53 protein-coding genes and 1 tRNA gene (2 of these 54 only partly in view) are annotated in these 57,375 nt (G+C 55.9%); 29 read left to right on the top strand and 25 right to left on the bottom strand.

All coding sequences use genetic code 11. The annotated features are described in order from the left end of the window. A protein-coding gene (locus KOSB73_RS04240; protein WP_001324664.1) for a site-specific integrase crosses the window boundary here: on the bottom strand, positions 1–149 show its 5' end (the start). 454 nt of this gene lie to the left of the window's left edge; 149 of the gene's 603 nt are visible here — the first part of the coding sequence; its start codon is at positions 147–149; the stop codon falls past the left edge of the window. Between the two features lie 91 nt (positions 150–240). Further along, positions 241–423, bottom strand: coding sequence for a hypothetical protein (locus tag KOSB73_RS04235; RefSeq protein WP_000878752.1), 183 nt, complete (start codon positions 421–423; stop codon positions 241–243). Positions 424–641: 218 nt separating this feature from the next. Here KOSB73_RS04235 and KOSB73_RS04230 point away from each other — a divergent pair, with 218 nt between their 5' ends. The 4 genes from KOSB73_RS04230 to KOSB73_RS04210 all read left to right on the top strand — a co-directional run bounded on the left by KOSB73_RS04230 (position 642) and on the right by KOSB73_RS04210 (position 5,609). Continuing rightward, positions 642–1,727, top strand: coding sequence for a DUF4297 domain-containing protein (locus tag KOSB73_RS04230; protein ID WP_000521770.1), 1,086 nt, complete (start codon positions 642–644; stop codon positions 1,725–1,727). Beyond that, a complete protein-coding gene (locus KOSB73_RS04225; protein ID WP_098140258.1) occupies positions 1,727–3,379 on the top strand; it encodes a coiled-coil domain-containing protein in 1,653 nt (550 codons plus the stop codon). The genes KOSB73_RS04230 and KOSB73_RS04225 overlap by 1 nt, the downstream gene beginning before the upstream one ends. Positions 3,380–4,161: 782 nt before the next feature. After that, on the top strand, positions 4,162–4,908 hold the full coding sequence (locus KOSB73_RS04215) for an SDR family NAD(P)-dependent oxidoreductase (RefSeq protein WP_004958655.1): 747 nt from the start codon (positions 4,162–4,164) through the stop codon (positions 4,906–4,908). 209 nt (positions 4,909–5,117) lie between these two features. Beyond that, positions 5,118–5,609: a nuclear transport factor 2 family protein gene (locus KOSB73_RS04210; RefSeq protein WP_004958653.1), complete on the top strand. Its 492-nt coding sequence runs from the start codon at positions 5,118–5,120 to the stop codon at positions 5,607–5,609. Between the two features lie 98 nt (positions 5,610–5,707). Here the strand turns inward: KOSB73_RS04210 and KOSB73_RS04205 are convergent, their stop codons facing one another. Genes KOSB73_RS04205 through KOSB73_RS04195 form a run of 3 tightly spaced genes read right to left on the bottom strand, consistent with a single transcriptional unit; the run spans position 5,708 to position 7,853 of the window. Further along, the gene (locus KOSB73_RS04205) at positions 5,708–6,691 is read right to left on the bottom strand and encodes a saccharopine dehydrogenase family protein (RefSeq protein WP_004958650.1); all 984 of its coding nucleotides are present in this window, start codon (positions 6,689–6,691) and stop codon (positions 5,708–5,710) included. Next, the gene (locus tag KOSB73_RS04200) at positions 6,688–7,092 is read right to left on the bottom strand and encodes a VOC family protein (protein WP_004958648.1); all 405 of its coding nucleotides are present in this window, start codon (positions 7,090–7,092) and stop codon (positions 6,688–6,690) included. The genes KOSB73_RS04205 and KOSB73_RS04200 overlap by 4 nt, the downstream gene beginning before the upstream one ends. A gap of 17 nt (positions 7,093–7,109) precedes the next feature. Continuing rightward, positions 7,110–7,853 carry an SDR family NAD(P)-dependent oxidoreductase gene (locus KOSB73_RS04195; protein WP_004958644.1) on the bottom strand — a complete coding sequence of 248 codons (744 nt, stop codon included), beginning with the start codon at positions 7,851–7,853 and terminating at the stop codon, positions 7,110–7,112. 95 nt (positions 7,854–7,948) lie between these two features. Here KOSB73_RS04195 and KOSB73_RS04190 point away from each other — a divergent pair, with 95 nt between their 5' ends. Next, complete coding sequence (locus tag KOSB73_RS04190; protein WP_004958642.1) at positions 7,949–8,899, top strand: AraC family transcriptional regulator; 951 nt, start codon at positions 7,949–7,951, stop codon at positions 8,897–8,899. Positions 8,900–9,039: 140 nt separating this feature from the next. Here KOSB73_RS04190 and KOSB73_RS04185 read toward each other — a convergent pair whose 3' ends face one another. Then, positions 9,040–9,432 (bottom strand): VOC family protein, encoded by a 393-nt coding sequence (locus KOSB73_RS04185; RefSeq protein ID WP_004958640.1) that lies wholly within the window; start codon positions 9,430–9,432, stop codon positions 9,040–9,042. A gap of 16 nt (positions 9,433–9,448) precedes the next feature. Next, complete coding sequence (locus KOSB73_RS04180; protein WP_102991033.1) at positions 9,449–10,048, bottom strand: TetR/AcrR family transcriptional regulator; 600 nt, start codon at positions 10,046–10,048, stop codon at positions 9,449–9,451. A 136-nt stretch (positions 10,049–10,184) separates the two neighbouring features. Between KOSB73_RS04180 and KOSB73_RS04175 the strand changes: the two genes are divergently transcribed. Next, the gene (locus tag KOSB73_RS04175; RefSeq protein WP_004958633.1) at positions 10,185–10,931 is read left to right on the top strand and encodes an SDR family NAD(P)-dependent oxidoreductase; all 747 of its coding nucleotides are present in this window, start codon (positions 10,185–10,187) and stop codon (positions 10,929–10,931) included. A 431-nt stretch (positions 10,932–11,362) separates the two neighbouring features. On the opposite strand, the gene KOSB73_RS04170 is transcribed toward KOSB73_RS04175, so the two are convergent. Next, a tRNA-Leu gene (locus tag KOSB73_RS04170) sits at positions 11,363–11,447 on the bottom strand. A gap of 233 nt (positions 11,448–11,680) precedes the next feature. On the opposite strand from KOSB73_RS04170, the gene ahr reads away from it, so the two are divergent. From ahr to KOSB73_RS04135, 6 genes are all read left to right on the top strand, one after another. After that, entirely contained in the window at positions 11,681–12,700 is a 1,020-nt protein-coding gene (gene ahr / locus KOSB73_RS04165; RefSeq protein ID WP_004128305.1) for an NADPH-dependent aldehyde reductase Ahr, read from the top strand. Positions 12,701–12,890: 190 nt separating this feature from the next. Beyond that, positions 12,891–13,763, top strand: a complete 873-nt coding sequence (locus KOSB73_RS04160) for a carbohydrate ABC transporter permease (protein ID WP_004128303.1) — start codon at positions 12,891–12,893, stop codon at positions 13,761–13,763. Further along, positions 13,753–14,640, top strand: a complete 888-nt coding sequence (locus tag KOSB73_RS04155) for a carbohydrate ABC transporter permease (RefSeq protein ID WP_004136134.1) — start codon at positions 13,753–13,755, stop codon at positions 14,638–14,640. The genes KOSB73_RS04160 and KOSB73_RS04155 overlap by 11 nt, the downstream gene beginning before the upstream one ends. Before the next feature lie 10 nt (positions 14,641–14,650). Next, a complete protein-coding gene (locus KOSB73_RS04150) occupies positions 14,651–15,475 on the top strand; it encodes a phosphodiesterase (protein WP_004136135.1) in 825 nt (274 codons plus the stop codon). Positions 15,476–15,480: 5 nt separating this feature from the next. After that, positions 15,481–16,551, top strand: coding sequence for an ABC transporter ATP-binding protein (locus KOSB73_RS04145; RefSeq protein ID WP_004136137.1), 1,071 nt, complete (start codon positions 15,481–15,483; stop codon positions 16,549–16,551). A gap of 139 nt (positions 16,552–16,690) precedes the next feature. Further along, positions 16,691–18,001, top strand: a complete 1,311-nt coding sequence (locus tag KOSB73_RS04135; RefSeq protein WP_004108836.1) for an ABC transporter substrate-binding protein — start codon at positions 16,691–16,693, stop codon at positions 17,999–18,001. A gap of 172 nt (positions 18,002–18,173) precedes the next feature. Here the strand turns inward: KOSB73_RS04135 and KOSB73_RS04130 are convergent, their stop codons facing one another. The 5 genes from KOSB73_RS04130 to iolD all read right to left on the bottom strand — a co-directional run bounded on the left by KOSB73_RS04130 (position 18,174) and on the right by iolD (position 24,694). Next, complete coding sequence (locus KOSB73_RS04130; protein ID WP_004136138.1) at positions 18,174–19,673, bottom strand: sugar porter family MFS transporter; 1,500 nt, start codon at positions 19,671–19,673, stop codon at positions 18,174–18,176. Positions 19,674–19,841: 168 nt separating this feature from the next. Further along, on the bottom strand, positions 19,842–20,741 hold the full coding sequence (gene iolE, locus KOSB73_RS04125; protein ID WP_004098147.1) for a myo-inosose-2 dehydratase: 900 nt from the start codon (positions 20,739–20,741) through the stop codon (positions 19,842–19,844). 24 nt (positions 20,742–20,765) lie between these two features. Then, positions 20,766–21,650 carry a sugar phosphate isomerase/epimerase family protein gene (locus KOSB73_RS04120; protein WP_004098146.1) on the bottom strand — a complete coding sequence of 295 codons (885 nt, stop codon included), beginning with the start codon at positions 21,648–21,650 and terminating at the stop codon, positions 20,766–20,768. A gap of 41 nt (positions 21,651–21,691) precedes the next feature. Continuing rightward, positions 21,692–22,705, bottom strand: a complete 1,014-nt coding sequence (iolG, locus tag KOSB73_RS04115) for a bifunctional inositol 2-dehydrogenase/D-chiro-inositol 1-dehydrogenase (protein WP_004136140.1) — start codon at positions 22,703–22,705, stop codon at positions 21,692–21,694. A gap of 48 nt (positions 22,706–22,753) precedes the next feature. Continuing rightward, the gene (gene iolD / locus KOSB73_RS04110) at positions 22,754–24,694 is read right to left on the bottom strand and encodes a 3D-(3,5/4)-trihydroxycyclohexane-1,2-dione acylhydrolase (decyclizing) (protein WP_098140257.1); all 1,941 of its coding nucleotides are present in this window, start codon (positions 24,692–24,694) and stop codon (positions 22,754–22,756) included. Between the two features lie 526 nt (positions 24,695–25,220). On the opposite strand from iolD, the gene KOSB73_RS04105 reads away from it, so the two are divergent. Continuing rightward, positions 25,221–27,134, top strand: a complete 1,914-nt coding sequence (locus KOSB73_RS04105; protein WP_014227681.1) for a bifunctional 5-dehydro-2-deoxygluconokinase/5-dehydro-2-deoxyphosphogluconate aldolase — start codon at positions 25,221–25,223, stop codon at positions 27,132–27,134. Between the two features lie 151 nt (positions 27,135–27,285). Then, positions 27,286–28,143, top strand: a complete 858-nt coding sequence (locus KOSB73_RS04100) for a MurR/RpiR family transcriptional regulator (protein WP_004098142.1) — start codon at positions 27,286–27,288, stop codon at positions 28,141–28,143. Positions 28,144–28,339: 196 nt separating this feature from the next. Here the strand turns inward: KOSB73_RS04100 and iolB are convergent, their stop codons facing one another. Next, positions 28,340–29,149, bottom strand: a complete 810-nt coding sequence (gene iolB, locus KOSB73_RS04095; protein WP_098140256.1) for a 5-deoxy-glucuronate isomerase — start codon at positions 29,147–29,149, stop codon at positions 28,340–28,342. 18 nt (positions 29,150–29,167) lie between these two features. Then, positions 29,168–30,673, bottom strand: coding sequence for a CoA-acylating methylmalonate-semialdehyde dehydrogenase (locus tag KOSB73_RS04090; RefSeq protein WP_004136147.1), 1,506 nt, complete (start codon positions 30,671–30,673; stop codon positions 29,168–29,170). A gap of 361 nt (positions 30,674–31,034) precedes the next feature. On the opposite strand from KOSB73_RS04090, the gene KOSB73_RS04085 reads away from it, so the two are divergent. Both KOSB73_RS04085 and KOSB73_RS04080 read left to right on the top strand, forming a co-directional pair. Further along, positions 31,035–31,856: a TIM barrel protein gene (locus tag KOSB73_RS04085; RefSeq protein ID WP_024360503.1), complete on the top strand. Its 822-nt coding sequence runs from the start codon at positions 31,035–31,037 to the stop codon at positions 31,854–31,856. A gap of 86 nt (positions 31,857–31,942) precedes the next feature. Beyond that, complete coding sequence (locus tag KOSB73_RS04080) at positions 31,943–33,445, top strand: helicase HerA-like C-terminal domain-containing protein (protein WP_049087209.1); 1,503 nt, start codon at positions 31,943–31,945, stop codon at positions 33,443–33,445. Between the two features lie 42 nt (positions 33,446–33,487). Here the strand turns inward: KOSB73_RS04080 and lptG are convergent, their stop codons facing one another. Then, positions 33,488–34,570, bottom strand: a complete 1,083-nt coding sequence (lptG, locus tag KOSB73_RS04075; RefSeq protein WP_004136150.1) for an LPS export ABC transporter permease LptG — start codon at positions 34,568–34,570, stop codon at positions 33,488–33,490. After that, positions 34,570–35,667, bottom strand: a complete 1,098-nt coding sequence (lptF, locus tag KOSB73_RS04070; protein WP_004128284.1) for an LPS export ABC transporter permease LptF — start codon at positions 35,665–35,667, stop codon at positions 34,570–34,572. Before lptF ends, lptG begins: the two co-directional genes overlap by 1 nt. 267 nt (positions 35,668–35,934) lie before the next feature. Between lptF and pepA the strand changes: the two genes are divergently transcribed. From pepA to KOSB73_RS04045, 4 genes are all read left to right on the top strand, one after another. Continuing rightward, positions 35,935–37,446 carry a leucyl aminopeptidase gene (gene pepA, locus KOSB73_RS04060; RefSeq protein ID WP_004136151.1) on the top strand — a complete coding sequence of 504 codons (1,512 nt, stop codon included), beginning with the start codon at positions 35,935–35,937 and terminating at the stop codon, positions 37,444–37,446. Between the two features lie 98 nt (positions 37,447–37,544). Next, complete coding sequence (gene holC, locus KOSB73_RS04055) at positions 37,545–37,988, top strand: DNA polymerase III subunit chi (RefSeq protein WP_004098129.1); 444 nt, start codon at positions 37,545–37,547, stop codon at positions 37,986–37,988. Next, entirely contained in the window at positions 37,988–40,843 is a 2,856-nt protein-coding gene (locus KOSB73_RS04050; RefSeq protein ID WP_098140255.1) for a valine--tRNA ligase, read from the top strand. The genes holC and KOSB73_RS04050 overlap by 1 nt, the downstream gene beginning before the upstream one ends. 123 nt (positions 40,844–40,966) lie before the next feature. After that, complete coding sequence (locus KOSB73_RS04045) at positions 40,967–41,470, top strand: GNAT family N-acetyltransferase (RefSeq protein ID WP_024360506.1); 504 nt, start codon at positions 40,967–40,969, stop codon at positions 41,468–41,470. A 99-nt stretch (positions 41,471–41,569) separates the two neighbouring features. Here the strand turns inward: KOSB73_RS04045 and miaE are convergent, their stop codons facing one another. Together miaE and rraB are read right to left on the bottom strand one after the other, a co-directional pair. Then, the gene (gene miaE / locus KOSB73_RS04040; RefSeq protein ID WP_098140254.1) at positions 41,570–42,328 is read right to left on the bottom strand and encodes a tRNA isopentenyl-2-thiomethyl-A-37 hydroxylase MiaE; all 759 of its coding nucleotides are present in this window, start codon (positions 42,326–42,328) and stop codon (positions 41,570–41,572) included. Between the two features lie 52 nt (positions 42,329–42,380). Beyond that, on the bottom strand, positions 42,381–42,806 hold the full coding sequence (gene rraB, locus KOSB73_RS04035) for a ribonuclease E inhibitor RraB (protein WP_004098122.1): 426 nt from the start codon (positions 42,804–42,806) through the stop codon (positions 42,381–42,383). 99 nt (positions 42,807–42,905) lie between these two features. Between rraB and argL the strand changes: the two genes are divergently transcribed. Together argL and argF are read left to right on the top strand one after the other, a co-directional pair. Continuing rightward, positions 42,906–43,001 carry a putative translational regulatory protein ArgL gene (gene argL, locus KOSB73_RS31460; RefSeq protein ID WP_370798676.1) on the top strand — a complete coding sequence of 32 codons (96 nt, stop codon included), beginning with the start codon at positions 42,906–42,908 and terminating at the stop codon, positions 42,999–43,001. After that, entirely contained in the window at positions 42,971–43,975 is a 1,005-nt protein-coding gene (gene argF / locus KOSB73_RS04030) for an ornithine carbamoyltransferase (protein WP_064411411.1), read from the top strand. The genes argL and argF overlap by 31 nt, the downstream gene beginning before the upstream one ends. A 191-nt stretch (positions 43,976–44,166) precedes the next feature. Here argF and KOSB73_RS04025 read toward each other — a convergent pair whose 3' ends face one another. Next, complete coding sequence (locus KOSB73_RS04025; protein ID WP_004137188.1) at positions 44,167–44,619, bottom strand: YhcH/YjgK/YiaL family protein; 453 nt, start codon at positions 44,617–44,619, stop codon at positions 44,167–44,169. A gap of 192 nt (positions 44,620–44,811) precedes the next feature. Between KOSB73_RS04025 and KOSB73_RS04020 the strand changes: the two genes are divergently transcribed. From KOSB73_RS04020 to ridA, 4 genes are all read left to right on the top strand, one after another. Then, complete coding sequence (locus KOSB73_RS04020) at positions 44,812–44,916, top strand: pyrBI operon leader peptide (RefSeq protein ID WP_009652331.1); 105 nt, start codon at positions 44,812–44,814, stop codon at positions 44,914–44,916. Between the two features lie 36 nt (positions 44,917–44,952). Continuing rightward, on the top strand, positions 44,953–45,888 hold the full coding sequence (pyrB, locus tag KOSB73_RS04015; RefSeq protein WP_049087203.1) for an aspartate carbamoyltransferase: 936 nt from the start codon (positions 44,953–44,955) through the stop codon (positions 45,886–45,888). Between the two features lie 12 nt (positions 45,889–45,900). Then, entirely contained in the window at positions 45,901–46,362 is a 462-nt protein-coding gene (gene pyrI / locus KOSB73_RS04010) for an aspartate carbamoyltransferase regulatory subunit (RefSeq protein ID WP_004137189.1), read from the top strand. Positions 46,363–46,474: 112 nt separating this feature from the next. Beyond that, positions 46,475–46,861 carry a 2-iminobutanoate/2-iminopropanoate deaminase gene (gene ridA, locus KOSB73_RS04005; protein ID WP_004137191.1) on the top strand — a complete coding sequence of 129 codons (387 nt, stop codon included), beginning with the start codon at positions 46,475–46,477 and terminating at the stop codon, positions 46,859–46,861. Positions 46,862–46,928: 67 nt separating this feature from the next. Here the strand turns inward: ridA and mgtA are convergent, their stop codons facing one another. Beyond that, positions 46,929–49,637 carry a magnesium-translocating P-type ATPase gene (gene mgtA, locus KOSB73_RS04000; protein ID WP_024360509.1) on the bottom strand — a complete coding sequence of 903 codons (2,709 nt, stop codon included), beginning with the start codon at positions 49,635–49,637 and terminating at the stop codon, positions 46,929–46,931. A 145-nt stretch (positions 49,638–49,782) separates the two neighbouring features. Next, positions 49,783–49,836 carry a mgtA regulatory leader peptide MgtL gene (mgtL, locus tag KOSB73_RS31455; protein ID WP_219192905.1) on the bottom strand — a complete coding sequence of 18 codons (54 nt, stop codon included), beginning with the start codon at positions 49,834–49,836 and terminating at the stop codon, positions 49,783–49,785. Positions 49,837–50,016: 180 nt separating this feature from the next. On the opposite strand from mgtL, the gene treR reads away from it, so the two are divergent. From treR to treC, 3 genes are all read left to right on the top strand, one after another. Then, positions 50,017–50,964 (top strand): trehalose operon repressor TreR, encoded by a 948-nt coding sequence (treR, locus tag KOSB73_RS03990; protein ID WP_024360510.1) that lies wholly within the window; start codon positions 50,017–50,019, stop codon positions 50,962–50,964. Between the two features lie 131 nt (positions 50,965–51,095). After that, a complete protein-coding gene (gene treB, locus KOSB73_RS03985) occupies positions 51,096–52,514 on the top strand; it encodes a PTS trehalose transporter subunit IIBC (RefSeq protein ID WP_004128239.1) in 1,419 nt (472 codons plus the stop codon). Between the two features lie 52 nt (positions 52,515–52,566). Then, a complete protein-coding gene (gene treC, locus KOSB73_RS03980) occupies positions 52,567–54,222 on the top strand; it encodes an alpha,alpha-phosphotrehalase (RefSeq protein WP_049131479.1) in 1,656 nt (551 codons plus the stop codon). A gap of 105 nt (positions 54,223–54,327) precedes the next feature. Here the strand turns inward: treC and celB are convergent, their stop codons facing one another. From celB to KOSB73_RS03965, 3 genes are all read right to left on the bottom strand, one after another. Then, entirely contained in the window at positions 54,328–55,683 is a 1,356-nt protein-coding gene (gene celB, locus KOSB73_RS03975; RefSeq protein WP_004137207.1) for a PTS cellobiose transporter subunit IIC, read from the bottom strand. A 26-nt stretch (positions 55,684–55,709) separates the two neighbouring features. Further along, positions 55,710–57,017, bottom strand: coding sequence for a 6-phospho-beta-glucosidase (locus tag KOSB73_RS03970; protein WP_024360513.1), 1,308 nt, complete (start codon positions 57,015–57,017; stop codon positions 55,710–55,712). A 79-nt stretch (positions 57,018–57,096) separates the two neighbouring features. Next, a protein-coding gene (locus tag KOSB73_RS03965; protein ID WP_004137208.1) for a PTS sugar transporter subunit IIB crosses the window boundary here: on the bottom strand, positions 57,097–57,375 show its 3' portion. 30 nt of this gene lie beyond the right edge of the window; 279 of the gene's 309 nt are visible here — the last part of the coding sequence; its start codon lies beyond the right edge, outside the window; it ends in the stop codon at positions 57,097–57,099.

Below are 57,375 nucleotides of genomic sequence, written 5' to 3'. Positions count from 1 at the left end.
AGCTTACTGTCCAGTGCCATATTGAACAGAGCTAAATCGCGCGTTTTACCTTCCAGTTCAAGTCGGATTCGGATACCCCAGATATGAGATATCTGAAGTGGCCTTTTTTGGCCTATGATACGGTCTTTGTTCCACGGTGACGTGTTCATACTCAAATCTCCTGCAATGTGGGAGATTTGAGTATGGTTGTCCCTTATGAGCGATCTGCTGACATTACCAGCATAGTGGCGTATTAATCATCTAGGAGCAGGTCACAATCTCAGCCATCAAGCTCTGGACTAACCCAACTGCGAAACGCTGCAGACTAACAAGACCATCTTCGTCGTCCTCGCCGTAGAAACGTGTGAAGGCAACCGATCGCACCTTCTCATAGTCTTCACCATGTTCATCGCCTCCAAAACGCTTGGCGAGCGCCGCCAGCACGTACTTCAAAGACTCTTGGTCCTCCTCTGAACGAATAGAGCTATGACTTCGCTAGAGACAAAGTCGCTTACTTAGCTTCCCTGTTTCGATGTTGCAACTCACATATTTTTAACTTTCAGAATGTGTTACCCAATAGTTCGTGCTAATGCTACTATTTGTATTCAATCGGATTAATGATGTTGTTACGCGAGTCCATTGAACTAAACATAAGGGAGTATATGGGGTTAGCTGAAACATTAGTTAGTATTCCGCAGTCTGAAAGAGGCGGTGAGATTGCTCAACGTGGGTTTGACTATCAAACTTGCTGGGCTTTATCTCAAATGCTGGAATATGAACTAGATGAAAAGAACTATGTGTTTATCTTCGAATATCATGATGATGTTCTTATTCTTGATGACGAAGTTTCTCCAACACAACTCACATTTGCTCAAGTAAAAACAAGAGAGAAACACTGGACTGCATCCACTCTTAGTAATAGCACCAAGAAGAACCCCATATCTATCATCGGTAAGTTATTTATTCATCAAAAGAATTTCGCCGAATATTCACCCAAGCTCCTTTTTGTTACTAATGCTTCTTTCAATCTATGTGAGGAAAACGGTGGTAAGTCTTGTTTTGGTGCAAATGAAGTCAAAGTGGAGTATCAGACGAGCTTTAAGAAAGCAATCAAAGATCAAGTAAAGCTTGATGACTCCAGTATCGATCTTTCTGTTATGCGTTTCGTTCAATCCTCATTAAGCCTAGATGACCACATTACACATCTAAAAGGTAAACTATGCGATTTCCTTAGCAAGAAGTTTGGCGATAGCATTAGCCTGAGTGTTAATGCATTAGCTTCTTTGCTTGAACAGGCGTGTCGAGAAAAATCCAAGGTAAAATCCGCAGATATTATTAATTTTCCTGAACTTATCTCACGAAAGGGTTTCTCATCAGAAGCATTGAATGGTGTGCTTGATTCCTTGAATGCAAGTAATAGTTTAAAGCCTGATTGGGACAAAGCTAGTCCCCTATTCAATGATCTTGGCAAAACATCGCTTCAGCTCATTATCCTGCAAGCCATGTTCTCACAAGTTTGCATCGACCTTAACCAAAACAAAAAAAATCCTTCGACTGTATATCTAGAATATGCAATTAGCCTTTACGATGAGGCGAGTGCTCACTCGGATTTGAAATTATATCTAACTGAAACCATGTACAAAATTGATGCACTTTGTCCAGATTATGCATTGACTTTAAAGTCAGGGAAGAAAGAATGCATAGTTATTTACTCAATAATCCAGAAGCTCTTAGAGGGAGGTGAATAATGAAAAGCATATACTTTAAAAGTGCTCATATATTATCCCTTCGCGATAAGAAAGGATTCTCCTTCAAGTTCTCACCTGATATTAATATCATTACAGGTGAGAACGACACAGGTAAGTCTAGCTTTATTAAGAGCTTATATCATACATTAGGTGCTGATGTTCGACTGGATAAAAAGTGGAAAGAAGATAACTTTGTTTCAAAAGTTGTTATTTGTGTTAATAATCGTGACTATGCGTTTCTTCGCCACGAAAAACGTATTTCCATTTTCGATATAACAGCAGGACAAGAGCATCACTTAGTGACCTCTAGCTCTCGTGCAGAGATTGCATTAGCTGTGCGTGATGTCTTTGATTTCAATTTGGAGCTTGTGACTAAAACTAATTTGGTTCAGGGACAAGCACAACCAGCAAGTCTTTATCTCCCTTACTATATTGATCAAGATAACGGTTGGGGGAAGGTTTTAGATTCATTTAGCAGTTTGGCTATGTATGAGGACTGGCAAAAAAATATCTTGAATTTTCATACTGGTGTAAAACCAAAGGAGTACTATACTTTACAAGGAAAGATTAATTTAATTGATATCGATCTTGTTGAAATCCGAACGACGTTAAAAGCTCTAAAGAGAGCTAAAAAGCGATTCGAAGAGTCATTTGGAAGAGTACTTTTCGATGTGGATGTAAAATATTATGAAGAGCTGCTGGAACGTTTCCTTCGTAAGTGCCAAGACTTACATCAAGAAGAAACAGAATACAGAATTAAGCTCATAAAAATATTATCTCTACGAGATGAATTAGTAACAGAAATAGAGGAATCAAAAAGACAGCTCGATGAAAATGATATAGATTCTTTGCTACCATCGGCAGGCTTAGAAGCGAGATATGTAGTACTTGAGAATAAAGAAAAGCTATTGCAAATCATACCAAAGTTGTATGAGGAAAAATCTGTATATGATGATCAACTCTCTAAAATTAAAGAAGATTTGAAACAGGCTATAAGCTTAAGCTCAGAACTCAAAAACATGCTTCTGGAAGTCAAAGAGCAACTGACTCTTCAAGACGTTATTAAGTCTCAAGCAAGTAAGCAGGTTGAGGTAACTTTCGATGAGCAAATTAACGAATTACTGCTAAAAATAGACGAATTGGATGTTGCTAGAACTCAGCTTTCAAAAGAAATAGCAAAGTTCGAAGATAAAAAGCGAGCAAAAGAAATCAATGATAAGTTTAAAGAGTCACTGAAGTTTGCGCAAACTGAGTTAGGTATCAAAGATCCTAAAGTTGGAACTATTCTTCAATATGGTCCGATTTCTAAGAGCGAAACAGGCAGCCGTGCTCCAAGGTCAATATTGGCTTATCACTATGCTCTTCTAAAAACAATAGAAGATAAATCGACAAGTCCTATGCTTCCAGTAGTAATTGACTCGCCTAAACAACAAGATCCAGATCCGCGCACAACAAAAAAGTTATTCGATTTATGTATTAATGGTTTATCAACTAATAGCCAGCTAATTATCGGCTCAGTTTCATTTGAAAGAGAAACGAATCAGTTTAAAACACTTATTATGACTGAAAAATACAGTCTGCTAAAATCAGAGCTTTACAATCAGGTTTATCAAGAGATTATGCCTCTTTATGAACGAGCTGCGTTATCATAATCTGATCATTTATATGGGAACACGCTCATCACTATGAGTGTGTCTCCTCATAGTTACGCTAGCTATCAATTAAATTAGCCTATTCAATTGACCAGCTCTTCATTGATCAACAATAAGTGCTATTAGCTACTTCAGCTTTCGGCACAGAGAGGACGAGATGGCTGGTTTGAAGGTCCGCTGTGAGCGAGAAGCGGACGTCAAAATCATGGCGATAGGGTAGTTATGCCACATTAGACATAAAATTCCTTGGGCGGCCCCCTGCAGAGCGCCTTAGCGTCATTTTGAGGCGAGATAGCCGTTTCTGCTACCTTTACTCCGGCAAGAATCCTGAAAAAAGCTCCTGATGATTTCGGCACGTCTGAATGGTTTTACCGGATTTGGACTGTTTTACGTCACGTTTGACCGTTGTCTTGTATGGACCCTCATGATTATCGATGAATAGTCAGGTGTGTACCTTGATATCCGTCGGCTTGATATTCAGCGCCCGCTTCAGGTCAGCAATTCTGACAGCGTCATAGCCATGTTCATGAAAGTGTGCCTGTGCAATTGCGACTAATGCTTCGCGATCAAATGCAGTTCATCGCAACCTGTTTTCTTATTTCAATTTGCTTCCTGAATCCATTTTTGTAGTAATCACTAAAATTATCAGCATAAAGTTATATATCCATATTGTTGATATAAAAGATTTTTTTAATTTATGTTAATTTTTTAACTTGCAGTGTTTTACTTTTACGTGTAGTGATCACTATACACCTAACTCACGGCAATGAGGAGAATACACAGTGACTCACTCTTTTCAGAACAAAATCGCGGTTGTGACCGGCGCATCATCTGGCATTGGGCTTGGGATCGCACAGGAATTAGCAGCACTCGGTGCAACTGTGATCATTACCGGGCGGGACAAGAATAAACTTGAATCTGCACTCAGTACTCTTGGACCGGATGCGAGTCAGTTTCAGGTGAATGTATCCAGCCTCTCCGAACTGGATAATTTTTATAAGCAAATATTGTCCCGGTTTGGTCGCATTGACATTCTGATAGCAAATGCCGGCATGGGCGAATTTGAACCCCTCGGGCAGATTACCCCGGAGAAGTTCGATCGTCAGTTCACAACGAACGTAAGGGGTGTCACGTTTACCGTTCAGAAAGCATTACCACTTATGAAACCAGGAAGCAGCATTATTATCACGGGCTCAACGGCATCCATTAATCCCGGTCAGGGCCTCAGTGTTTATGGAGGCACCAAGGCTGCTTTACGTGCAATGGTACGCAGCTGGATTGTGGACATAAAAGGTGCTGGCGTTCGCATTAATATCCTCAGCCCCGGACCGGTGGATACTCAATCCTTACACGATTTCCTTCCTGATCCCGTTGACGCCATCCTGCAGTCTTTGCGTGACCGCAGCCCGATTGGCCGCATCGGCCAGACAGAAGAAATAGCAAAAGCTGTTATCTTCCTCGCCAGTGATGATGCCAGTTATATCAACGGCGCGGAAATTTTTGCCGATGGCGGCGCATCTCAGATCTGACTGTTGTTACTGGAGAAGGAATATTTTTGGGCAACATAGCAGTCCTCCCTTCTGCGGGAACCGGCCCTGCTGCCACGATTTGGTCCGGCACAGATGCTTCCTGTCGGCAGTGGACCTGTTGCGCTGATTTTCAACGGCAATATTTAATGTGGTTCGCCTAGTTGGTGCGTGGCGGATCCATTTCAACCCTGACCTTAGGAGTTCAAATTATGATTAATTCCGTTCGTGCAGAAAATGAACAGCATTATTTCGATGAGTTAGAAATTCAGCGGTTACTCGCTACCTATGCCCACAACCTGGATGACGGGAAATTTGCTGAGAATGCCGAATTGTTTAAACATGCTGAATTTATTGTTCTTAGTGATATGGCTCATGGTAGTGAAGAGGTTGAGCAGTTTCTTAACCGTGGCGTTCAGCGTCATAAGGACGGAACTCCCCGGACGTGGCATAACGTTTCTAATGTGCTGATAGATGTTTCACCTTCCGGTAATTCAGCTACCTGCGTCAGCTATTTCACCGTGCATCAGGAACTGGAGGGGTTTCCTTTGCAGCCCGTATGCACAGGACGGTATTACGACAGTTTTGAAAAACACGACGGCCAGTGGCGGTTTACATCGCGCAACGTGGTTCCCCGTTTGATGGGTGCACTTCAGTTTCATGTGGGCACGCCTATCGACAGTTCGCAGACTGAGAGAGCGTAGTAGACTTCACTTTTTTATACCCGTCAGCCATCAGTGCCAGAACGGCAATGCGGGGCACCGGCCAGCTCAATGCTGACCGGTGCAGCTTATTAATAAAGTCAGGACAGTTGGAGCCACGTACCCGGAATACTCAGCGCAAACTCACTACCAAAAACGATCGCCGGTGTCTGAAAACCGGGAAAACTGTCACCGTTCAGGACACGCCTCGCAGCCTCTGTGGCCGCAAGCGGCGTATAGGAATATCCGTTAACCGTCCCGATCACAGCCCGGTGGACCCTCCCGTCAGCCCCGGTGACCTCAGCAACAGCGCGTGCGCGATTTGCATCGCGTTCATCCTGCCCGGGTCCTTCAGGAAGCAGGGACAAATCACCCTGCGGAAAGGCATCCCCTGTTACATGCACAAACATCTCAATATTCGGAATACCGGTTGAATGCCATGCCGTCACCAGATCGCCAAAGGAAAGCGGCGCACAGGCCACAGGGCCTTCACCAAAATCAAACCAGCCGGGCTGCGCATCCTCTTTCGTCATCAGAATACCGTTAACACGTTCCAGCAGGCCGGCTGCGATTATTTCGCCTGCGCTGACGGCAGACCCCCGGGACATCGTTCCGGCCACCTGTAATGCTATACGCAACCGTCGTGGTTCCGGTACATGTCGTGCAAGGCGAACGGCCAGGCAGTCGGTAGGTACCACGTCCCAGCCCACGCCCGGCAGTAGCATACTCCCGGCCCGCGCCGCTCTTTCTCCCAGTGACTCAGCCAGCCTGTAAATGTTAATTTCCGCTGTGATATCAAGGTAATGAATACTCTGGTCTATACAGGCTTTCATCAGCGGTTCTGCCGTAGCAGTAAACGGCCCGGCGCAGTTCAGCACAATGTCGACGCCTGCCAGCTGCAGCGCGGTTTCAGCAGCGTCCTCCAGGCCGAATACCCGCATACTGACGTCAAGTTCACCGGCAAGTGCGGCCAGTCGCTGCCTGTTTCTGCCGGCAATAATAATATTCAGGCCGGCACTTTTAGCCTGCGCGGCGGTCATGCGTCCCGTGTAACCGGTGGCGCCATAAATCAGTAATGTTTTCATGGTTGAGGGTGCTGCCATTCTTTATAAACAAATTCCAGGCTGTAGCCATCGGGGTCGAAAACGCCGGCGGCGTAGTAGCGGGGATCGTAGTGAAGCCGGGCACCGGGTGCGCCATTGTCAGACGCGCCGGCACGCATGGCTGAAGCATAGGCTTCATTCACCATTGTCTGATTTCGCGCGACAAACCCGACATGTACAGCAGCTGGCGCAACAGTTCCTTCGCGTAGCCAGAAAAAGATCCGGCCCTGAGCACCGAACCCTTTCAAATCCGGGTGGCCGGGCGGCCCCTCTTTTCCGTCATAATCATGACGAACCGTGATGCCGAGAGGGGCAAGCACTTCCGTATAGAAACGGACAGAACGGTCTGTATCGCTGACCGTTAAAAACAGATGATCGAGCATAAAACCTCCGGAAGGATTCAGATTTGGTAGCCGCCGGCAACCTCGATGGATTGTGCGTTAATCCAGACGCTGTCATCAGAGACCAGGCCTGCGATAACCCGGCCGACATCATCCGGCTCTCCCACGCGTTCCAGCGCGGTCTGTGAGGCGAGCAGAGTCTCAAATTCATCATTCAGTCCTCCGCCAAGCGGCGTACGGATTGCACCCGGAGAGACTGCGTTTGCCCGGATGCGCCGCGGCCCGAACTCTTTGGCCATATAGCGGGTCAGTACTTCAAGGCCGCCTTTAAAGGCAGCGTAGGGCGCAACACCTGCCGTAGCCACGCGCGTGGTGGCGCTGGTAACGTTGATGATGTGCCCTCCATCGCAAATCAGAGGCAGCAGCTTTTGGGTCAGGAAAAAAGGGCCCTTCAGGTGTACGGCAAAAAGACTGTCGAACTCACTCTCCGTCACCGTTTCAATCGGGTTGAAGAGCCCAAACCCGGCGTTGTTGGCCAGCACGTCAATATGCTCACGTTCCCAGGTGACACTCACTATGTCCAGTAAGGCGTCGCGGAAAGTGCCGAAAGTTTCGGTGCGAGCCACATCCAGATGCAGCGCAACGGCACGGCCGCCTGAAGCCTCAATCTCCTTCACAACCCTCAGGGCAGATTCAGGATGGCTGTTATAAGTCACAATCACCCCCATCCCTTTAGCCGCGCACTGTTGCGCCACGCTGGCGCCGATCCCGCCACTGCCGCCGGTAACCAGTACAATTTTCATGATTTCATCCTTTCTGTCTGCGATAGAAAAAGGATAAAACTTCCCGGACAGGTCAACCTCTGCGTTCCTGCTCGATTCTTGCCTTTTTCTGCTTTATGCTCGCTTTAATCATCATACTGAGGAGGCTGACTTTGATACTGGAACCCCTGCTTGACGAGCTGCGTCTTCTGGCCGCTCATGCCCGAAACTGGCGAACCGAAACCGGTATCCCCCGTGTGGCCATGGTGCAGGGTAACGTTCCCGCACATGCACTGGCTGCGGTCTATGAGCCGATGGTTAATCTCATATTGCGAGGCAGTAAATCCATGACGGTGGGAGACCGGGTATTCAACTACAATCCTGCTTCTTACTTTGTTATGTCAGTAGATTTGCCAGCCGTAGGCGAAGTCCATCCCGAGGCAACCGGTGAGCCGTATCTCGCGGTCAGCCTGACCCTGACGCCGGAACGGATTGCGACACTGCTGGCTGATTTACCTCCCGTGAAGGCTGATTCACAGTCGGGTGCTTTTTCCGTTGCTGCCGTCACGCCCGAACTGCTGGATGCCTGGGTAAGAATGCTTCGCCTGATGAAAAGTCCTGAAGATATCCCTGCTCTCGCACCGGTGTATGAACGTGAAATCCTTTATCATGTTCTGAAAGGCCCACATGGCTGGATGCTGAGGGATATTGCTTCACCGGGAACCATGCTGGCGCGGATAGGTAATGCGATTCGCTGGATAAGACATAATTTTGCTGATGAATTTGTGGTTGAATCACTGGCCGGGCAGGAGGCCATGAGCGTATCGGCCTTTCATCGTCATTTTAAGTCTGTGACAAACATGAGTCCGGTCCAGTATCAGAAGCGCGTCCGTCTTCTTCATGCCAGAACCAAATTACTGGCGCGTCAGCAGAGCGTCACGTCTGTTGCCATGGAGGTGGGTTATCGCAGCGTGCCCCAGTTTAATCGTGAGTACGCCCGTTTCTTTGGCCGCTCTCCTTTAAAAGACGCTGCAAGTCTCCGGAACGACGCTGATGATGCAGAAAGCTCTCTGAATCACCACGTTTAATGCGACAGTGAATTTTGCTGTCGCAACGAGGCAATAACTCACCTCAAGATATTTCACTCCGTGGGTAGCAGCCAGGAAAACCCAACACGCAGTAACTCAGACGTAGTTCAATTTCGCAAAGTGATGGCCGGCACTCTTACTCATCCTTCCTGACAGACGACTTCGATGTTATTACCGTCAGGATCAAGGATGAAAGCCGCATAATAGTGTGAATGATAATGATCGCGAATTCCCGGCGCGCCATTGTCTATACCGCCTGCCTGTAGAGCGGCACGCCAGAATTCGTCGACTATGTCCCGCTCACTGGCAGCAAAAGCCAGATGTGTTGAAGCGCCAGTTATGTCTTTATCATGAAGCCAGAGCCTCGGATATCCCTCCGGGCCCAGCCCGTACCGGGCACCTCCCGATAAAGTACGCTCCGGAGGCACAGAAATAATCAGGCTGAACCCCAGCGGAGCGAGAGCTGCTTCAAAGAATTTGAGCGATACCTGAGCATTTTTTACAGCAATTTCAACATGGTCGATAACAGACATAACTTTTATTTCCTAGTTAAACATTTTTTGGCTCCAGGAGAGCGCTGAATGCCTGACCGGCCAGCTGAGCCACGGCAGTTAACCTGGCTTTTGACAGTCCCGTTACTGCGGCTGCAGAAAAGCCCCGCAGCGTTGTCACGACATAATCAGAAAGCTCGCGGGCCCGTGCAGGTTCATACTGCCGGATATAATTTCTGATAAACTGAATTCCTGCCTCACCATAGCGACTTGCCAGCTCCCGGGCCTGCGGATCGTCGGCACGCATACCTTCAGCCACAAGACAGCCTCGCTGGACCGGGGATCGGGCGTATAAACGTGCAGCAGTCATAAAAAGATCTGCAACCGCCTCATCCAGCGGCCTGCCCGGAGTCAGAATTTTGTCAGCCGGCAGGTTTCCTTCTGCAACATAGAGATCCAGGCAGCGTTCAAACAGCCCTGCTTTACTACCGTAAGCGGCGTAAAGGCTGGGAGGATTTATGTTCAGCGTCTTTGTCAGTTCCGTGATACCTACAGCATCATAACCATGCTGATGAAACAGCGCTTTAGCCGTCTGCACGCCAGACTCTCTGTCAAATATCCGCCTGGGTGCTTTTATTGTTTTTTCGGTATCGCTCATAGGTTTTTTCCCTTGCATCAGAAGTATTTCTGAATGCCATCTTAAAACTTTTTTGTAGTGAACGCTACAATCAGTTAGTGACAGCTTGTTCAAGGTTGAATATAGTGACCACTACAATAAGCCACAAGGTGCAATTATGAATCAGACATTTAAGGGAAAGTTCGCCGTTATCACTGGTGGCGGAAGCGGTATTGGTCTGGCTATAGCGAAAGATCTGAGCGACGAAGGCGCAGATGTCATTATCACTGGCCGGAATGCACAAACCCTTCAGGAGGCGGTAAAGGCGCTGGGGAAAAATGTAAAAGGTATTGTGGCTGACGTCAGCAGCAAGGTTAGTATTGATGCGCTTTATGAACAGGTTAAAACGGAATTCGGCCACATTGATATTCTTGTCGCTAATGCCGGCGGTGGGGTCCATGCTCCGCTTGGTGAAATCACTGAAAAACAGATCCACGATCAGTTTGCCACAAATGTTAAAGGTGTTGTGTTGACTGTTCAGCAGGCTATGCCCCTGCTTGGAAAGGGTTCGAGCGTGATTATCATTGGTTCGACGGCGTCAGCAGACCCGGGACCCACCATGAGTATTTATGGTGCGACCAAAGCCGCAGTCAGAAACATGGTGAGAAGCTGGATTACAGAGCTGCACGGGACGGGTATACGCATAAACATTGTCAGCCCGGGTCCTGTGAATACAGCGTCTCTCAGAGCCGCATTTGGCGATAATGCCGAAGAGGGGATCGCCTTCCTCACCGCTAAAAGTCCGTTGGGACGTATCGGAGAGCCGGAAGAAATAGCCTCTGTAGTTTCATTCCTGGCCAGTGATGCCTCAAGTTATGTGAATGGTATAGAGCTGTTCGCAGACGGGGGTGCCTCTCAGACCTGACAGATGACAGGTACGTTCATTTAATACAAAATTACTCTCGCTCTCCCGTTTGTGTTGGCCCAGAACGCAGATGTCCGCTTATGGCACTCAGCGGACATATGGGCTTAGCTTTCACAACTGTGTGACTGGAAGGCGGCTTGGACTGACATTCTCCCTTCTAATGAATACAGTGCGGACTTAACAGCGCCCCTCTTGGCACATCCCTGACGTCCCCACCTTCCAGGCTTTTACCTCTTTCAACCGCTCACATTGCTCAAAACCGTATACCACTTAAAATCGAACTTCCGATATACGGATCGGTATCCTGTATCATGCGATATGCCAACAGATACCATCAGATATTATGAGAACAAGAAACGAACAGAATTTAGAGTATCTAGCTGATTTCAGAAATAAAAAAAGCCGCCCTTAGGCGACTTAATTGCATCGTATGGTGCCGAAGGCCGGACTCGAACCGGCACGTATTTCTACGGTTGATTTTGAATCAACTGCGTCTACCGATTTCGCCACTCCGGCACGGAAAGGATACGGAAAACGTTCTGGATTATACCTGTCGCACGCTGCCATGCAAGCAACGTTGCATTCACCTGCCACCAAGTGATGAATTTTTCATCGGCTCAGTGTGTTAGCCTCTTCAGGGTACATTTTGCCCTCCTCTATAACCCCCATCCCCCCTCCTTCTGCCAAGCGTCCCCTCGCCCCATGCTCTACACTTCCTTCTTAACTACGCCAAACCCAAGGAAACTGTCATGAGCACTATTAAAAGTTACGCCGCCAAAGAAGCGGGCGCCGATCTGTCGCTGTGGGAGTACGATGCCGGCGACCTTAAGCCGGAAGATGTCGAAGTGCAGGTGGAGTACTGCGGGATCTGCCACTCCGACCTGTCGATGATCGACAACGAATGGGGCATGTCGAGCTATCCGCTGGTGGCCGGTCACGAGGTGATAGGCCGGGTGGCGGCGCTGGGCAGCGCGGCGCAGGATAAAGGGCTGAAGGTTGGCCAGAAGGTCGGTATTGGCTGGACGGCGCGCAGCTGCGGCCACTGCGACGCCTGTATCAGCGGCAACCACGTGAACTGTCTGGAAGGCTCGGTGCCCACCATCATCAACCGCGGCGGCTTCGCCGATAAGCTGCGCGCCGACTGGCAATGGGTGATCCCGCTGCCGGAAAACGTCGATCTTGAATCCGCCGGGCCGATGCTCTGCGGCGGCATTACCGTCTTCAAGCCGCTGCTGATGCATCACGTCACGGCGAACAGCCGCGTCGGCGTCATCGGCATTGGCGGCCTCGGCCATATCGCCATCAAGCTGCTGCACGCGATGGGCGCGGAAGTCACCGCCTTCAGCTCCAATCCGGCGAAAGAGCAGGAAGTGCTGGCAATGGGCGCCGATCGCGTAGTGAACAGCCGCGATCCCGAAGCCTTAAAGGCGCTGGCCGGCCAGTTCGACCTGATTATCAACACCGTCGCCGTCGACCTCGACTGGCAGCCGTACTTTGAAGCGCTGGCGTACGGCGGCAACTTCCACACCGTCGGCGCGGTAATGAAGCCGTTCCCGGTCCCCGCGTTTACCCTGATTGGCGGCGACCGCAGCATCTCCGGTTCGGCCACCGGCAACCCGGCCGAGCTGCGCAAGCTGATGAAATTTGCCGGACGCAGCAAAGTCGCGCCGACCACCGAGCTGTTCCCGATGTCGCAGATCAACGAGGCGCTGAAGCACGTTCGCGAGGGCAAGGCCCGCTACCGCGTGGTGCTGAAAGCCGACTTCTGATCGTTCCTCATCATGCTTCAGGCCGCAGCCGCGCGGCCTGAACGCCACTGGCCGGGATGATGCCGGGCGGCCCGTCTGCCCGGCGCTTGTTTCCCTGGTCATTAAACCGTCATCTCCCCGCCATACGTTTGCAGTCAATCCTTCTCACAATCCGGGCTTCTACAAACGCCTGAACGAGACGTCCGCCACCATGAGAAAAACCTGGCTCCCCTGGCTGATACTGTCGCCTTCCCTGCTGTTTTTATTACTGTTTACCTGGTTTCCCCTCGGGCGATCGGTTTATGACAGCCTGTTCGATACCCGCATGGTCAGCGACGGCGGCCAGTATGTCGGGCTGGAGAACTTCAGTCGTCTGTTCGCCGACAGCGTCTTCTGGCAGTCGCTGGTGAATAACCTGCTTTATATCCTGCTGACGGTGGTACCGGGCGTGACCCTCGCCCTGCTGCTGGCGGTCGCCCTGACCGAGAATCACCGCGTCAACCGCTGGCTGCGCACCGCCTTCTTCTTCCCGATGATTATCCCGATGGTCAGCGCCGCCGCGCTGTGGCTGTTTATCTTTATGCCCGGCCTTGGCCTGCTCGACCACTATCTGGCGAAGCTGTTTGGCCCGATGAACAACAACTGGCTGGGGCGCAGCAATAGCGCGCTGCTGGCGCTGGCGCTGATTGGCGTGTGGAAGTTCGCCGGTTACTACATGCTGTTTTTCCTCGCCGGGTTGCAAAGCATTCCGGCCTCCACGCGCGAAGCGGCGATAATGGAAGGCGCCACCCGCACGCAGGTGTTCTTTAAGGTGACGCTGCCGCTGCTGCGCCCGACCCTGAGCTTCGTCATAACCACGGCGCTGATCTACTCCATCACCCAGATCGACCACGTGGCGGTGATGACCCGCGGCGGGCCGGATAACGCCACGACCGTGCTGCTCTACTACATCCAGAACCTCGCCTGGGACACCCATGATTTAGGTAAAGCTTCCGCCGCCACCTTCCTGACGCTGGCCGGGCTGTTTGCCTTCTCGCTGATTAACCTCAAACTGCTGGAGAAAGGAGCGCACTATGAGCGCTGAAATCTCGCCGCTGGCGCTGCGATCGCACAGCGCATCGCGCCCGCTCTGGCTGCGCCTGCGCCGCTCGCAGCCCTTTACGCTCACGGTATTAATGTGCTGCCTGGCGCTGCTGTGGATGAGCCCGTTTTTATGGATGCTGGCAACCTCGTTTAGCGCCACGACCTTCGGCGAGGATATGGCCTCGCTGCTGCCCCGTATGCCGCTGACGCTGGATAACTTCCGCGATGCCTGGGACAGCGCCGACTGGCTGAGCCTCTACGCCAACACCCTTATCTTCACCTTCGGCACCTTCTTCGCGCAGCTGTTGACCATCACCACCGCCGGCTACGTCTTCGCCTGCCACGAGTTCCGCGGCAAGAAGACGCTGTTCCTGATGTTCCTCGTCCAGCTGATGATCATGCCGGTGGTGATGATGGTGCCGAACATGTTGACCCTGAAAACCTTCGGCCTGCTCAACACCCTCACTGGGGTAATGATGCCCTACTTCACCTCGGCGTTCGGCGTGTTCCTGATGCGTCAGGCGTTTCTGGCCATACCCAAAGAGCTGGAAGAGGCGGCGCTGATGGAGGGCTGTCGCTGGTGGCAGGTGCTGTTCCGCGTGCTGCTGCCGATGTCCTGGCCGTCGGTGCTGGCCTTCGCCACCGTCAGCATTACCTACCACTGGAACGAGTATCTGTGGCCGCTGATGATGCTGAACGACCCGGACAAACAGGTGCTGACCGTGGGGCTGGTCTCGTTCGCCATGGGCGCCGAATCCGGCGGTCAGTGGGGCATCATCGGCGCCGGCACGCTGATGGTCTGCCTGCCGCTGATGCTCGCGTTCATCCTCTTCCAGAAACAGTTCCTGCGAAGCTTCGGCTTCTCCGGGATCAAATAAGGAGCTCTTCATGCTGTTAGCGCAAATTTCCGATACCCATTTCCGCAGCCGCGGCCAGAAGCTGTACGGCTTTATTGACGTCAACGCCGCTAATGCCGACGTCGTCTCCCAGTTGAACGCCCTGCAGGAGCGTCCGGACGCGGTTGTGGTGAGCGGCGATATCGTCAACTGCGGCCGCCCGGAAGAGTATGAGGTCGCCCGCCAGATCCTCGGCAGCCTGAACTATCCGCTGTATCTCATTCCCGGCAACCACGACGATAAAGCGCTGTTTCTGGAATACCTGCATCCGCTGTGCCCGCAGCTCGGCCGCGATGCGCAAAACATACACTACGCGGTAGACGATTTTGCCACTCGCCTGCTGTTTATCGACTCCAGCCGCGCGGGTACGTCGAAAGGCTGGCTGACCGAGGAAACCATCAAGTGGCTGGAGTCTCAGCTGTTTGATGGCGGCGATAAACCGGCGACGGTGTTTATGCATCATCCGCCGCTGCCGCTGGGCAACGCGCAGATGGACCCTATCGCCTGCGAAAACGGCCATCGTCTGCTGGCGCTGGTTGAGCGTTTCCCGTCGCTGACGCGCATTTTCTGCGGCCATAACCACAGCCTGACCATGACCCAGTATCGCCAGGCCATCATCTCCACCATCCCGGGAACCGTCCACCAGGTGCCCTACTTTCATGAAGATACCCGACCGTATTACGACCTCTCTCCGGCGTCATGCCTGATGCATCGCCAGGTCGACGAGCAGTGGGTGAGCTATCAGCATCCGCTGACCCACTACGCCGGACCGTGGATGTACGACGAAAATATCAGCTGCCCAACGGAAGATCGCTAAACGCCATGCTTAGTCTGCAAAACATCAGTAAACAGTTTGACGGTAAACCGGCCCTCAGCGCCCTGTCGCTGGATATTCGCGAAGGGGAATTCGTGGTGCTGGTGGGCCCGTCCGGCTGCGGTAAAAGCACCCTGCTGCGCCTGCTCGCCGGGCTGGAGCCGGTCAGCGAGGGGGAGATCTGGCTGCACGATGAGAACATCACCGACATGTCGCCCAGAGAGCGTAATTTCGCGATGATCTTTCAGAACTATGCGCTGTTTCCGCACCTGTCGGTGCGCGACAACATCACTTTCGGCATGAAGGTACGCAAAGAGGAGAAAACCAGCTGGCAGCCGCGGGTGGATAAAGTCGCGCAAATGCTGCAGCTGGATACCCTGCTCGATCGCAAGCCGGCGAAGCTCTCCGGCGGCCAGCGGCAGCGGGTGGCGATGGCGCGGGCGATTGTGCGCAATCCGCGCCTGTTCCTGATGGATGAGCCGCTCTCCAACCTTGACGCCCGCCTGCGTAGCGAAGTGCGCGACAGCATTATGGACCTCCACCAGCAGCTCAGAACCAGCACCGTCTACGTCACCCATGACCAGACGGAAGCGATGTCGATGGCCGACCGCATCGTGGTGATGAACGGCGGCCACGTACAGCAGGTCGGGCGACCGGAGTATCTCTACGCCAACCCGGCCAACCTGTTTGTCGCCGGGTTTATCGGATCTCCGGCGATGAATCTGCTCTCGCTGCCCTGCGCTGATGGTGAGGTATTACTGGGTGAGCTGCGCTATCCGCTGCCGCCGCGCTACCGTGAAGAATCCCGGGTGTGGTTAGGCATTCGCCCGGAACATATCAGCGACCGCGTGGAGGAGAACCATCTGCGCTTGCCCGCCACCGTGCTGCAACGAGAACTGATGGGAGCCGATTATTTGCTCCACGTCAGTACCCCCATCGGCACCTTACGCTTTAGCCGTCGCCATCGCGGCGCGGTACCGGAGAAAGGCGATTCGCTGATCCTCGGCTTTTCACCTGCCGATGTGCATCTTTTTCATGCTGAGAAACAGCATAATTTAGCGCCGGTACATCAGGCGTAATTGTTGCAGTCAGTTTGGACACGGACAGCGCGGAAGAACCGGAGCGTACGTGTAGTACGTGAGGATTCTGAGCACTGCCCAGGGCCAAACTGGCAAATAAAATAGCCTGTGGACAGGTGCTTACTGATGGAGACAAACTATGTTTAAACCTCTCACCGCTCTCGCGGTTGGGCTCAGCCTTGCCCTGAGCGGCGCGGCGCTGGCGAAAGAGAAGATCGACTTCATGTTCCCGGCGCCGGTGGACGGTAAGCTGACCATGGAGATGACCCGCGTCATTAAGCAATTCAACGAGTCGCAGCAGGATGTCGAAGTGCGCGGGATCTTTACCGGTAACTACGACACCACCAAGATCAAAGCCGAATCAGCGCAGAAGGCCGGACAGCCGCCCGCGCTGGTGATTATGTCCGCTAACTTCACCACCGATCTGGCGCTGAAGGATGAGATCCTGCCGATGGATGAGCTGTTCCAGTATGGCGATCAAAAAGCGGGGGATTTTCTGGTGAAGGCGTTCTGGCCCGCCATGCATAAAAACGCCCAGGTGATGGGCACCACCTATGCGATCCCGTTCCATAACTCGACGCCGATCCTCTACTACAACAAAACGATGTTCGATCGGGCCGGGATCAAACAGCCGCCGCAAACCTGGGCCGAGCTGCTGGCGGACGCCAGAAAGCTGACCGACGAAAGCAAAGGCCAGTGGGGGATCATGCTGCCGTCGACTAATGATGATTACGGCGGCTGGATCTTCTCGGCGCTAGTGCGCGCTAACGGCGGGAAATATTTTAACGAGGACTATCCGGGCGAAGTCTATTACAACACGCCAACCACCATCGGCGCCCTGCGCTTCTGGCAGAACCTGGTCTATAAAGACAAAGTGATGCCTTCCGGGGTGTTAAATTCGAAACAGATCGGCGCCAGCTTCTTCTCCGGCAAAGTCGGAATGGCGATGCTGAGCACCGGCGCGCTGGGCTTTATGCGCGAGAACAGCAAAGATTTTGAGCTGGGCGTGGCGATGCTGCCGGCTAAAGAGCAGCGGGCGGTACCGATCGGCGGCGCCAGCCTGGTCAGCTTCAAGGGCATCAACGACGCGCAGAAAAAAGCGGCGTATCAGTTCCTGACGTATCTGGTGAGCCCGCAGGTCAACGGCGCCTGGAGTCGCTTTACCGGCTACTTCTCCCCGCGTAAGGCCGCCTACGATACGCCGGAAATGAAGGCGTATCTGCAGCAGGATCCGCGCGCGGCTATCGCCCTCGAACAGCTGAAGTATGCCCATCCATGGTACTCCACCTGGGAGACCGTTGCCGTGCGTAAGGCGATGGAAAACCAGCTGGCCGCGGTGGTCAATGATGCCAATGTTACCCCGGAAGCCGCGGTGCAGGCGGCGCAGAAGGAAGCCGATGCGTTGATGAAGCCCTACGTCGATAAAACCGCGCTGGCGGAAGTGAAGTAGCCCTTTCCCTCGCTATCCCCGTCGATAGTTGAGGTATCTTCTGTCATACCGTACGGAAGCAGTGTACCCCCTCCCCCTGTTTCAAGGGGGAGGGGATCGTTCGATACGGCTCATTAGCCCGGGCCGTACAGACCGCTGAGTACCTATCCAGCATCGCAGATACCGCTCAGCGTTACACTTTATTCGCCTGCGATTCAGCCACTATTCGCCGGGCCCTGGCGGCCTGCCCTTCTTCACTGGTGTCCAGCTTATCCCGCAGATAGTGCTCGATTTGTTCAAGACTACGGTGGCGAGTTTCCGGTACGCATTTAATGACGAATATCGCGCCAAATACGCCAATACCGGCGAAGATAAAAAAGGTGCCTGAAAGCCCTAACCACGCCAGCAGTATCGGGAAGAACAGGGAGATCAGGAAGTTGGCAATCCACATTGAAAATACCGCCCCCCCCATAAAAATACCGCGCAGACGGGTTGGGAAAATTTCCGACATAAGCAGCCAGGTCACCGGCGACAGCGCCCCCTGCTGAAAGCTCAGAAACAGTAACATCCCTGCCAGAACCATATAGGCACGCAGCGCATCAGGCTGGCCGTTAACCGTCTCCGGCAACAGATAGCTGACCGCACCGATAAAGACCAGGCAGGCGGTGCAGCCGAACTGACCAATCATGGTCATTGGGCGACGGCCAATTTTGCCAAGCATCCAGATGCCAACGAATGTCATCAATACTGAGACTACGCCGTTGGCGATAGTGGCAAACAGCGCGGCATTATCAGTCATACCAACCGAGGTCAGTACCGTGGGGGCATAGTACATAATGGTATTTACACCGGTAAGCTGCTGAATAACCGCTATACCAATACCGATCATAAACAGCTTGAACAACCACGGGGTCATAATCTCGCTGAACCGGGGCTTACCGAGATTGCGCTGTTCATCCAGCGTTTCGGTGATTTCCAGCAGCTCCCACTCAACATCATCTTTATGCCGGGTGCGCTCAAGCACGCGACGGGCTTCCGCCAGGCGCCCTTTCATCGCGTACCAGCGCGGTGAATCCGGCATAAACATCATGCCAAACCAGAGCAGCACGGCGGGTAGCGTCGCCACCGCCAGCATCCAGCGCCAGGTGCTTTCCCCGCCCCAGACTTCATGGAACGTGGCATTAGAAATATAGGCCAGCAGTTGACCGGATACGATCATCAGTTCCTGCAAAGTAACCAGCTGTCCGCGCTTATTCGCGGGAGCTATCTCGGCAATATAGACCGGTACGGTGGCCGCCGCCCCGCCGACCGCCACGCCGAGAATAAGACGAAAGAAAATCATCCAGTTAACGTCCGGCGCCATAGAGGTGCCTATCGCGCCGATGGCAAAAAGCACCGCCAGCCACAGAATAATTTTCTTTCTGCCCGCCGCATTCGCCAGATTGCCAGAAAGCAGCGCGCCAAAGGCGGCGCCGAATAGCAGCGAGCTGGTGACCAGACCGGTGGTAAAGGGAGTAAGATGAAGCTCGGTGCCCATAAAGAGTAAAGCACCGGAAATCACCCCGGTATCATAGCCAAAAAGTAAACCGCCAAGCGTCGCGATCAGGGCGACAACTTTTACAAAGGGCGTTGTCGGGGTCTCGCTATTCGGTCCCGACGCTTTATTGAGTGTAAGATATTGTTCCTTAGACATAATAGACTCCAGTAACCCGCCTTGTTTGAGGGAAGATTTGCTCTAGTCTGAATGCAGAGGCCGAGGCCTCACCGACGTGTTGTTTTCGTTCTACGTCTTGAGCTACTGCTGAGTGATGGGGTAAAAAAAGCAGGCCATACGACGTATGGCCTGAAAATGAAACAACGATTAGATTCCTGCCGTCTCGCGGATATATTTGCGCGCTTTTACGGCGTATTCGAATGGGTTGGCCAGCGCCGGATCCTGCTCGGCCTCAACCACCATCCAGCCTTTATAGCCATGTTCGTCCAGCAGTTTGAACACCGGACGGAAATCAATAACGCCGTCGCCCGGCACGGTGAAGGTCCCCTTCTTCACGCCGTCCAGGAAGGAGAGCCCTTCGCGACGCACCTGCTCGATCACCGGCGGACGCACGTCTTTCAGGTGTACGTGGTTAATGCGCGGCAGATATTTTTTCAGAATCGCCAGCATCGGCTCTTCGCCGCCTTCGGAATACCAGGCGTGTCCGGTGTCGTAGAGCAGGAAGACTTTGTCATCCACCAGCGACATAAACTTGTCGATCTCTGCCGTCGTCTGGATACCGGTACCCATATGGTGATGCAGACAGACCTGCATGCCCTTTTCCGCCGCCAGACGACCGAGGGTGTTATAGCCCTCCGCCACCCGCTGCCACTCTTCTTCGCTAAAGCACGGTTTCGCATTCTCCAGGATGGGCTTTTCCAGCCCCTGAATGCTGCCGCTCTGCTCGGAGCAGCCGATGACTTTCGCGCCCATAGCATGCAGAAAATTCATGTGGTTAACGAATTCGTCAATGGTCTTTTCCCGCTGGCCGTTAGCAAAAAAGGTGCTGAACCAGGCGTTGCAAATCTGAATGCCGCGGATATCCAGCATCGGCTTGAGAACCGCCGGATCGCGCGGATATTTGCTGCCGACTTCGCTGCCGGTAAAGCCCGCCAGCGCCATTTCGCTGACGATTTGCTGGAAAGTATTTTCGCTGCCCAGCTCCGGCATATCGTCGTTAGTCCAGCCAATCGGGGCGATGGCCAGTTTTACGTTATCTTTGTTCATAGTAGGGGCTCCTGCCGCTGCGCCTCACCGGCGCAGCAATTCACGTTCGATGAGTTCACGGGTTTCCACTGCCTGGTATTTCATTTTTTCCGGGTAGCCGAACAGCGAGGTGGCCACAATCGGCTCACCGCCGACCTTGAAGGTCTGTTCGGCAAATTTCATATCGCGCAGAGTGCGGAACAGCGCGTCGAAATCAACATCCCCTTCCCCGACGCCCACGTGCTGGTGAACGACGGCATCTACGCCCGGTGGGTTAACGATATAGCGGCAATGTTTTGTATGGTTGCGGGTATCCGCGATCAGCACGTGGGAGAGATCGCTTCCCGCGTAGCGCAGCATCTTCTCAACGTCGCCCACGCCTTTGTCATAAAAGAAGGTGTGCGGGACGCTGTAAACGTACTTCACGTTATCGCTGCGGAACGACTTCACGATATCGACGGTTTCGTTGTTCTCTTCGCAGAAGTCCCACGGATGCGCCTGAATTTCAACGCGGATGCCTTCGCGCTCAAAAATCGGCAGCAGCTCTTCCATGGAGCGATAGAACATCTCATCGCAAATCTCCGGCTGGTTAGGATCGCCGGAAAACTCGGTGTTGATCACCTGTACACCCATTTCAACCGCGATTTCGATCAGCCGTTTCCAGTTTTTCACTGCCGCCTGACGGCGCAGCTCATCCGGACCGGACCAGCGATAGACGCAGATAAACGAAGAGAGCTCCACGCCGGTATCGCGCAGCGCCTGCTTGTACTCAGCCATAATTTCCCGGCTGGCCCGCGGGTGCTTGTAGAACGGGTTGATCTGCGGGTGCGGCGATTGCTCAATGTATTTGTAGCCCCATTCGGCCACCTGGTGGACCATGCGGGTAACCCCGAGGTCTTTAATAACATCAACGTCAAAAGCAATTTTCATCGTCGTTACCTGTGCAAAGAAGTTCCGTCAGCAAAGCGGGATTAGCGTTTGTAGAATGCCGGGCATTCAGGCAGCGTCACCTCAACCGGGTCGCTGGTTCCCTGCGCTTTGATACAGGCGTCGGCAGCGACGGACGCCGCGTAGCCATCCCACGCCGATGGGCCATGCAGCTGGCCGGCCTGAACATCATTGATAAAGGCCTGCAGCTCAACGTCATACGCTTTGATAAAGCGATCCTTCCAGTCGGTCAGAATAGCGGTCGACAGGTTAGCGGCTTTGCGCATCTGCACGGCCGACGGCTCAGGCAGGCGGGCAATTCCGGTTTCCCCTACTACTTCACACTGGATGTCATAGCCGTACTGGCAGTTCACAAAGACCTCCACATCGATCAGCGTGCCTTTTTTGGTTTCAAACGACACGATCTGCGGGTCTTTCAGGCGCGCATGGGTGTGGGACGTGGAGCGCGGGAAGCGCACCTGCACGGAGCGATAGTCGTCATTCAGCAGCCAGCGCAGCACATCCAACTCGTGAATCAGGGTGTTGGTGATCGCCATATCGGTGGTGTAGTTCTCGCCCACCGACTGGTTGCGGTGCGCGCAGCGCAGCATCAGCGGCGCGCCGATGTCGCCGTCATCGATCACTTTTTTCAGCGCCAGATAGCCTTCGTCGTAAGGGCGCATAAATCCAACCTGCACCAGGCGGCGACCGGCTTTCATTTCCGCATCAACGATACGGCGGCAGCCTTCCGCGCTCATCGCCAGTGGCTTCTCGCAGAACACCGGCTTCCCAGCGGCGATGGCGGCCAGCGTGTACTCTTCGTGGGTGGGGTCCCATGAGGTGACCAGAATGGCATCCACATCGCTGGCCTTAATCACGTCATGACCGTCGGCGTACACTTCGGCATGCACGCCCGGCAGCGCAACCGCGGCGCGCGCGTTCTCTTCGTTGATGTCCGAAACCGCCACTACCGTGGCTCCCTGCAGTACCTGAGTGCAACGACGGATATGTTCTTTACCGATAGCGCCGGCACCGATGACACCTAATTTGAGTGACATAGTTGGTTTTCTCCCGAGATTTGTAGGGTTCAGGGTTTGTGTTCTGTTTTAGTAATCCCGCGCCTGAGCGCGTTTTTCATTGATCATTTGCGCCACTTTGCGGATCCGTTCGGAGAGCGCAGACTGCGCGACGCCGACGTTCCACCAGCTGCCGTATTTGTGCACCATGGTTTTCGGCAGCACTTTAATGTCTATCAGGGTGCTGACGGTTTCGCGGCGCGCGGCGTCCAGCGCGTGGCGTAGTTCTTCTAGCGTCGTGACGCGCCAGGTTTTACAGCCGTAGCCGGCAGCGACAGTGGCGAAATCTACCGGCACCAGGCCGCCCTGCAGCTGGCCCGATTCGGCGCAGCGGAAGCGGAACTCGGTGCCGAAGCTGTCCATCCCGTGCTCCATTTGCAGGTTGTTAATGCAGCCGTTGGCCATGTTGTCGAGCAGCACGATGTTGATCTTCGCGCGCTCCTGTAGGGAGGTCACCAGCTCGGAGTGCAGCATCATGAACGAGCCGTCGCCGACCAGCGAATAGACCTCGCTTTGCGGCTGGGCTAACTTCACGCCCAGCGCGGCGCTGACTTCATACCCCATGCAGGAGTAGCCGTATTCAACGTGATAGGTGTTGGTGGCCCGGTTGCGCCAGACGCGCTGCAGGTCTCCCGGCAGGCTCCCCGCCGCCGCTACAATCACCGCATCCGCCGGCAGCGTTTCGTTAAGTACGCCAAGAACGCTGCTTTGCGTCAGGGTGGAGTCGGTTATCTGGCGAAATTCGCGATACACCGATTCCCGATCCAGATGGTCGTCGATTTCCGGGACGAAAGCGGTTTCCTGCCACACCGCCTGGTAAACCCGCTGGGTCTCTTTCAGCTGGCGGCTCTGCACGCTTTCAATCTGCTCGCCCCAGCCAGCCTGCCAGGATTCGCCGGACAGGGCGCCGTCCAGGGCAGTGAGGGCTTCGTGGGCATCCGCCAGCATTGGAATCCCATCCAGCTTCCAGGCATCGAAGTTGCTGACGTTAATATTGAGGAAGCGCACGCCCGGGTGCTGGAAAATCCATTTTGACGAGGTGGTGAAATCGCTGAAACGGGTGCCAAGACCGATGACTAAGTCCGCCTCTTTCGCCAACAGGTTCGCCGCCAGGCAGCCGGTTTCGCCGACGCCGCCCACGTTATACGGATGCGAAGAGACAACGCTGCCTTTACCCGCCTGGGTTTCGGCAAACGGAACGCCGTAGCGCTCGGCAAAACGGGTCAACGCCTCGCCTGCGCCGGAGTATTTCACCCCGCCGCCGCAGACGATCAGCGGCTTACGGCTGGCTTTAATCGCCGCCACGGCATCCGCCAGCTGCGCGGCGCTGGCCGGGCGGCGGTCAAGGCGGTGTACCCGACGGGTAAAGAACGACTCCGGATAATCCCAGGCTTCGCCCTGGACATCCTGCGGCAGACAAAGCGTGACCGCACCGGTTTCCGCCGGGTCGGTCAACACGCGCATGGCGTTGATGCAGGCGCTCATCAGCTGTTCCGGACGGGTGATGCGATCCCAGTATTTACTCACCGCGCGAAACGCGTCGTTAGTGGTAATGCTGAGATCGTGGCTCTGTTCGATTTGCTGCAGCACCGGATCAGGCTGGCGGGTCGCAAACACATCGCCCGGCAGCAGCAGCAGCGGGATGCGGTTGGCAGTCGCGGTGGCGGCGGCGGTAATCATGTTTGCCGCGCCGGGGCCAATGGAGGAGGTACAGGCAATAATCTGACGACGCAGGGACTGTCTGGCAAAACCGGTAGCTACATGCGCCATCCCTTGCTCGTTACGCCCCTGATAGACCCGCATTTCACCGCTATCTTGTTCAAGGGCCTGCCCCATTCCCAGCACGTTGCCGTGGCCAAAGATAGCAAAGATGCCTTTGACGAACTTATGCTCTTCGCCATCGACTTCCAGGTACTGGTTATCCAGGAACTTCACCAGCGCCTGCGCCATTGTCAGTCTCAGTTTGCCCATGTTGCCCAATCCTTATTGTTCAGTATTTGCGTGTGGGTTAGCGTTTTGCCTTGCGCAGCGATACGAGCGATGAGTCAGGAAAATCGTTAACGTCACTGGAATACTTTTGGATTATAGGCAAACATTTTTTTCATTAAATAGAAATACAGAAGAAATATTTCATTTTGCGAGAGGGATCAAACTCTCTATGCATTTCACCCGTTTCATTCGCATCCTGTATCGGGGATAACGTGCAAATTACGCGGCCCACCTCTTAATATCCCCTTAAAAATCATAGGTAAAGATAGATGTTCAACTGACGTCCGTTTAACTTTCAGCCGCTGTGCAGGATCCGAGGCAGAATGAGGCTCAGCGCGGCATAGTGGTATATCCCTCACATTTTTGGTTTTTTAATTTCGATCTAGTTTGCAAATGAAATATTTATTTCTCAAACTAAGGGTAACCAATAACCCTCAGGCTGTTTTCGGAGACGCTGTCGGCAGTCCGACTCTTCCGTACAGCAGAAATGCAAAAGGAAACCCTAGCTATGAATGCAGCAGTAAAGCGACTCGACGTCATCTGTATTGGCCGGGTGGCAGTCGATCTCTATGCCCAGCAGATTGGCGCGAGGCTGGAAGATGTCGCCAGTTTTTCTAAATACCTGGGTGGCTCTTCCGGCAACGTCGCCTTCGGCACCGCCATTCAGGGATTAAAATCGGCGATGCTCGCCCGCGTGGGCGATGAGCATAATGGCCGTTTTCTTCGCGAAACCCTGAGCCGCGCCGGCGTCGATACCGAATATCTGATCACCGATAAGCAGCGCCTGACGGCGTTAGTAATGCTGGGGATTAAAGATCAGGAGACGTTTCCGCTGATTTTTTACCGCGATAACTGCGCCGATATGGCCCTTTCGCCAGAAGATATTAAGGAAGAGTACATCGCCTCTTCCCGGGCGCTGGCGGTAACCGGCACCCACCTTTCGCACGCCAACACGCGCGAAGCGGTGCTGAAGGCGCTGGAGTACGCACGCCGTCACGGCCTGCGCACCGCGCTGGATATCGACTATCGTCCGGTGCTTTGGGGTTTAACCTCTTTAGGTGACGGTGAAACGCGTTTCATTGAATCCGGCCAGGTGACCAGCCAACTGCAGGAAGTCCTGCATCTGTTCGATTTGGTGGTCGGTACTGAAGAAGAGTTTCATATTGCCGGCGGCAGCACCGATACCCTGACCGCGCTGAAAAACGTGCGTAACGCCACGAAAGCGACGCTGGTTTGCAAGCGCGGCCCGATGGGCTGCGTGGTGCTGGAAGGCGCCATTCCCGACAGCTGGGATAGCGTGCCGCTACAGCAGGGCGTACGCGTAGACGTGCTTAACGTGCTGGGCGCGGGCGATGCCTTTATGTCCGGCCTGCTGCGCGGCTGGCTTAACGATGAAGGCTGGGAGCAGGCCTGTCGCTACGCTAACGCCTGCGGCGCGCTGGTGGTTTCACGCCACGGCTGCGCGCCCGCGATGCCGACCAAAGCCGAGCTTGACGACTATCTGTCGCGGGCAGAATCGGTCCCGCGTCCGGATATCGACGATCGCCTCAACCATCTGCATCGCGTCACCAGCCGCCGCCAGGCGTGGCCGGAGCTGTGCATTTTCGCCTTTGACCACCGTAAACAGCTGGCAGATCTGGCGCTGGAAACCGGGCGTGATGAATCCTGCATTCCGCAGCTGAAGCTGCTGCTGCTGGCGGCCGCGGAAGCCGCCGCAGACGAAGCCGGTCTTGACGGTCGCAGCGGCATCCTCGCCGATGGCACCTACGGCCAGCGCTCGCTCAATGCCATCACCGGCAAGGGCTGGTGGATTGGTCGGCCGATTGAAATGCCGAGCTCGCGCCCGCTGCGCCTGGAACATGGCAACATCGGTTCCCAGCTGATCGACTGGCCGCTGGAGCACGTGGTGAAATGCCTGGTCTTCTATCATCCGGCCGATCCCGCCGAGCTGCGCGCCGAACAGGATGCGCTGCTGCTGGAGGTCTGGCAGGCGTGCAACAAGTCCGGGCATGAGCTGCTGCTGGAAATCATCCTGCCGGAAAACGGCCCGGATAAAGATGAACGCCACTACCACGACATGCTGGAGCACTTCTATCAGCTGGGCATCCAGCCGGACTGGTGGAAGCTGCCGCCGCTGTCGAGCGCGGAATGGGAAAGGATCGGCAAACTGATCGCGCGAGAAGATAGCTGGTGCCGCGGGATCTTAATCCTCGGCCTGGACGCCCCTTCGGACCGTCTGCGCGCCGGTTTTGCCGAAGCGGCGAAGCATCCGATGATCAAAGGTTTTGCCGTAGGACGCACCATTTTTGGCCAGCCTTCACGGCGCTGGATGCAGGGCGAGCTCAGCGACGAGGCGCTAATTAACGAAGTGAAACGCAACTACCTTACGCTCATCGGCTACTGGCGAGAAGCCCGCGGCTGATTCAGCCCCCGCCCGCATCCTCTTTCGAAGATGCGGGCTTTTTTCTGGATCTTCGTGAAATGAATCGCGTATTTCATCGTTGTAAATGAAAAATTCGCTTCATTTGATACACTGGAAATTATATTCCTTTCATTTTCTCAGAGCGCAATCTATGGCCAATAATCCGACCCAACTTACCATCTTGCAGGATGAAATCAGGCGTCGCTACGACACGTTAAGCAAACGCCTGAAACAGGTAGCCCGCTATATTCTCGATAACAGCAATAGCGTGGCTTTCGACACCGTGGCCTCTATCGCGCAACAAGCTGATGTCCCCCCTTCCACGCTGATCCGCTTTGCTAACGCCTTTGGTTTTAGCGGCTTCAACGAAATGAAGCAGATGTTCAAGCAGCATCTGATGGAAGAGACGGCTAACTATACCGAGCGCGCACGTCTGTTCCGCCAGACCACGACGGATGACGCAACCCCGCCGGAAACGCCGACCGAAATCCTGAATATGTTCACCATGGTCAATACCCAGGCGCTACAGCAGCTGGCGATGCAGACCTCCGGCGACGATCTGCAGCGCGCGGTCGCACTGCTGGCGGAAGCGGAGAATATCTACGTTATTGGCCTGCGCCGCTCCTTTAGCGTCGCCTCCTATCTGACCTACGCTCTGCGCCATCTGGACCGTAAAGCATTTCTGATTGACGGTCTGGGCGGCATGTTTACCGAGCAGCTCAGCCTGGTCGGGCCGAAAGATGTCGTGGTGGCGGTGAGCTTCTCTCCGTATGCGCGGGAAGTGGTTGAACTGGTGGAGCTCGGCGCGCAGCGTAAAGCACGACAGATAGCGATTACTGACAGCCAGGTCAGCCCGCTGGCGGCCTTCAGCGACGTCTGCTTTGTGGTGCGCGAGGCGCAGGTTGATGGTTTCCGTTCGCAGGTGGCCTCGCTGTGCCTGGCCCAGACGCTGGCGGTCTCGCTGGCGCTGAACAGCAGCAAGGATGCAGAAACGAAGCAGCTGGCTTAAATTTTTCATGCCTCCCGGATGGCGACGTAAACGTCTTATCCGGGCTACTTGTCCGCAGACGACGGTAAACCCGTAGCCCGGCTAAGCGCAGCGCAAGCCGGGGATGTGCCAGAATTGCGACGACGATCTTATTCGGGCTACAGGATCAAAAAGGCCGGCTAGCGTTGCTAACCGGCCTTTTTATTATCAACCAATGTTAATCGTGGCGGGGATAATCAGGGCTGTTGATCCACTCGTGATCCTCTTCCCAGGTAAACATCCATTTGCGATCCGGACCGGCCATTACGTTCAGATAGTAGCTGTCATACCCGGCAATCGCCGCCACCGGATGGTAGCCGCGCGGCACCATGACCACATCGTGGTTGTAGGGAGCCATGCAGGCATCGAGGCTGCGATCATCGGTGTAGACGCGCTGGAAGGCAAATCCCTGCGGCGGATCGAAACGGTGATAGTAGGTCTCTTCCAGCTGGGTTTCCTGGCCCGGCAGCGCCGTATCGTGCTTGTGCGACGGCCATGAGCTGGTCGCCCCTTCCTCGGTGTAAACCTCCACCACCAGCAGGCAGTCCGCCTGCGCGCTATCCGGCAGAATATTGTGCACCAGGCGCTGGTTGCGCCCCTTACCCCGATGCTCTACGCCCACGTCCTGCGGGGAGATAACTCGAGCCGGTAAAGTTCCTTTACCCGGGGCGCTGCATACGGCCAGCTCGAGGTCTGAATCTGCCGTCACTTCGACTTTATCCTGCGGCGGCACGTAGACTGACCAGGGCGGCGTCCGCTCAAACGGCGACATACGCTGGCCGAGGTTCGGGAAATCCGCCCGCGTGGTTTTTACCGAAGCCAGGCCGGCGACCAGCACCAGGCACAGTTCGCGATCGCCGCTTTCCAGGGTGACGGTTTGTCCTTTCTTTAACATCCAGACATCAAAACCAATGTACTTCCACCCCGCGCTCTGTGGGGTGATGTGCTGAATCTGCCCTTCTTTTTTTGCTTTAGCCAGTAAAGACATGGCGCTCTCCTTCGCCGATTAGCCTAACGTCGGCATACTGAATTCAGATACGGTTTGCTGACCCTGCGGCCAGCGGACGGTGGCGGTTTTCATACGCGTATAGAAGCGCACGCCGTCCGGGCCATGCACGTTCAGTGCGCCGAATACGGAGCGTTTCCAGCCGCCAAAGCTATGGAAGGCCATGGGAACGGGTACCGGTACGTTGACCCCAACCATTCCGGCCTGGACATCATGGACAAATTCACGCGCGGTGTGGCCGTTGCTGGTAAAGACGGCGCTGCCGTTGCCGAACTCATGGCTGTTCACCAGCTCCAGCGCGCTGTGGTAATCCGCCACGCGGACAATACCCAGCACCGGGCCAAAAATCTCCTCGCGCCAGATTGTCATCTCCGGCGTGACGTTGTCGAACAGCGTTCCGCCGACGTAGTACCCCTCTTCAAACCCGGGAACCTGCGGCTTGCGGCCATCAACCACCAGCGTCGCCCCCTCGCTGACCCCTTTATCAATATATCCCAGCACTTTTTTCTGATGGGTATCGGAGACGACCGGCCCCATTTCGTTCTCCTCTTTTCCGCGCATACAGCCCGGCCCCACCTTCAGGGACTCCACCAGCGGCTTCAGGCGCGCAATCAGTTTATCCGCCGTCTCATCGCCGACGGCGACCACCACCGGCAGCGCCATGCAGCGCTCGCCCGCCGAGCCGAACGCGCCGCCCATAATGGCGTTCACGGTGGCATCCAGATCGGCATCCGGCATCACAATCGCGTGGTTTTTCGCCGCGCCAAACGCCTGTACTCGCTTGCCATAGGCGCTGGCGGTTTTATAAATATGCTCCGCCACGCCGGACGAGCCCACGAAGCTTACCGCCGCGATCCGCGGGTCCCGGTAGAGCTGCTCAGCGTCTTCATTACTGCAGTGCACCACGTTAAAGACGCCATCCGGCAGCCCTGCTTCTTTCAGCAATTCCGCCAGACGCACCGCGGCGGTCGGCGCCAGCGCTGGCGGCTTGAGGACAAAGCTGTTGCCGCAGGCCAGCGCCAGCGGGAACATCCACATCGGCACCATCGCCGGGAAGTTGAACGGCGTAATGCCCGCCACCACGCCCAGCGGCTGCATCAGCGAATAGCTATCAACGCCGGTGCCGACATCCGATGAGAACTCCCCTTTAATCAGATGCGGAATACCGCAGGCAAACTCGACGACTTCCATGCCGCGCGTCAGCTCACCCATCGCGTCGGAAAACACTTTACCGTGCTCGCTGACGATAATCCCCGCCAGCTCTTCAGCATGCTGTTCCAGTAACATTTTAAAATTGAACATCACGCGCGCGCGGCGCAGCGGCGTGGTGCGCGACCAGCTCTCAAAAGCATCACGCGCCACCTGAATGGCGTCAGAGACTTCCTGCGCGGTCGATAACGTGACTTCGCGGACCACTTTGCCCGTCGCGGGGTCGAATACCGGCATTGTTTTGTTGCTGCCGCTGGTAACGGTTTTCCCGCCAATAAAGTTTCCTGTGATAGTCATGCTCTCGCCTCATCTGTATGGGGTATCGGGGGCCAACGCAGTACGGCCCATTACTGGATCTGCTGTGCTATAACCGTAGTAAAATGAAATTAATATTTCAATATTGATAGCTAATGAAATTCAATTTTGGTGACGATGGTCGCAATTTATTGTAAGGAAACGCCGCCTTGCGCGCTAAAGTCCGATAAAAAGAGATTAGACGTAGCGCCTCCTGGAACCAGCAGCAATGAAAGCACAACAGAAAAATATTTTGCGAGTCGGCTCAAAAAACCGCCATTTCATACATTGCTAATTTTGGAATAAATGTTTTGACTATGAGGCATTCGAACGAATTCGATCCCTACGTTTCAGGAGAGTCAAAATGGCTATTGCATCGCAACGTTTCTGCATCAACCGCAAGATCGCCCCGTCACTCAGCATTGAGGCCTTTTTCCGGCTGGTGAACAGCCTCGGGCTGAACAAAGTCGAGCTACGTAACGACCTCCCCAGCGGAAAAGTAACCGACGACCTGAGCCATCAGCAGGTGCGGGAGTTGGCTGACCGCTACCATATTGAGATCCTCACGATCAACGCGGTCTACCCCTTCAACTGCCGCACCGCAGAGGTTCGTAGCCTGACGGAGTCATTGTTAAAAGAAGCCAAAGCCGTTGGCGCCAAATCGCTGGTGCTGTGCCCGCTGAACGATGGTACCGAGGTTCCGGCGAGCGAAACCCTTAACGCCCTGCGCGACCTGGCGCCGCTATTCGCCTTCTACGGCATTCAGGGGCTGGTGGAACCGCTCGGTTTCCCGCAGAGCTCGCTGCGCTCCTCGGCGCAGGCGCAAACGCTAATCCACGACGCGCGGGTGCCGTTTAAGCTGCTGATCGATACCTTCCATCATCATCTTTATCCGCAGGCGGAGCAGGAGTTTAACCAGGTGGATATCGGCGAAATCGGTCTGGTCCATCTTTCCGGCGTAGAGGATACCCGCCCGCGCGAAGCTCTTACCGACAATGAGCGCATCATGCTGAGCGCAAAAGACCAGCTGCAAAGCTGCGAGCAGGTCAAAAACCTGGAGGCGCGCGGCTATCAGGGCGTGTATGCGTTCGAGCCCTTCGCGCCGGAGCTGGCAAACTGGAGCGAAGGCGATATCCGCCGCGAAATCGAGCAGAGCATCGCGTTAATTCAGCGCCACTGCGCCTGAAGCGAATAAGCGAAGGCGCGCATGATTTCCCTCCTTTTGTCATCAGGTTGCCTATACTCGCAGCAGGATAAATGGAGAAATCGATCATGAGCGCACCTCTGCTGATTGCCCGCACGCTAGATAAACAGCTGCATTTACTGCCCGCTATGGCCAACCGCCACGGCTTAATTACCGGCGCCACGGGGACCGGTAAAACCGTCACCCTGCAAAAGCTGGCGGAGTCGTTCTCGGAGATCGGCGTTCCGGTATTTATGGCCGATGTGAAAGGCGACCTCACCGGTATCGCCGAGTCGGGCCAAAGTTCGGAAAAGCTGCAGGCGCGTCTGGAAAAAATCGGCGCAACGGACTGGCAGCCGCACGCCAATCCGGTGGTGCTATGGGATATTTTCGGCGAAAAAGGCCACCCGGTGCGCGCCACGGTTTCCGATCTCGGGCCGCTGCTGCTGGCGCGCCTGCTCAACCTCAATGAGGTTCAGTCCGGGGTGCTGAATATCATCTTCCGTATCGCCGACGATCGCGGGCTGCTGCTGCTCGACTTTAAAGACCTGCGCGCCATTACCCAATACATTGGCGACAACGCCAAAGCGTTTCAGAACCAGTACGGCAATATCAGCAGCGCCTCCGTTGGGGCGATTCAGCGCGGGTTACTTACCCTTGAGCAGCAGGGCGCGGAGCACTTTTTCGGCGAACCTATGCTCGATATTCAGGACTGGATGCGCGTCGACGCTGAGGGTAAAGGGGTGATTAATATCCTGAGCGCCGAGAAGCTCTACCAGATGCCGAAGCTGTACGCCGCCAGCCTGCTGTGGATGCTCTCAGAGCTTTACGAACGGCTGCCGGAGGCCGGCGACCAGGAGAAGCCAAAGCTGGTCTTTTTCTTTGATGAAGCGCATCTGCTGTTTAACGATGCGCCGCAGGTGCTGCTGGATAAAATCGAGCAGGTTATCCGCCTGATTCGCTCTAAGGCCGTCGGTGTTTATTTCGTTTCGCAAAACCCGGCGGACATTCCCGATGCGGTACTCGGTCAACTGGGCAATCGCGTGCAGCACGCTCTGCGCGCCTTCACGCCGAAAGATCAAAAAGCGGTAAAAACCGCCGCGCAAACCATGCGCGCGAATCCGGCGTTCAGTACCGAACAGGCGATCCAGGAGCTGGGCACGGGGGAGGCGCTGATCTCCTTTCTTGATGAGAAAGGCAGCCCTTCAATAGTGGAACGCGCAATGGTTATCGCCCCCTGCTCGCGTATGGGGCCGGTCACCGATGACGAACGTAACGGACTGCTTAACCACTCGTCGCTGTACGGGAAATATGAAGAAGAGATCGACCGTGAATCGGCCTTTGAAATGCTGCAACAGGGCGTTCAGAGCATAACGGAGCAACAGCAGTCGCCGCCGGTAAAAGGCCAGCAAAACGGCGAGGACGACGGCCTGCTCGGCGGATTAAAAGACATTCTGTTCGGTACCACCGGGCCGCGCGGTGGCAAACGCGACGGTATCGTACAAACGGCAGCCAAGAGCGCGGTGCGTCAGGTGACCAACCAGATAGTCAGGGGAATGCTGGGAAGCTTGCTTGGCGGGCGGAAACGCTAAAAAAACGCCCCCTTTCTGACTTCAGGAAGGGGGCGCGTTACGTCAGGATTTGCGCATCATCAGCCAGAGGCTCAGCAAGAAGAAGCTGGCGCTCGGCAGCAGCGCGCCGATAATCGGCGGAATGCCGTATACCAGGGTTAGCGGGCCGAAAATCTGGTCCAGCACGTAGAAGATGAAGCCGAAGCTGATCCCGGTCACTACCCTGACGCCCATTGGCACGCTACGCAGCGGGCCAAAGATAAACGACAGCGCCATCAGCATCATCACCGCCACCGACAGCGGCTGGAAGATTTTGCTCCACATATTGAGCTGATAGCGGCCCGGATCCTGACCGCTGGACTTCAGATAGGTGACATAGTTGTGCAGGCCGCTGATGGACAGTGCGTCCGGGTCCAGCGCCACCACGCCGAGCTTATCCGGGGTCAGGTTGGTCTTCCAGGTCCCGCTGACCGTCTGCGTTCCGGTGACCTGTTTCGGATCGGTCAGGTTGGATTCATCCACCTGCGACAGCCGCCAGAGCTTATTCTCGGTATCGAATTTGGCCGACGCGGCATAGCGAACGGACTGCAGGCGGCGCTGGTCGTTAAAGGCGTAGATGCTCACTCCGCCCAGCTCATCGCTGCCTTTTACCCGCTCGATATACACAAAGTTATGGCCGTCTTTCGCCCACAGCCCCTGCTGCGTGGAAAGCAGCGACCCACCGTACATCTGCTGAGCACGATAGTTACGCGCCATCTGCTCGCCCTGCGGGGCAACCCACTCGCCTATCGCCATGGTCAGCAGCACCAGCGGAATCGCGGTTTTCATCACCGACAGCGCCACCTGCAGGCGGGTAAAGCCGGAAGCCTGCATCACCACCAGTTCGCTGCGCTGCGCCAGCATCCCCAGCCCCAGCAGCGCGCCGAGCAGCGCCGCCATCGGGAAGAAGATTTGGATATCTTTCGGCACACTGAGAATCGTGTAGATTCCGGCCCCCAGCGCATCATAGTTGCCCTGCCCGGCCTTTTTCAGCTGGTCGACAAACTTGATGATGCCGGAGAGGGAAACCAGCATGAACAGGGTCATCATGATGGTGTTGAAAATCGTCTTACCGATATAACGGTCAAGTACCCCAAACGCCTGCATCACGCCGCTCCTTTGTTAAAACGGGCACGGAAGCGGCGCATCGGCACCGTATCCCACAGGTTCAACAGCACGGCCAACGCGAAATAGAGCAGGTTTACCGCCCACATCCAGATCATCGGGTCCATTTTGCCTTTACCGCCGCTCGATTTAATCGACGTTTGCAGCAGGAAGAACACCAGATAGAGCAGCATCGCCGGCAGCATCGACAGCACGCGGCCCTGGCGCGGGTTCACCACGCTAAGCGGCACCACCATCAGCGCCATGATGAACACCGTCGCGACCAGCGTGAAGCGCCAGTGCAGCTCCGCCCGGGCGCGATCGGTATCGGTACGCCACAGGGTGCGCATATCCATCTGCTCGGTATCGTTCGGATCGGATGCCACGGCCTGATGGCCGACTATCGCCTGATAGTTTTTGAAGTCAGTAATGCGGAAGTCGCGCAGCATCGCGGTGCCTTCAAAGCGGGTGCCCTGATTCATGGTCACCACCTGCGAGCCGTCTTTACGCAGCGAGAGCTCGCCGGTATCCGCGACAACCACCGACGGGCGCGCGTTGCCTCGCGGCCGCAGCTGAGCGAGGAAAACGTCGCTGAAGCGGTTGCCGTTGACGTTCTCAATAAACAGCACCGCGCTGCCGTCGCTGGCCTGCTGGAACTGGCCCTGAGCCAGCGCCGCCATGCCGGGGTTCGCTTTCGCTTCCGCCAGCACTTCATCCTGGTGACGAGAAGACCAGGGGCCGGCCCACATCACATTGACCGCCGCGACGATGCCCGTAAAGAGCGCCAGAATCATGGCGGCTTTCACCAGCACGGCCTTGCTCAGGCCGCAGGCGTGCATCACCGTGATTTCGCTTTCGGTATACAGTTTGCCCAGCGTCATCAGCAGCCCGAGGAATAAGCTCAGGGGCAGAATGAGCTGCGCCATTTCAGGTACGCCCAGCCCTAACAGCGAGAGCACCAGATTGGTCGGGATATCGCCATCAACAGCGGCGCCGAGGATCCTGACCAGTTTCTGACAGAAGAAAATGAGTAGCAGGATGAATAGGATCGCCAACTGGCTTTTCAGCGTCTCACGAACCAGATATCTTATGATTATCACTATAAATACGCCCGTAAAAACCCGTTTTATTGCAGGAAAATTGCTTGTTTCATGGCTTAAACGTCATTTATTCTCTTTGGTCGTCGAAAACATCGCTAAGATTAAATGACTCGCTGGTTCTGCGTATCAGGATCTTTTCTGACGAACCAAGGCCGTAATAACGTTAAGATTAACACGAAGTCACCACAACAGCGGACATGAGTTACGAAAGCTTTCAATTCTATCCGTAGCCACCGTCGTTGTCTTTAAGATTCAGGAGCGTAGTGCATGGAGTTCAGTGTAAAAAGCGGTAGCCCGGAGAAGCAGCGGAGCGCCTGTATCGTGGTCGGCGTCTTTGAACCACGGCGCCTCTCCCCCATCGCCGAACAGCTTGATAAAATTAGCGACGGTTATATCAGCGCCCTGCTGCGTCGCGGCGAGCTTGAAGGCAAACCTGGCCAGACTTTATTGCTGCACCATGTGCCGAACATTCTGTCGGAGCGCATTCTGCTTATTGGCTGCGGTAAAGAGCGCGAGCTGGATGAGCGTCAATACAAGCAGGTCATTCAGAAAACTATCAATACGCTGAATGATACTGGCTCGATGGAAGCCGTCTGCTTCCTGACTGAGCTGCACGTCAAAGGCCGCAATAACTACTGGAAAGTGCGTCAGGCGGTCGAGACCGCCAAAGAGACGCTGTACAGCTTTGACCAGTTGAAAACCAACAAAAGCGAGCCGCGCCGCCCGCTGCGTAAAATGGTTTTCAACGTCCCGACCCGTCGCGAGCTGACCAGCGGCGAACGCGCCATTCAGCACGGTCTGGCGATTGCCGCCGGTATTAAAGCGGCAAAAGATCTCGGCAATATGCCGCCAAACATCTGTAACGCTGCCTATCTGGCTTCTCAGGCGCGCCAGCTGGCCGATACCTACAGTAAGAACGTCATTACCCGCGTTATCGGCGAACAGCAGATGAAAGAGCTGGGAATGAACTCTTATCTGGCGGTCGGCAACGGTTCGCAGAACGAATCACTGATGTCGGTTATCGAATACAAAGGCAGCCCGGCGGAGGATGCGCGTCCTATCGTGCTGGTCGGTAAAGGCCTGACCTTTGACTCCGGCGGCATCTCCATCAAGCCAGCCGAAGGCATGGACGAGATGAAATACGATATGTGCGGCGCGGCGGCGGTGTACGGCGTAATGCGCATGGTGGCAGAACTTCAGCTGCCGCTGAACGTTGTCGGCGTGCTTGCCGGATGTGAAAACATGCCGGGCGGTCGCGCCTACCGACCAGGCGACGTGTTGACCACGATGTCCGGGCAAACGGTTGAAGTGCTGAACACCGATGCCGAAGGGCGTCTGGTGCTGTGCGATGTGCTGACCTACGTCGAGCGCTTCGAGCCGGAGACGGTAATCGACGTGGCGACGCTGACCGGCGCCTGCGTGATAGCGCTGGGCCATCACATCACCGGCCTGATGTCGAACCACAATCCGCTGGCCCACGAGCTGATCGGCGCCTCCGAACTGGCGGGCGATCGCGCATGGCGTCTGCCGCTTGGCGACGAGTTCCAGGAACAGCTGGAGTCTAACTTCGCCGATATGGCGAACATCGGCGGCCGTCCAGGCGGAGCGATTACCGCGGGCTGCTTCCTGGCGCGCTTTACCCGCAAGTACAACTGGGCGCACCTGGATATCGCCGGTACCGCGTGGCGTTCCGGGAAAGCCAAAGGCGCGACCGGTCGTCCGGTGGCGATGCTGTCGCAGTTCCTGCTCAACCGCGCTGGATTTACCGGCGAAGAGTGATGCAACGTGCCGGGTGTACCCGGCCTACTAACGACAGTACACCGTAGGCCGGGTCCACCCGGCTTAAGCATTTAAAGTCATCACAAGAAGCCCCATATATGAAAAACGCAACGTTCTACCTTCTGGACAACGACACACAACAAGACGGTCTGAGCGCCGTTGAACAACTGGTGTGTGACATTGCCGCAGAACGTTGGCGCAGCGGCAAGCGAGTGCTCATCGCCTGCGAAGATGAGCAGCAGGCCATTCGTCTGGACGAGGCGCTGTGGGCGCGGCCAGCGGAAAGTTTTGTTCCGCATAATCTGGCGGGAGAAGGTCCGCGCGGCGGCGCGCCGGTGGAGATCGCCTGGCCGCAAAAGCGCAACAGTAGCCCGCGGGATATACTGATTAGCCTGCGGCTAAACTTTGCAGATTTTGCCACCGCTTTCACAGAAGTGATAGACTTCGTCCCTTATGAAGATTCTTTGAAACAACTGGCGCGCGAACGTTATAAAGCGTACCGCATGGCTGGTTTCAACCTGAACACGGCAACCTGGAAATAATGGAAAAGACATACAACCCCCAAGATATCGAACAGCCGCTTTACGAGCACTGGGAAAAGCAGGGCTATTTCAAGCCTAACGGCGATGAAAGCAAAGAGTCCTTCTGCATCATGATCCCGCCGCCGAACGTCACCGGCAGTTTGCATATGGGTCATGCCTTCCAGCAAACCATCATGGATACCATGATTCGCTACCAGCGCATGCAGGGTAAAAACACCCTGTGGCAGGCCGGTACCGACCACGCGGGTATCGCTACCCAGATGGTGGTTGAGCGTAAGATTGCCGCCGAAGAAGGTAAAACCCGCCACGACTACGGTCGCGACGCCTTTATCGATAAAATCTGGCAGTGGAAAGCGGAGTCCGGCGGCACCATTACCCGCCAGATGCGCCGCCTGGGCAACTCCGTGGACTGGGAGCGCGAGCGCTTTACCATGGACGAAGGCCTGTCCAACGCCGTCAAAGAAGTCTTTGTCCGCCTGTATAAAGAAGATCTGATCTACCGCGGCAAGCGCCTGGTCAACTGGGACCCGAAACTGCGCACCGCTATCTCCGATCTGGAAGTGGAAAACCGCGAGTCTAAAGGCTCGATGTGGCATATCCGCTATCCGCTGGCCGACGGCGCGAAAACCGCTGACGGTAAAGATTATCTGGTCGTTGCCACCACCCGCCCGGAAACCGTGCTGGGCGATACCGGCGTGGCCGTTAACCCGGAAGACCCGCGCTATAAAGATCTTATTGGCAAATTCGTGATCCTGCCGCTGGTTGACCGCCGCATTCCGATCGTTGGCGATGAACACGCCGATATGGAAAAAGGCACCGGCTGCGTGAAGATCACCCCGGCGCACGACTTTAACGACTATGAAGTCGGTAAGCGTCACGCCCTGCCGATGATCAACATTCTGACCTTTGACGGCGATATCCGCGAAACCGCGGAAGTTTACGATACCAAAGGCAACGAGTCTGACGTCTACTCAAACGCCATCCCGACGGAGTTCCAGAAGCTGGAGCGCTTTGCCGCGCGTAAAGCGGTGGTTGCCGCTATCGATGCCCTGGGCCTGCTGGACGAGATCAAACCGCACGACCTGACCGTCCCGTACGGCGACCGCGGCGGCGTGGTGATCGAACCGATGCTGACCGACCAGTGGTACGTGCGCGCCGACGTGCTGGCAAAACCGGCGGTAGAGGCGGTTGAGAACGGCGATATCCAGTTCGTGCCGAAGCAGTACGAAAACATGTATTTCTCCTGGATGCGCGATATTCAGGACTGGTGCATCTCCCGCCAGCTGTGGTGGGGTCACCGCATCCCGGCATGGTACGACAACGACGGCAACGTCTACGTTGGCCGCACCGAGGACGAAGTACGTCAGGAAAATAACCTCGGCGCCGACGTGGCGCTGCGCCAGGACGAAGACGTTCTCGATACCTGGTTCTCCTCCGCGCTGTGGACCTTCTCCACCCTCGGCTGGCCGGAAAATACCGATGCCCTGCGCCAGTTCCACCCAACCAGCGTGATGGTTTCCGGCTTCGATATCATCTTCTTCTGGATTGCCCGCATGATCATGATGACCATGCACTTCATCAAAGATGAAAACGGCAAGCCGCAGGTGCCGTTTAAAACCGTCTACATGACCGGCCTGATCCGCGATGACGAAGGCCAGAAGATGTCCAAATCGAAGGGCAACGTTATCGACCCGCTGGATATGGTCGACGGCATTTCCCTGCCGGAGCTGCTGGAAAAACGCACCGGTAACATGATGCAGCCGCAGCTGGCGGAAAAAATCGCCAAACGCACCGAGAAACAGTTCCCGAACGGCATTGAGCCGCACGGCACCGACGCCCTGCGCTTTACCCTGGCGGCGTTGGCCTCTACCGGCCGCGATATCAACTGGGATATGAAGCGTCTGGAAGGTTACCGTAACTTCTGTAACAAGCTGTGGAACGCCAGCCGCTTTGTGCTGATGAACACCGAAGATCAGGATTGCGGCTTTAACGGCGGCGAGATGACCCTGTCGCTGGCGGACCGCTGGATCCTCGCGGAATTCAACCAGACCGTCAAAGCCTACCGCGAGGCGCTGGACGGCTTCCGTTTCGATATCGCCGCGGGCATTCTGTATGAGTTCACCTGGAACCAGTTCTGCGACTGGTATCTGGAGCTGACCAAGCCGGTGATGACCGGCGGTTCCGAGTCTGAGCTGCGCGGCACCCGCCACACGCTGGTAACCGTTCTGGAAGGTCTGCTGCGCCTGGCGCACCCGATTATCCCATTCATCACCGAGACCATCTGGCAGCGCGTGAAGGTCATTTGCGGTATCACTGCCGATACCATCATGCTGCAGCCGTTCCCGCAGTACGATGCGTCTCAGGTTGACGAAGCGGCGCTGGCCGATACCGAATGGCTGAAGCAGGCGATCGTCGCCGTGCGTAACATCCGTGCGGAAATGAACATCGCCCCAGGTAAGCCGCTGGAGCTGCTGCTGCGCGGTTGCAGCGAAGCCGCGGTTCGTCGCGTGAACGACAACCGTAGCTTCCTGCTGAACCTGGCGCGTCTGGAAAGCATCACCGTGCTGCCCGCCGATGATAAAGGCCCGGTTTCGGTGGCCAAAATTATCGACGGCGCCGAGCTGCTGATCCCGATGGCTGGTCTTATCAACAAAGAAGATGAGCTGGCGCGCCTCGCGAAAGAAGTGACAAAAATCGAAGGCGAGATTGGCCGCATCGAAAGCAAACTCTCCAACGAAGGCTTTGTGGCGCGCGCGCCGGAAGCGGTGATCGCCAAAGAGCGTGAGAAGCTGGAAGGTTACGCAGAAGCGAAAGCGAAGCTGATTGAGCAGCAGGCGGTTATCGCCGCGCTGTAATTCACTCGCCCCTTATCCCATCCGGGTAAGGGGCGTTTTCTGTGAAAGATCCTCGCTTGCACTCTCCCCTTCCGCAATGTTATTAACAACATTATCCGTCATCATTTTGCAATGAGTCTTCACATGAATACGAGCGCAACCCTACCGCTAACCCTGCGCCGCATCACGGCTAATGATAATCCGGCGATAGCTAACGTTATCCGCCAGGTTTCCGCCGAATATGGTCTGACCGCCGATAAAGGCTATACGGTCGCCGATCCGAATCTGGATCAACTCTATGAGCTTTATAGCCAACCGGGTTCCGCCTATTGGGTCGTTGAGCTGAATGGTGAAGTGGTTGGCGGCGGCGGCGTGGCGCCGCTCTCCTGCAGCGAGCCCGATATCTGCGAACTGCAGAAAATGTATTTTATGACCTCCGCGCGCGGCCGGGGGCTGGCGAAAAAGCTGGCGCTGATGGCCCTGGATTACGCCCGTGAACAAGGTTTCAAACGCTGCTATCTGGAAACCACCGCCTTCCTTAAAGAAGCGGTCGGTTTATATGAGCATCTCGGCTTTGAGCATATCGACGGGCCGCTGGGCTGCACCGGCCACGTTGACTGCGAAGTCACGATGCTGAAAGTATTGTAGCTCCTGAGTGTTCCTTGTACCGGCCACAGCATCAGACAAAGACCACAACGCTAATCGGTGATGGGCGCAGGCCGCTGCGGTGAAGCTGCGGCCTGGCGCTCAGACCGGCACGCCGCTGTGAAAACGAAACTCCGCTTCAGGCGCGTTAATTAACGCCGCTTCCGCCTCGCCAAGCTGGCGCACGCGTTCGCTGATATCGTCCGCGGCAATCCTCTGCGCTGAGTCCAGATAGTCCTGATAGTGGCGCGCTTCGGAGCGCAGCAGCGACAGATAAAACTTCTGCAAATCGTCATCCAGCCATGGCGCCAGCGCGGCAAAACGCTCGCAGGAACGGGCTTCAATGTAGGCGCCGCAAATCAGTTTATCGATCAGCATCACCGGTTCGTGAGAACGCACTTCCCGACGCAGCCCGCGGGCGTAATTGCTGGCGGTGATTTTGACGTAGGGAATATCGCGGGAAAGCATGATTTCGCGCACCTGCCAGAAGTGATGCAGCTCCTCTTTGATCAGCAAAATCATGCTGTCGAGCAGCTGACGTCCCCAGGGATCGTCGGTCTGCGGCATGGCGCTTTTGTTTATCTGCTTATGCAGCGCGACGAAATCCGGCTCCGGGCCCCAGCGGTAAGTGAAGTCCTCATAGGGCTTCAGGCAGGCCAGCAGCTCATCGGCGCCGTCTTTATCCGCGACGTATCGACGTACCAGCAGCATGGCGTTTTGCGCCGCTTTCAGCTCGCACACCATATGGTCGGTCAACAGCAGCGGAAGATTTTCCGGTTTACGGGCTTCATCAATCCACGCCTGAGGAGTTGGGCAATGCAGAAAACCTAAAATCGGGGCGAGTATTTGCGGGTAATCCATTAAAATTCCTTGCTATACGGCGGCATAACGCACCGCCGTATACCTCTGCTACCTAGTGGCGAACGCCGTCGTCGTCTTCATCAACGAGATCTTCGTCGTCATCGCCTTCTTCGTCTTCCCCGTTAGGATCTTCGTAGTAGGTGCCCCAGCCGTCGTATTCCACGTCGTATTTTTCCGCCAGCGTCATCAGCTGCTCAACCTGGGCATCGATCAGCTCGGCATTCAGCGCGGATTCGCTGAGGATATCGCAGCAAATAACGGTATCGCCCTCTTCCACTTCCAGCTCTTCTGGCTCAGTCACTTCATAGCCCAGCTTGAAGGCTTCTACCGCCACTTTCTCCAGCGTTTCGAAATCATCGGCGGAGAGATGGTGCTCAATGGTATACAGCGCGTCCGGATCGCTGCCGTCTTCGAGCAGCTCTTCAATAATCAGACGCGTTTCTTCACGCTGTTCTTCCAGTAATTCCGGGTTGGCCATGGCTCGTTCCTCATAATGTGTCGCAGATGCTTCTATTGTCACATACCGCCGTGATTGCCTCCACCTTCTGAGCGAAAGATTTATGACACGGGGTTGCAAATGAATATTCATACATATAAAGTGAATTTTAATTCAACAAATGGTCTAAGCCATGTGAGGGAACCATGTCCGCGTTTTATCAGAAGCATTTTTTAAAGTTGCTTGATTTTACTCCTGCAGAAATTACCGCCCTGCTTGAACTGGCGGCCAGGCTCAAAGCTGATAAGAAAAACAATATCGAAATTCAGCATCTCACCGGCAAAAACATCGCGCTCATCTTCGAAAAAGACTCTACCCGCACCCGATGCTCTTTCGAAGTTGCCGCATTTGACCAGGGCGCTCGCGTCACGTATCTCGGACCAAGCGGCAGCCAGATTGGCCACAAAGAGTCGATTAAAGACACCGCCCGCGTGCTGGGACGCATGTACGACGGTATTCAATATCGCGGTCATGGCCAGGAAGTGGTGGAAACTCTTGCCGAATATGCCGGCGTTCCGGTCTGGAACGGCCTGACCAATGAATTCCACCCTACTCAGCTGCTGGCGGACCTGCTGACCATGCAAGAGCACCTGCCGGGCAAAGCCTTTAACCAGATGACCCTGGTCTACGCCGGCGACGCGCGGAATAATATGGGCAACTCCATGCTCGAAGCCGCCGCGCTGACCGGTCTGGATCTGCGTCTGGTCGCGCCAACGGCCTGCTGGCCGGAAGAGAAGCTGGTCGAGCAGTGCCGGACGCTGGCGCAGAAAAACGGCGGCAATATTACGCTGACCGAAGATATCGCCGCGGGCGTGAAGGGCGCTGACTTTATCTATACCGACGTCTGGGTATCGATGGGCGAAGCCAAAGAGAAGTGGGCTGAGCGTATCGCGCTGCTGCGCGCGTATCAGGTGAATAGCGAGATGATGGCGCTGACCGGCAATCCGCAGGTGAAATTCCTCCACTGCCTGCCCGCATTCCACGACGACCAGACCACGCTCGGCAAACAGATGGCGGCGGAGTACGGCCTGCACGGCGGGATGGAAGTGACCGACGAGGTATTTGAATCCGCGGCCAGCATCGTTTTCGATCAGGCGGAAAACCGCATGCATACCATCAAAGCGGTGATGGTGGCGACGCTGGGTAAGTAAGCGTTCTCACGATATTTCCCCGGATTGCGCTGCGCTTATCCGGGCTATCCGCCGCCAAACCGCACGGATCTGTAGCCCGGGCAAGGTGCCAGCCGCAGCCCGTGGGCGTTCCCGGAGGCGGCGCTTGACGCGCCTGTCCGGGCTACCGGACCGCAACAACCATAGCCTCGGCGAGCAGCCCGGGATATTTTTTACGCCATCAGCATCTTCACAACCGCTTTGCGCACCTTCGCCGGCGTGCCGACGGCGCACAGCGGCTTATGCACTTCGCCGGGATAGAACACCACAAAGTCGCCTTCGCTGAGGATGACGGTTTTTTCCTGCGCCCCCTCCGCCAGGAAGGCGATGTCTTTATCCGCCAGCCAGTTGGTATCCGGCGCACCGGCGGGAAGAACGCTAAAGGTCATGCCCTCCTGGCCTTTGAGTACAATCTGGATGTCGAGGTAACGGGCGTGATACTCGGCGCGGCGGTCAGCCATCGGCTCGGTGGTATCTTCGGATATGAGATAGAACAGATTGTTGCCGTCAATATCATGTTTACCCAGCGGCGTCGCGTCGGTGACGTGGGCCTTAACGTGTTCGATAGCTTCGCGCAGAGACGCCGGCAGCCAGCTCTGCAGATGGTGAATGTTCCCAACGATCATAATAACCTCTGATTATAAAACAGCTTTTCATTTTCCGTTTTATACCCCCCTTCGCACTGCCATACCACCTCTTTTTCAGGGTTTTTTGCATTACCGCACTCTTCTCCAGGCAAACGTTTACCTTTTGTGGATTAATCGCTTGATCCGAAAATTGAGCTGCGTATAATGCCACCCGTTTTGCCGGGAGGAATTATGGTTCAGTGTGTACGACATCGCGTCTTACCGCGTCTGAAAACAGGCGCTGGCCTGCCGTTTTTTCTTTCCGTTGCATCCGTATTCGTAAAGCCCCTTATTTAAGGGGCTTTTTTTTTGCCCAGGCGTCAGGAGATAAACATGGCTAATCCGCTGTATCAAAAACATATCATTTCTATAAACGATCTCAGCCGCGAAGACCTTGAACTGGTACTGGCAACCGCAGCAAAGCTCAAAGCCCATCCACAGCCTGAGCTGCTGAAGCATAAAGTGATTGCCAGCTGCTTTTTTGAAGCGTCGACCCGCACCCGCCTGTCGTTTGAAACCTCGATGCACCGCCTGGGCGCCAGCGTGGTCGGTTTCTCAGACAGCAGCAACACCTCGCTGGGCAAAAAAGGCGAAACCCTGGCCGATACCATCTCGGTCATCAGCACCTATGTCGATGCCATCGTTATGCGCCACCCGCAGGAAGGCGCGGCGCGCCTGGCGACCGAGTTCTCCGGCGGTATTCCGGTACTCAACGCCGGCGACGGCGCGAATCAGCATCCGACGCAGACCCTGCTGGATCTGTTCACCATTCAGGAGACCCAGGGCCGTCTGGAAAATCTTAACGTCGCGATGGTCGGCGATCTGAAATACGGCCGCACCGTTCACTCCCTGACCCAGGCGCTGGCGAAATTTAACGGCAACCGCTTCTACTTTATCGCGCCGGACGCGCTGGCCATGCCGCAGTACATCCTCGACATGCTCGACGACAAAGGCATTGCCTGGAGCCTGCATAGCGCCATTGAAGAGGTGATGGAAGAGGTGGACATTCTGTATATGACCCGGGTGCAGAAAGAGCGCCTCGACCCGTCGGAATATGCCAACGTGAAGGCGCAGTTTGTCCTGCGCGCCGCCGATCTGGAAGGCGCCCGCGCCAACATGAAGGTGCTGCACCCGCTACCGCGTATTGATGAAATCACCACCGATGTCGATAAAACGCCGCATGCCTGGTACTTCCAGCAGGCGGGCAACGGCATCTTCGCGCGCCAGGCGTTACTGGCGCTGGTACTGAATAGCGATCTGGCACTGTAAGGGGAAAAAGAGATGACACACGACAACAAATTACAGGTAGAAGCCATCAAACGTGGCACCGTTATCGACCATATCCCGGCGCAGGTCGGCTTTAAGCTGCTAACCCTGTTCAAACTGACCGAAACGGATCAGCGCATCACCATCGGCCTGAACCTGCCGTCAGGCGAAATGGGCCGCAAAGATTTAATCAAAATCGAAAACACCTTCCTGACCGACGAGCAGGTCAACCAGCTCTCCCTGTATGCGCCGCAGGCGACGGTGAACCGCATTGATGATTATGAAGTGGTCGGTAAATCCCGTCCGCATCTGCCGGATCGCATCAACAACGTGCTGGTTTGCCCCAACAGCAACTGCATCAGCCACGCCGAGCCGGTCTCTTCCAGCTTTGCGGTAAAAAAACGTGAAAACGATATCGCGCTGAAGTGCAAATATTGTGAAAAAGAGTTCTCACATAATGTGGTTCTGGCGAACTAATTGAGGTTGGTATTGCGTACCCGGCTCCCTATAATGGCCGGGTCTCTTACCTCTCATCTTTCGCAGTTAGCGACGCGAAAGATTTATATAATGCTGTGATTCAGGAGAACTCATGTCTAAAACTATCGCGACGGAAAATGCACCCGCAGCTATCGGCCCGTACGTTCAGGGTGTTGATCTGGGTAACATGATTATCACTTCCGGCCAGATCCCGGTAGACCCGAAAACCGGCAGCGTGCCGGAAGATGTCGCCGCTCAGGCGCGTCAGTCGCTGGACAACGTGAAGGCCATCGTTGAAGCCGCGGGTCTGAAAGTGGGCGATATCGTTAAAACTACCGTTTTCGTGAAAGATCTGAACGACTTCGCCACCGTGAACGCCGCCTATGAAGCCTTCTTCACTGAACATGACGCCACCTTCCCGGCGCGCTCCTGCGTGGAAGTGGCGCGTCTGCCGAAAGACGTGAAGATTGAGATTGAAGCGATCGCCATTCGTCGCTAATCGGATGCGGTATGAACAAAGGCAGCCAACGGCTGCCTTTGTTGTTTCTGCGCGTAAAGCTCCCCGCTCACTGCCAGCCGTAGCGACGGCTGTAGAAACCTTTCACCATCTGCGTCAGCGTCATATAGCCCGCCAGGATGGCAATTAGCCACGGGAAGTAGCTTAGCGGCAACGCCTGAAGCTGCAAATAGCCTGCCAGCGGCGAGAACGGCAGCGCAATCCCTACCACCATCACCAGCAGCGTCATCACGATCAGCGGCCAGGCCGCGCGGCTCTGAATAAACGGGATCCTGCGCGTGCGGATCATATGCACAATCAACGTCTGCGACAGCAGGCCAACCACGAACCAGCCAGACTGGAACAACGTTTGATGTTCCGGCGTATTGGCATGGAACACCCACCACATCAGACAGAACGTCAGAATATCGAATATCGAACTGATCGGCCCAAAAAAGACCATAAAGCGCCCGAGATCCGCCGGGTTCCAGCGCTGCGGTTTACGGATCTGCTCATCGTCAACGTTATCAAACGGGATCGCGACCTGGGATACATCGTACAGCAGGTTCTGGATCAGCAGATGCAGCGGCAGCATCGGCAGGAACGGCAGGAAGGCGCTGGCCACCAGCACGCTGAAGACGTTACCGAAGTTGGAGCTGGCGGTCATTTTGATGTACTTGAGCATATTGGCGAAGGTCCGGCGGCCTTCAATAACCCCCTCCTCCAGCACCATCAGGCTCTTCTCCAGCAGGATGATATCCGCCGCCTCGCGGGCAATATCCACCGCGCCGTCGACGGAAATACCGATATCCGCCGCGCGCAGCGCCGGGGCGTCGTTAATGCCGTCGCCCATAAAGCCCACCACGTGTCCTTCGCGTTTCAGCAGGGTCACGATACGCTCTTTGTGCAGCGGCGCCAGGCGCGCAAACAGGGTCGTACGTTTTGCCAGCTCGGCTAGCTCATCATCGTTCAGCGCTTCAACCTGGCTGCCGATAACCACATCCCCCGCGTCCAGCCCCACTTCGTGGCAGACTTTGGCCGCCACCAGCTCGCTGTCGCCGGTGAGGATTTTGACCGTAATGCCGATGGCCTTCAGCGCCTTCAGCGCCGGGGCGGTGGTCTCTTTCGGCGGATCGAGGAAGGCGATATAGCCTTCGAGGATCAGGTCTGACTCATCCGCGCGCTGGTAGTCGCCTTCGCGGGCGGGCAGGTACTTCGTCGCCACCGCTACCACGCGCAATCCCTGACGGTTGAGGGTATCGGTCACGCGACGGATGCGCCGCAGCATGGTGTCGTCCAGCGGTACGATGTCGCCGTTATAGCGCACCTGGGTCGAGACGTTGAGGATCTCCTGCAAAGCGCCTTTGCAGATCAGCTGATGGACGTTGTCCTGCTCCTGCACCACCACCGACATACGGCGACGCTCAAAATCGAACGGGATCTCATCCACTTTTTGCCAGCGTTCCGCCAGCCCGCGCGCCGGCTCCAGTTCCACTCCCTCCAGCACTGCGGTATCGAGCAGATTCTTCAGTCCGGTCTGATAATGGCTATTGAGCCAGGCGGTATGCAGCACGCGTTCGCTCACTTTGCCGGAGACATCGGTGTGGTTCTCCAGCACGATTTTATCCTGCGTCAGGGTACCGGTTTTATCGGTGCACAGAATGTCCATCGCGCCAAAGTTCTGTATCGCGTCGAGATGCTTGACGATCACTTTCTGTTTCGACAGCTTCACCGCCCCGCGCGCCAGGGTCGAGGTGACGATCATCGGCAGCATTTCCGGGGTCAGGCCCACCGCGACGGAGAGCGCGAACAGCGCCGCCTCCCACCAGTCGCCTTTGGTGTAGCCGTTAATCAGCAGCACTATCGGCGTCATCACCAGCATAAAGCGGATCAGCAGCATGCTGACCCGGCTGATGCCTTTCTGAAAGGCGTTCGGCTCGCTTTCCTGCTCGCTGACGCGACCGGCCAGCTGGCCAAACCAGGTGCCGCCGCCGGTGGCGAAAACGATGGCCTGCGCCGATCCGCTCACCACGTTGGTGCCCATAAAGCACAGGGTGTCGCACTCCAGCGGGTTCGTCTGTAGCGGGTCGCGGGTGCGGGTCACTTTTTCGACGGGCAGCGATTCCCCGGTCAGCGAGGCCTGGGCGACAAACAGGTCGCGCGCCTGAATGATGCGCAGATCTGCCGGGATCATGTCTCCCGCCGATAGCTTGACGATATCTCCCGGCACCAGCTGGTCGATAGGGAGTTCGCACCAGCGGCTCTCGCCCTGCTCGTTCACCACCCGCAGGACCGTCGCGGTGTTGCTGACCATCGCCTTCAGGGCGTCCGCCGCTTTGGTCGAGCGGGCTTCCTGGATAAAGTTCAGCAGCGTGGAGATCCCCACCATCAGGGCGATAACCGCCGCGGCAAACAGATCCTCCGTCGAGTAGGAGACGATACCCAGGACGGTCAGCAGCAGGTTGAAGGGGTTGCGATAGCAGCTCCACAGATGCACCCACCACGGCGACGGCTTCTGCGCCGGGATCTGGTTTTCGCCGTACTGCGCGATTTTCTGCGCCACTTCGCCTTCGTTTAGCCCTTCCGGATGGCTGGAGAAAGCGCGCCAGATTTCATTCTCATCCATTGCCGCCACGTTCAGGCACTGCTTACCGAGAGAATCCGGGATCGGCGCGCTCGCCAGATTGCGGGCATCGGGTAGCGGATCGCGTTGCACTAAACGACGCGGTAAATGACGGCCAAGCTGGGCAAACAGCTGGCGGGTAAAATTTTTCAACATAAACAGTCCCTCCGCGCTCGCGCGAGCGAACGCAGCGCTACCGACAGGCGCGAGTCAACCTTACCTGTCAGGCATATTATTTTTATGGCAGGGACATCAAGGACGTCGCTGCTTTACGCTTCCGGTAAAGCAGCGCTAAGCGGGATTACCGGAAAAAAAGATGGCTCCATCGAGGGTCGGGAGTGGGTTCGGGGTCCATAAAATCTCCGGTAAATGAATACAAACGGCGCGAATTATATCGTCACCGATAATCTATTTGTGGCTATTATGGCGATGATACCCCCGGGTAGCTAAACCAGACGTAAACCAGACTTTGCTCATTGTGGTTTCCTTGAGTAGCATTAGGCTGACTTTAATCGGACCACAACGAGAACCCTGCATGCAAAACCGGCTGACCATCAAAGATATCGCGCGCTTAAGCGGCGTCGGGAAATCGACGGTATCCCGCGTGCTTAATAACGAAAGCGGCGTTAGCGAACGCACTCGCGAGCGAGTGGAAGCGGTGATGCAGCAGCACGGATTTTCGCCCTCGCGTTCCGCCAGGGCGATGCGCGGCCAGAGCGATAAAGTGGTGGCGATCATCGTCACCCGTCTGGATTCGCTGTCGGAAAACCTCGCCGTTCAGACCATGCTCCCCGCCTTTTACGCCCAGGGCTACGATCCGATTATGATGGAAAGTCAGTTCTCCCCGGCGCTGGTCGAGGAGCATCTCGGCATGCTCGCCCGGCGCAATATCGACGGCGTGGTGCTGTTTGGTTTTACCGGCATCCAGCAAGAGATGCTCACCCCTTGGCGGGAGACGCTGGTGCTGCTGGCCCGCGACGCGCCGGGCATCGCCTCCGTCTGCTATGACGATGAAGGGTCGATCAGGATGCTGATGCAGCGTCTTTACGATCGCGGGCATCGCCATATCAGCTTCCTCGGCGTGCCGCATAGCGATGTGACCACCGGGCAGCGCCGCCACCAGGCCTATCTCGATTTCTGTCTGAAAAAACGCCTCACTCCCCTCGCCGCGCTGCCGGGTCTGGGCATGAAACAGGGCTACGAAAGCGTCGCAGAGGTGCTATCGGCAGAGACCAGCGCGCTGGTCTGCGCTACCGATACCCTCGCGCTGGGGGCCAGCAAGTATCTCCAGCAGCAGGGAATCGATCGTCTCCAGCTTGCCAGCGTCGGCAGCACGCCGCTGATGAAGTTTCTCCACCCGGAGATCCTGACGGTCGATCCCGGCTATGCCGAATCCGGACGCCAGGCGGCACAGCAGCTGATCGAGCAGATCGCCGGCAACCGTGAGCCCCGTCAAATCGTCATTCCCGCCGTACTGAATTAAGTCCGCCTGAGCGATTTATGTGATCTTCGCTGCGTTTCGGGAACGTTCCCATTTTGCAATTCAAACGAAGCGGTTAGGATTCAGCTCAAGTTAAATATGCTATCTCTCCCCCTCGGTCATGAGGCCTCATCATGAGTAAAGTGAATCAGCAGGACATCGATAAACTTATCGAACTGGTGGGCGGGCGCGACAATATCGCCACCGTCAGCCACTGTATTACCCGTCTGCGCTTTGTGCTGAATAATCCGGCCATCGCCAAACCGAAAGACATTGAACAGCTACGCATGGTGAAGGGCTGCTTTACCAACGCCGGACAGTTCCAGGTGGTGATCGGCACCGAGGTTGGCGACTACTATAAAGCGCTGCTGGCGACCACCGGCCAGGCCAGCGCCGACAAAGAGCAGGCCAAAAAAGCCGCACGGCAAAATATGAAATGGCATGAACAGCTCATTTCACACTTCGCGGAGATCTTCTTTCCGCTACTGCCTGCGCTGATCAGCGGCGGCCTGATCTTAGGCTTCCGCAACGTGATCGGCGATCTACCGATGAGCAACGGCCAGACGCTGGCGCAGATGCACCCGTCGCTGAAAACTATTTATGACTTCCTGTGGCTGATTGGCGAGGCGATCTTCTTCTACCTGCCGGTGGGCATCTGCTGGTCCGCGGTCAAGAAAATGGGCGGCACGCCGATCCTCGGCATCGTGCTGGGCGTCACGCTGGTCTCTCCGCAGCTGATGAACGCCTACCTGCTGGGCCAGCAGGTGCCGGAAGTCTGGAACTTTGGTCTGTTCACGATTGAGAAAGTCGGCTACCAGGCGCAGGTTATCCCGGCCCTGCTGGCGGGACTGGCGCTCGGCTTTATCGAAACGCGGCTGAAACGCATCGTGCCTGACTATCTCTATCTGGTGATCGTACCGGTCTGTTCGCTGATTCTGGCGGTCTTCCTCGCGCACGCTTTTATCGGCCCGTTTGGCCGCATGATTGGCGACGGCGTGGCCTGGGCCGTGCGTCACCTGTTAACCGGCAGCTTCGCGCCGATTGGCGCCGCGCTGTTCGGCTTCCTGTACGCGCCGCTGGTGATTACCGGGGTTCATCAGACCACGCTCGCCATCGATATGCAGATGATTCAAAGCATGGGCGGGACGCCGGTATGGCCGCTGATTGCGCTGTCCAATATCGCCCAGGCGTCGGCGGTCGTGGGAATCATCATCGCCAGCCGCAAGCAGAATGAACGCGAAATCTCCGTTCCGGCCGCCATTTCCGCCTACCTCGGCGTCACGGAGCCGGCCATGTACGGTATCAACCTGAAGTACCGCTTCCCGATGCTGTGCGCGATGGTCGGCTCCGGTCTTGCCGGGCTACTGTGCGGTCTGAATGGCGTAATGGCCAACGGTATCGGCGTCGGCGGCCTGCCGGGCATCCTCTCTATCCAGCCAACCTACTGGCAGGTTTACGCGCTGGCGATGGCCATCGCCGTGGTGGTGCCGATTGTCCTGACGACGGTCGTCTACCAGCGCAAATTCCGCCAGGGCACCTTACAGATTGTCTGACTTCTTATTTTCGGGGCGCCCAGGCGCCCCCTTGCTGTAGCAGGAACGCGATATGAATACCCTTCCCCTCTGGTGGCAAAACGGCGTTATTTATCAAATCTATCCGAAGAGTTTCCAGGACACGACCGGGACCGGAACCGGCGATCTGCGCGGCGTGACCTCCCGCCTCGACTATCTGCAAAAGCTCGGCGTTGACGCCATCTGGCTGACGCCGTTCTACGTCTCGCCGCAGGTGGATAATGGCTACGACGTCGCCAACTATACCGCTATCGACCCAACCTACGGCACGCTGGACGATTTCGACGAACTGGTCGCTCAGGCGCACGCTCGCGGGATCCGCATTGTGCTGGATATGGTGCTGAACCACACTTCGACCGAACACGCGTGGTTCCGCGAAGCGCTCAATAAAGAGAGTCCGTATCGCCAGTTCTATATCTGGCGCGACGGTGAACCCACCACGCCGCCCAACAACTGGCGCTCTAAATTTGGCGGTAACGCCTGGCAGTGGCACGCCGAAAGCGAGCAGTACTATCTGCATCTGTTCGCGGTTGAGCAGGCGGACCTGAATTGGGAAAACCCGGCGGTGCGCGCGGAGCTGAAAAAAGTGTGCGAGTTCTGGGCCGATCGCGGCGTCGACGGCCTGCGCCTCGACGTGGTCAATTTGATCTCCAAAGACCAGACCTTTCCGTCCGATACGGATGGCGACGGCCGCCGCTTCTATACCGACGGCCCGCGAGCGCACGAATTTTTGCAGGAGATGAGCCGCGATGTCTTTACCCCGCGCAACCTGATGACGGTCGGCGAAATGTCCTCCACCACGCTTGCGCATTGCCAGAAGTACGCGGCGCTCGACGGCGGCGAACTGTCGATGACCTTTAACTTCCACCATCTGAAGGTTGACTACCCCGGCGGCGAGAAGTGGACGCTGGCGCGCCCGGATTTTGTGGCCTTGAAATCGCTGTTCAGGCACTGGCAGCAGGGGATGCACAATCGCGCGTGGAACGCGCTGTTCTGGTGTAACCACGACCAGCCGCGCATCGTCTCCCGCTTCGGCGACGAGGGGGAGTACCGCGTCCCGGCGGCGAAAATGCTAGCGATGGTGCTTCACGGTATGCAGGGCACGCCCTATATCTATCAGGGCGAAGAGATCGGCATGACGAATCCGCACTTTACGCGCATTACCGATTATCGCGACGTTGAGAGCCACAACATGTTTATCGAACGCGCGGCGCAGGGTCAGGACCCGGATGAACTTCTGGCGATTCTGGCCAGCAAATCGCGCGATAACAGCCGTACGCCAATGCAGTGGAACAGCGCTGATCACGGCGGTTTTAGCGCAGGCGAGCCGTGGATTGCGCTGTGCGATAACTATCGCGAGATCAACGCCGAAGCGGCGCTGGCGGACCCGGAATCGGTGTTTTATACCTATCAGCAGCTGATTGCGCTGCGCAAGAGCGCGCCGGTGCTGACCTGGGGCGACTATCAGGACCTGCTGCCGGAACATCCGTCGCTGTGGTGCTACCGCCGTCAGTGGCAGGGACAAACGCTGGTCGTCGTGGCGAACCTGAGCCGCGAGTTTCAGCGCTGGCAGCCGGAAGCGATGAGCGGCGAATGGGGGATGCTGATGAGCAACTACGCGGAAGCGGCAAACCGTCCTGCCGCTATGACCCTGCGTCCGTTTGAAGCGGTATGGTGGCTGCAGGAGTAACCCCCTCCCCGGCTTGCGCTACGCTTAGCCGGGCTACCGATTCACAGACGTCTGCGGGCCGGTAGCCCGGACAGGCGCGTCAAGCGCCGCCTCCGGGAATACGCTTTAAATACGCTCCGCCGCAGACAGCGTCGGGCTGGCTTCCGGCTGCGCTGACGCCTGCTCTTCTTTTGCCTTCAGGCGATCCCATACCCGGAAAAACGGATAATAGATCACCAGCGAGATCGCCAGGTTCACCACCTGCAGCACCGCGCCGGAAATATGTCCCCCCGTCGCCAGATAGCCGCTCATAAAAATCGGCGTGGTAAACGGCAGCGCAATCCCCGCCGGCTTCATCACCAGCCCGGTGGCCATCGCGGTATACGAGACAATCACCAACAGGACCGGCGTCAAAATAAACGGCAGGAAGAAGTACGGGTTCATCACCAGCGGAATGCCGAATACCATCGGCTCGCTGATATTGAACAGCGCCCCCGGCGCGGCAATTTTCCCCAGCTGTTTCATCTGCTGGCTACGGCTGCGCAGCAGCATAAAAATCACCAGCCCCAGCAGCGCCCCGGTACCGCCGGGCGCAATCCATAGGTCATAAAACTGCTGGGTGATGATATGCGGGATCGGCAGTCCGTTCTGAAACGCCTCCAGGTTCTCCGACATATTCGACAGCCAGACCGGGCGAATAAACACCAGCACGATGGTGTCGCCGTGCAGCCCCAGGGTCCACAGAATGCCAATCAGGATCACCGAGATAATCATCCCCGGCAGCGAACCGCCGACGTGCGACATCGGAATACCAATCAGCGTGGTGATCATGCTATTGATATCGCCGAACGGCGAGGCTTCGACGATCAGGCGCAGCGCCAGCACCACGGCCAGCACGCAGAAGCCGGGGATCAGGGCAAGAAAGGATTTCGCCACCGCCGGCGGTACGCCGTCCGGCATGCGGATCACCAGATTACGGCTGGCCACCAGGCGGTAGATCTCCGTGGAAAGCAGCGAAATCACAATCGCCACAAACAGTCCCTGGCTGCCAATCATCCCCACCGGCAGCACGCCTTTGACAAGTTGCGCCGCTGAACCATCTGCCGGCGTAAAGAGCGTCACCTGCGGGATCGTCATCACAAACGCCACCAGCGACATCGCCCCGGCGCTAAGCGGGTCCAGGGTGCGATATTTTTCCGCCAGCCGGTAGGCAATGCCGAAGGCCGAGAGCAGCGCCATGATGTCATAGGTCGCTTTGACCGGGTACAGCATTTTGTCGCGCCAGGCATCGCCAAATACGCTGGCCATCATCTCACCGTAGCCGGGAATCGGCAGGTAGGCGAATATCAAGAAAAACGAACCAATCAGCATAAACGGCATATTGAGAATAATGCCGTCGCGTACCGACAGGACATGCTTCTGGCCGCCGATTTTCAGCGCGGCGGGCATGACATAGCGTTCAATAAATGAAGTACGAGACATAATGGTATCCCCGAAGGCGGAAAAGTTTAGTTAAACTGCGTTAGCCAGGGGCGGTTGATGGTTAACACCTCATCAAGCAGCGCCCGGGCATCGGTCACATTCCCGACCAGCGGGTTACTGACCAGCGCCAGCAGCGCGCTATCCCGGCAGCCGTGGACCGCGGCCTCAATCGTCAAGCGCTCGAAGGCTTTCACCTGCTGCGTCAGGCCGTTCATGATCGGCGGCAGCGCGCCAAAGGCCAGCGGTCGCGCGCCCTGCGCGTCAATAAGGCTGTTAATTTCCACCACCGCATCATCATCAAAACCGTGGATCGCGCCGTTGTTGCGGGTATTCACCACCATCTCTTTGCCAAGATTGTTGTAGATGGCGTTAATCAGCTCCACCGCCACTTCGGAGTAGTAAGCCCCGCCGCGCAAGCTAAGCTGTTCGGGCTTTTCATCCAGCTCAGGTCGGGCATAGATATCAAACAGCTCCTGTTCCACCTTCATCACCTGCTCCGCGCGGGTGCCTTTGGTTTTCGCCGCCTCAATCTCTTCCGCCAGCATGGCCGGCGTCAGCCAGAAATAGCGGTGATAGGGACAGGGAATCGCCTTCAGGGCCCGCAGAAACTCCGCCGGCCACGGCAACGATTTAATATTGTTCATCGACAGCGATTGACCGTCGCACAGCATGTCGAGAACCTTACGGGTGACATCCTCCCGCCCCTGCATCACTTTGTGTACCCAGACCATATGATTCAGCCCGGCGAAGCTCAGCCTGACCTCCTCTGCTTTTGCCTCCAGCATGCCGGCGATCGTATGCTGCATGTTGATCGGCACGTTGCACAGGCCGATGATTTTGGCGCTACTGTAGCGGCTCACCGCCTCCGTCACGATCCCCGCCGGATTGGTAAAGTTGAGGATAAAGGCGTCGGGTGCCAGCGCCTCCACTTTGCGCGCGACCTGCAACATCACCGGAATGGTGCGCAGCGCTTTGGCGAATCCGCCGACGCCTGTGGTTTCCTGGCCCAGCAGGTTATATTTCAGCCCCAGCCGCTCATCCGCCGCCCGCGCCGCCAGCTGCCCGACCCGCAGCTGGGTCAGGACGAATTTAGCGCCGCGAATGGCCTCATCCAGGCTGAAATGGACGCTGACCTTAACCTGTTCGAGGCCATGGCGCTTGAGCATACGCTGGGCCAGCGCGGCGATAATCGCCACTTTCTCGCGCCCGGCTTCGACATCGACCAGCGCCAGTTCCGTGACCGGAATCTGCTGATGGCGAAGGATAATGCCTTCGATAAGTTCCGGCGTATAGCTGCTGCCGCCGCCGATGACGGCAATTTTCAATGTTTGCATAGTGGCCTCATTTTTGGCGTACAGATCCCCGCGCAAGGCCGCAGCGGCTTTGCGAAATGAACGCGTTGATGGGAAAGCGTTAGTGGTTCAGCAGAGCGAGCGCTTTATCAAGAACGGCGGCCCCGCGCATCATGCCGTAATCCGCCATATCGATTACCGCAACAGCTTTCCCGTGCGGGGCAGCAAGCTCGGTCAGTCGGGCCGCTTCGTACTTCACCTGTGGCCCCAGTAAAATCACGTCGGCATTCGGCAACTCGCGTTCAAACTCGGCAACGGGCACGGCATAAATCTCCAGCGCCAGCGCGCGCTGCTGCGCCTCGGCTGTCATTTTGTTAACCAGCATGCTGGTGGACATTCC

The organism is Klebsiella grimontii (assembly GCF_900200035.1).
GTDB classification, from domain to species: Bacteria; Pseudomonadota; Gammaproteobacteria; order Enterobacterales; family Enterobacteriaceae; genus Klebsiella; species Klebsiella grimontii.
The sequence above is the reverse complement of the archived record's forward strand: the minus strand, read 5'-3'. Positions and strand labels throughout refer to the sequence as shown.

Excerpts from the sequence above, each read along its gene's own strand:
- KOSB73_RS04230 (WP_000521770.1), top strand. The coding sequence starts at position 642 with ATGGGGTTAGCTGAAACATTAGTTAGTATTCCGCAGTCTGAAAGAGGC.
- KOSB73_RS04225 (WP_098140258.1), top strand. The coding sequence starts at position 1,727 with ATGAAAAGCATATACTTTAAAAGTGCTCATATATTATCCCTTCGCGAT.
- KOSB73_RS04210 (WP_004958653.1), top strand. The coding sequence starts at position 5,118 with ATGATTAATTCCGTTCGTGCAGAAAATGAACAGCATTATTTCGATGAG.
- KOSB73_RS04205 (WP_004958650.1), bottom strand. The coding sequence starts at position 6,691 with ATGAAAACATTACTGATTTATGGCGCCACCGGTTACACGGGACGCATG.
- KOSB73_RS04200 (WP_004958648.1), bottom strand. The coding sequence starts at position 7,092 with ATGCTCGATCATCTGTTTTTAACGGTCAGCGATACAGACCGTTCTGTC.
- KOSB73_RS04195 (WP_004958644.1), bottom strand. The coding sequence starts at position 7,853 with ATGAAAATTGTACTGGTTACCGGCGGCAGTGGCGGGATCGGCGCCAGC.
- KOSB73_RS04190 (WP_004958642.1), top strand. The coding sequence starts at position 7,949 with ATGCTCGCTTTAATCATCATACTGAGGAGGCTGACTTTGATACTGGAA.
- KOSB73_RS04185 (WP_004958640.1), bottom strand. The coding sequence starts at position 9,432 with ATGTCTGTTATCGACCATGTTGAAATTGCTGTAAAAAATGCTCAGGTA.
- KOSB73_RS04180 (WP_102991033.1), bottom strand. The coding sequence starts at position 10,048 with ATGAGCGATACCGAAAAAACAATAAAAGCACCCAGGCGGATATTTGAC.
- KOSB73_RS04175 (WP_004958633.1), top strand. The coding sequence starts at position 10,185 with ATGAATCAGACATTTAAGGGAAAGTTCGCCGTTATCACTGGTGGCGGA.
- ahr (WP_004128305.1), top strand. The coding sequence starts at position 11,681 with ATGAGCACTATTAAAAGTTACGCCGCCAAAGAAGCGGGCGCCGATCTG.
- KOSB73_RS04160 (WP_004128303.1), top strand. The coding sequence starts at position 12,891 with ATGAGAAAAACCTGGCTCCCCTGGCTGATACTGTCGCCTTCCCTGCTG.
- KOSB73_RS04155 (WP_004136134.1), top strand. The coding sequence starts at position 13,753 with ATGAGCGCTGAAATCTCGCCGCTGGCGCTGCGATCGCACAGCGCATCG.
- KOSB73_RS04150 (WP_004136135.1), top strand. The coding sequence starts at position 14,651 with ATGCTGTTAGCGCAAATTTCCGATACCCATTTCCGCAGCCGCGGCCAG.
- KOSB73_RS04145 (WP_004136137.1), top strand. The coding sequence starts at position 15,481 with ATGCTTAGTCTGCAAAACATCAGTAAACAGTTTGACGGTAAACCGGCC.
- KOSB73_RS04135 (WP_004108836.1), top strand. The coding sequence starts at position 16,691 with ATGTTTAAACCTCTCACCGCTCTCGCGGTTGGGCTCAGCCTTGCCCTG.
- KOSB73_RS04130 (WP_004136138.1), bottom strand. The coding sequence starts at position 19,673 with ATGTCTAAGGAACAATATCTTACACTCAATAAAGCGTCGGGACCGAAT.
- iolE (WP_004098147.1), bottom strand. The coding sequence starts at position 20,741 with ATGAACAAAGATAACGTAAAACTGGCCATCGCCCCGATTGGCTGGACT.
- KOSB73_RS04120 (WP_004098146.1), bottom strand. The coding sequence starts at position 21,650 with ATGAAAATTGCTTTTGACGTTGATGTTATTAAAGACCTCGGGGTTACC.
- iolG (WP_004136140.1), bottom strand. The coding sequence starts at position 22,705 with ATGTCACTCAAATTAGGTGTCATCGGTGCCGGCGCTATCGGTAAAGAA.
- iolD (WP_098140257.1), bottom strand. The coding sequence starts at position 24,694 with ATGGGCAAACTGAGACTGACAATGGCGCAGGCGCTGGTGAAGTTCCTG.
- KOSB73_RS04105 (WP_014227681.1), top strand. The coding sequence starts at position 25,221 with ATGAATGCAGCAGTAAAGCGACTCGACGTCATCTGTATTGGCCGGGTG.
- KOSB73_RS04100 (WP_004098142.1), top strand. The coding sequence starts at position 27,286 with ATGGCCAATAATCCGACCCAACTTACCATCTTGCAGGATGAAATCAGG.
- iolB (WP_098140256.1), bottom strand. The coding sequence starts at position 29,149 with ATGTCTTTACTGGCTAAAGCAAAAAAAGAAGGGCAGATTCAGCACATC.
- KOSB73_RS04090 (WP_004136147.1), bottom strand. The coding sequence starts at position 30,673 with ATGACTATCACAGGAAACTTTATTGGCGGGAAAACCGTTACCAGCGGC.
- KOSB73_RS04085 (WP_024360503.1), top strand. The coding sequence starts at position 31,035 with ATGGCTATTGCATCGCAACGTTTCTGCATCAACCGCAAGATCGCCCCG.
- KOSB73_RS04080 (WP_049087209.1), top strand. The coding sequence starts at position 31,943 with ATGAGCGCACCTCTGCTGATTGCCCGCACGCTAGATAAACAGCTGCAT.
- lptG (WP_004136150.1), bottom strand. The coding sequence starts at position 34,570 with ATGCAGGCGTTTGGGGTACTTGACCGTTATATCGGTAAGACGATTTTC.
- pepA (WP_004136151.1), top strand. The coding sequence starts at position 35,935 with ATGGAGTTCAGTGTAAAAAGCGGTAGCCCGGAGAAGCAGCGGAGCGCC.
- holC (WP_004098129.1), top strand. The coding sequence starts at position 37,545 with ATGAAAAACGCAACGTTCTACCTTCTGGACAACGACACACAACAAGAC.
- KOSB73_RS04050 (WP_098140255.1), top strand. The coding sequence starts at position 37,988 with ATGGAAAAGACATACAACCCCCAAGATATCGAACAGCCGCTTTACGAG.
- KOSB73_RS04045 (WP_024360506.1), top strand. The coding sequence starts at position 40,967 with ATGAATACGAGCGCAACCCTACCGCTAACCCTGCGCCGCATCACGGCT.
- miaE (WP_098140254.1), bottom strand. The coding sequence starts at position 42,328 with ATGGATTACCCGCAAATACTCGCCCCGATTTTAGGTTTTCTGCATTGC.
- rraB (WP_004098122.1), bottom strand. The coding sequence starts at position 42,806 with ATGGCCAACCCGGAATTACTGGAAGAACAGCGTGAAGAAACGCGTCTG.
- argL (WP_370798676.1), top strand. The coding sequence starts at position 42,906 with ATGAATATTCATACATATAAAGTGAATTTTAATTCAACAAATGGTCTA.
- argF (WP_064411411.1), top strand. The coding sequence starts at position 42,971 with ATGTCCGCGTTTTATCAGAAGCATTTTTTAAAGTTGCTTGATTTTACT.
- KOSB73_RS04025 (WP_004137188.1), bottom strand. The coding sequence starts at position 44,619 with ATGATCGTTGGGAACATTCACCATCTGCAGAGCTGGCTGCCGGCGTCT.
- KOSB73_RS04020 (WP_009652331.1), top strand. The coding sequence starts at position 44,812 with ATGGTTCAGTGTGTACGACATCGCGTCTTACCGCGTCTGAAAACAGGC.
- pyrB (WP_049087203.1), top strand. The coding sequence starts at position 44,953 with ATGGCTAATCCGCTGTATCAAAAACATATCATTTCTATAAACGATCTC.
- pyrI (WP_004137189.1), top strand. The coding sequence starts at position 45,901 with ATGACACACGACAACAAATTACAGGTAGAAGCCATCAAACGTGGCACC.
- ridA (WP_004137191.1), top strand. The coding sequence starts at position 46,475 with ATGTCTAAAACTATCGCGACGGAAAATGCACCCGCAGCTATCGGCCCG.
- mgtA (WP_024360509.1), bottom strand. The coding sequence starts at position 49,637 with ATGTTGAAAAATTTTACCCGCCAGCTGTTTGCCCAGCTTGGCCGTCAT.
- treR (WP_024360510.1), top strand. The coding sequence starts at position 50,017 with ATGCAAAACCGGCTGACCATCAAAGATATCGCGCGCTTAAGCGGCGTC.
- treB (WP_004128239.1), top strand. The coding sequence starts at position 51,096 with ATGAGTAAAGTGAATCAGCAGGACATCGATAAACTTATCGAACTGGTG.
- treC (WP_049131479.1), top strand. The coding sequence starts at position 52,567 with ATGAATACCCTTCCCCTCTGGTGGCAAAACGGCGTTATTTATCAAATC.
- celB (WP_004137207.1), bottom strand. The coding sequence starts at position 55,683 with ATGTCTCGTACTTCATTTATTGAACGCTATGTCATGCCCGCCGCGCTG.
- KOSB73_RS03970 (WP_024360513.1), bottom strand. The coding sequence starts at position 57,017 with ATGCAAACATTGAAAATTGCCGTCATCGGCGGCGGCAGCAGCTATACG.